48 protein-coding genes, 1 pseudogene and 1 riboswitch (2 of these 50 only partly in view) are annotated in these 57671 nt (G+C 56.1%); of the genes and pseudogenes, 18 read left to right on the top strand and 31 right to left on the bottom strand.

The window, feature by feature from the left end:
- Positions 1–352, bottom strand: partial view of a uridine kinase gene (udk, locus tag VSR74_RS15170; protein ID WP_347795483.1) — the 5' portion only. 290 nt of this gene lie to the left of the window's left edge; 352 of the gene's 642 nt are visible here — the first part of the coding sequence; it begins with the start codon at positions 350–352; its stop codon lies beyond the left edge, outside the window.
- A gap of 296 nt (positions 353–648) precedes the next feature.
- On the opposite strand from udk, the pseudogene VSR74_RS15165 reads away from it, so the two are divergent.
- Positions 649–3198: pseudogene (locus VSR74_RS15165) on the top strand (diguanylate cyclase); the annotation flags it as partial.
- Positions 3199–3235: 37 nt separating this feature from the next.
- Here VSR74_RS15165 and alkA read toward each other — a convergent pair.
- A complete protein-coding gene (alkA, locus tag VSR74_RS15160; protein ID WP_347795481.1) occupies positions 3236–4075 on the bottom strand; it encodes a DNA-3-methyladenine glycosylase 2 in 840 nt (279 codons plus the stop codon).
- A 133-nt stretch (positions 4076–4208) separates the two neighbouring features.
- Here alkA and yegD point away from each other — a divergent pair, with 133 nt between their 5' ends.
- The gene (gene yegD / locus VSR74_RS15155) at positions 4209–5561 is read left to right on the top strand and encodes a molecular chaperone (RefSeq protein ID WP_347795480.1); all 1353 of its coding nucleotides are present in this window, start codon (positions 4209–4211) and stop codon (positions 5559–5561) included.
- Between the two features lie 107 nt (positions 5562–5668).
- On the opposite strand, the gene VSR74_RS15150 is transcribed toward yegD, so the two are convergent.
- From VSR74_RS15150 to VSR74_RS15140, 3 genes are all read right to left on the bottom strand, one after another.
- Positions 5669–5728 carry a type I toxin-antitoxin system Ibs family toxin gene (locus VSR74_RS15150; protein WP_108418456.1) on the bottom strand — a complete coding sequence of 20 codons (60 nt, stop codon included), beginning with the start codon at positions 5726–5728 and terminating at the stop codon, positions 5669–5671.
- Between the two features lie 206 nt (positions 5729–5934).
- A complete protein-coding gene (locus VSR74_RS15145) occupies positions 5935–5994 on the bottom strand; it encodes a type I toxin-antitoxin system Ibs family toxin (protein ID WP_126440999.1) in 60 nt (19 codons plus the stop codon).
- A gap of 216 nt (positions 5995–6210) precedes the next feature.
- Positions 6211–6270, bottom strand: a complete 60-nt coding sequence (locus tag VSR74_RS15140; RefSeq protein ID WP_347795617.1) for a type I toxin-antitoxin system Ibs family toxin — start codon at positions 6268–6270, stop codon at positions 6211–6213.
- Positions 6271–6546: 276 nt separating this feature from the next.
- Between VSR74_RS15140 and VSR74_RS15135 the strand changes: the two genes are divergently transcribed.
- From VSR74_RS15135 to yegS, 8 genes are all read left to right on the top strand, one after another.
- Entirely contained in the window at positions 6547–7791 is a 1245-nt protein-coding gene (locus tag VSR74_RS15135; RefSeq protein ID WP_347795479.1) for an MdtA/MuxA family multidrug efflux RND transporter periplasmic adaptor subunit, read from the top strand.
- Positions 7791–10913, top strand: a complete 3123-nt coding sequence (locus VSR74_RS15130) for an MdtB/MuxB family multidrug efflux RND transporter permease subunit (protein ID WP_347795478.1) — start codon at positions 7791–7793, stop codon at positions 10911–10913. Before VSR74_RS15135 ends, VSR74_RS15130 begins: the two co-directional genes overlap by 1 nt.
- Positions 10914–13991 carry a multidrug efflux RND transporter permease subunit MdtC gene (gene mdtC / locus VSR74_RS15125; protein WP_347795477.1) on the top strand — a complete coding sequence of 1026 codons (3078 nt, stop codon included), beginning with the start codon at positions 10914–10916 and terminating at the stop codon, positions 13989–13991.
- Positions 13992–15407, top strand: coding sequence for an MFS transporter (gene mdtD, locus VSR74_RS15120; protein WP_347795476.1), 1416 nt, complete (start codon positions 13992–13994; stop codon positions 15405–15407).
- On the top strand, positions 15404–16822 hold the full coding sequence (gene baeS / locus VSR74_RS15115) for an envelope stress sensor histidine kinase BaeS (protein ID WP_347795475.1): 1419 nt from the start codon (positions 15404–15406) through the stop codon (positions 16820–16822). Before mdtD ends, baeS begins: the two co-directional genes overlap by 4 nt.
- Positions 16819–17541 (top strand): envelope stress response regulator BaeR, encoded by a 723-nt coding sequence (gene baeR / locus VSR74_RS15110; RefSeq protein WP_347795474.1) that lies wholly within the window; start codon positions 16819–16821, stop codon positions 17539–17541. The genes baeS and baeR overlap by 4 nt, the downstream gene beginning before the upstream one ends.
- Positions 17542–17696: 155 nt before the next feature.
- Positions 17697–19058, top strand: coding sequence for a prephenate-dependent tRNA uridine(34) hydroxylase TrhP (gene trhP / locus VSR74_RS15105; RefSeq protein ID WP_347795473.1), 1362 nt, complete (start codon positions 17697–17699; stop codon positions 19056–19058).
- 265 nt (positions 19059–19323) lie between these two features.
- Complete coding sequence (gene yegS, locus VSR74_RS15100) at positions 19324–20223, top strand: lipid kinase YegS (protein ID WP_347795472.1); 900 nt, start codon at positions 19324–19326, stop codon at positions 20221–20223.
- 74 nt (positions 20224–20297) lie between these two features.
- On the opposite strand, the gene VSR74_RS15095 is transcribed toward yegS, so the two are convergent.
- The 7 genes from VSR74_RS15095 to fbaB form a co-directional block, all read right to left on the bottom strand.
- Positions 20298–21071, bottom strand: coding sequence for an ABC transporter ATP-binding protein (locus VSR74_RS15095; protein ID WP_347795471.1), 774 nt, complete (start codon positions 21069–21071; stop codon positions 20298–20300).
- Positions 21072–21081: 10 nt separating this feature from the next.
- On the bottom strand, positions 21082–21945 hold the full coding sequence (locus tag VSR74_RS15090) for an ABC transporter ATP-binding protein (RefSeq protein WP_347795470.1): 864 nt from the start codon (positions 21943–21945) through the stop codon (positions 21082–21084).
- Positions 21917–22822: an ABC transporter permease gene (locus VSR74_RS15085; protein WP_347795469.1), complete on the bottom strand. Its 906-nt coding sequence runs from the start codon at positions 22820–22822 to the stop codon at positions 21917–21919. Before VSR74_RS15085 ends, VSR74_RS15090 begins: the two co-directional genes overlap by 29 nt.
- Complete coding sequence (locus tag VSR74_RS15080; RefSeq protein WP_347795468.1) at positions 22819–23856, bottom strand: ABC transporter permease; 1038 nt, start codon at positions 23854–23856, stop codon at positions 22819–22821. Before VSR74_RS15080 ends, VSR74_RS15085 begins: the two co-directional genes overlap by 4 nt.
- The gene (locus VSR74_RS15075; RefSeq protein ID WP_347795467.1) at positions 23853–25475 is read right to left on the bottom strand and encodes an ABC transporter substrate-binding protein; all 1623 of its coding nucleotides are present in this window, start codon (positions 25473–25475) and stop codon (positions 23853–23855) included. The genes VSR74_RS15080 and VSR74_RS15075 overlap by 4 nt, the downstream gene beginning before the upstream one ends.
- Positions 25476–25514: 39 nt before the next feature.
- Entirely contained in the window at positions 25515–26669 is a 1155-nt protein-coding gene (locus VSR74_RS15070) for a mandelate racemase family protein (RefSeq protein WP_347795466.1), read from the bottom strand.
- Positions 26670–26952: 283 nt separating this feature from the next.
- Positions 26953–28005: a class I fructose-bisphosphate aldolase gene (fbaB, locus tag VSR74_RS15065; protein WP_347795465.1), complete on the bottom strand. Its 1053-nt coding sequence runs from the start codon at positions 28003–28005 to the stop codon at positions 26953–26955.
- Between the two features lie 248 nt (positions 28006–28253).
- On the opposite strand from fbaB, the gene VSR74_RS15060 reads away from it, so the two are divergent.
- From VSR74_RS15060 to VSR74_RS15050, 3 genes are read left to right on the top strand one after another with little or no spacing between them, the layout of a single operon-like run.
- Complete coding sequence (locus VSR74_RS15060; RefSeq protein WP_347795464.1) at positions 28254–29537, top strand: nucleoside permease; 1284 nt, start codon at positions 28254–28256, stop codon at positions 29535–29537.
- Positions 29534–30538, top strand: coding sequence for an ADP-ribosylglycohydrolase family protein (locus VSR74_RS15055; protein WP_347795463.1), 1005 nt, complete (start codon positions 29534–29536; stop codon positions 30536–30538). The genes VSR74_RS15060 and VSR74_RS15055 overlap by 4 nt, the downstream gene beginning before the upstream one ends.
- On the top strand, positions 30535–31491 hold the full coding sequence (locus VSR74_RS15050) for a PfkB family carbohydrate kinase (RefSeq protein ID WP_347795462.1): 957 nt from the start codon (positions 30535–30537) through the stop codon (positions 31489–31491). The genes VSR74_RS15055 and VSR74_RS15050 overlap by 4 nt, the downstream gene beginning before the upstream one ends.
- On the opposite strand, the gene VSR74_RS15045 is transcribed toward VSR74_RS15050, so the two are convergent.
- From VSR74_RS15045 to VSR74_RS15015, 7 genes are all read right to left on the bottom strand, one after another.
- Positions 31465–32211, bottom strand: coding sequence for a GntR family transcriptional regulator (locus VSR74_RS15045; protein ID WP_347795461.1), 747 nt, complete (start codon positions 32209–32211; stop codon positions 31465–31467). The two genes, VSR74_RS15050 and VSR74_RS15045, sit on opposite strands and share 27 nt — an antisense overlap.
- Before the next feature lie 77 nt (positions 32212–32288).
- Complete coding sequence (gene thiD, locus VSR74_RS15040; RefSeq protein ID WP_347795460.1) at positions 32289–33089, bottom strand: bifunctional hydroxymethylpyrimidine kinase/phosphomethylpyrimidine kinase; 801 nt, start codon at positions 33087–33089, stop codon at positions 32289–32291.
- Positions 33086–33871, bottom strand: a complete 786-nt coding sequence (thiM, locus tag VSR74_RS15035; protein ID WP_347795459.1) for a hydroxyethylthiazole kinase — start codon at positions 33869–33871, stop codon at positions 33086–33088. Before thiM ends, thiD begins: the two co-directional genes overlap by 4 nt.
- A 34-nt stretch (positions 33872–33905) precedes the next feature.
- Positions 33906–34002: riboswitch (TPP riboswitch) on the bottom strand.
- A gap of 65 nt (positions 34003–34067) precedes the next feature.
- Positions 34068–35945 (bottom strand): pYEATS domain-containing protein, encoded by a 1878-nt coding sequence (locus VSR74_RS15030; RefSeq protein ID WP_347795458.1) that lies wholly within the window; start codon positions 35943–35945, stop codon positions 34068–34070.
- Complete coding sequence (locus VSR74_RS15025; protein ID WP_347795457.1) at positions 35942–37099, bottom strand: hypothetical protein; 1158 nt, start codon at positions 37097–37099, stop codon at positions 35942–35944. Before VSR74_RS15025 ends, VSR74_RS15030 begins: the two co-directional genes overlap by 4 nt.
- Positions 37100–37107: 8 nt before the next feature.
- Positions 37108–38169 (bottom strand): alpha/beta fold hydrolase, encoded by a 1062-nt coding sequence (locus VSR74_RS15020; protein WP_347795456.1) that lies wholly within the window; start codon positions 38167–38169, stop codon positions 37108–37110.
- Positions 38170–38497: 328 nt separating this feature from the next.
- Positions 38498–39406, bottom strand: a complete 909-nt coding sequence (locus VSR74_RS15015; protein WP_347795455.1) for a LysR family transcriptional regulator — start codon at positions 39404–39406, stop codon at positions 38498–38500.
- Between the two features lie 104 nt (positions 39407–39510).
- On the opposite strand from VSR74_RS15015, the gene VSR74_RS15010 reads away from it, so the two are divergent.
- Together VSR74_RS15010 and VSR74_RS15005 are read left to right on the top strand one after the other, a co-directional pair.
- Complete coding sequence (locus VSR74_RS15010; protein WP_347795454.1) at positions 39511–40518, top strand: zinc-binding alcohol dehydrogenase family protein; 1008 nt, start codon at positions 39511–39513, stop codon at positions 40516–40518.
- A 127-nt stretch (positions 40519–40645) separates the two neighbouring features.
- Entirely contained in the window at positions 40646–40960 is a 315-nt protein-coding gene (locus VSR74_RS15005; RefSeq protein ID WP_411914259.1) for an RcnB family protein, read from the top strand.
- Between the two features lie 42 nt (positions 40961–41002).
- Here the strand turns inward: VSR74_RS15005 and apbC are convergent, their stop codons facing one another.
- On the bottom strand, positions 41003–42112 hold the full coding sequence (gene apbC / locus VSR74_RS15000; protein WP_347795453.1) for an iron-sulfur cluster carrier protein ApbC: 1110 nt from the start codon (positions 42110–42112) through the stop codon (positions 41003–41005).
- Positions 42113–42247: 135 nt separating this feature from the next.
- Here apbC and metG point away from each other — a divergent pair, with 135 nt between their 5' ends.
- A complete protein-coding gene (metG, locus tag VSR74_RS14995; protein WP_347795452.1) occupies positions 42248–44281 on the top strand; it encodes a methionine--tRNA ligase in 2034 nt (677 codons plus the stop codon).
- A gap of 118 nt (positions 44282–44399) precedes the next feature.
- Here metG and VSR74_RS14990 read toward each other — a convergent pair whose 3' ends face one another.
- The 3 genes from VSR74_RS14990 to VSR74_RS14980 are packed head-to-tail and all read right to left on the bottom strand — an operon-like array spanning position 44400 to position 47317.
- Positions 44400–44870, bottom strand: coding sequence for a YehS family protein (locus VSR74_RS14990; RefSeq protein ID WP_347795451.1), 471 nt, complete (start codon positions 44868–44870; stop codon positions 44400–44402).
- Between the two features lie 45 nt (positions 44871–44915).
- The gene (gene btsR, locus VSR74_RS14985; RefSeq protein ID WP_347795450.1) at positions 44916–45635 is read right to left on the bottom strand and encodes a two-component system response regulator BtsR; all 720 of its coding nucleotides are present in this window, start codon (positions 45633–45635) and stop codon (positions 44916–44918) included.
- Positions 45632–47317: a sensor histidine kinase gene (locus VSR74_RS14980; protein WP_347795449.1), complete on the bottom strand. Its 1686-nt coding sequence runs from the start codon at positions 47315–47317 to the stop codon at positions 45632–45634. Before VSR74_RS14980 ends, btsR begins: the two co-directional genes overlap by 4 nt.
- Positions 47318–47527: 210 nt before the next feature.
- Here VSR74_RS14980 and VSR74_RS14975 point away from each other — a divergent pair, with 210 nt between their 5' ends.
- Both VSR74_RS14975 and VSR74_RS14970 read left to right on the top strand, forming a co-directional pair.
- Positions 47528–48259: a MerR family transcriptional regulator gene (locus VSR74_RS14975; protein ID WP_347795448.1), complete on the top strand. Its 732-nt coding sequence runs from the start codon at positions 47528–47530 to the stop codon at positions 48257–48259.
- Positions 48260–48318: 59 nt separating this feature from the next.
- Positions 48319–48432, top strand: coding sequence for a protein YohO (locus tag VSR74_RS14970; RefSeq protein WP_015963773.1), 114 nt, complete (start codon positions 48319–48321; stop codon positions 48430–48432).
- Here VSR74_RS14970 and VSR74_RS14965 read toward each other — a convergent pair.
- From VSR74_RS14965 to bglX, 8 genes are all read right to left on the bottom strand, one after another.
- Positions 48407–49144, bottom strand: a complete 738-nt coding sequence (locus VSR74_RS14965) for an ABC transporter permease (protein ID WP_347795447.1) — start codon at positions 49142–49144, stop codon at positions 48407–48409. The genes VSR74_RS14970 and VSR74_RS14965 overlap by 26 nt on opposite strands.
- Positions 49128–50075 carry an ABC transporter ATP-binding protein gene (locus VSR74_RS14960; protein ID WP_347795446.1) on the bottom strand — a complete coding sequence of 316 codons (948 nt, stop codon included), beginning with the start codon at positions 50073–50075 and terminating at the stop codon, positions 49128–49130. The genes VSR74_RS14965 and VSR74_RS14960 overlap by 17 nt, the downstream gene beginning before the upstream one ends.
- Positions 50068–51222, bottom strand: coding sequence for an ABC transporter permease (locus VSR74_RS14955; protein ID WP_347795445.1), 1155 nt, complete (start codon positions 51220–51222; stop codon positions 50068–50070). The genes VSR74_RS14960 and VSR74_RS14955 overlap by 8 nt, the downstream gene beginning before the upstream one ends.
- A gap of 15 nt (positions 51223–51237) precedes the next feature.
- Positions 51238–52155: a glycine betaine ABC transporter substrate-binding protein OsmF gene (gene osmF / locus VSR74_RS14950; protein ID WP_347795444.1), complete on the bottom strand. Its 918-nt coding sequence runs from the start codon at positions 52153–52155 to the stop codon at positions 51238–51240.
- Positions 52156–52204: 49 nt separating this feature from the next.
- Positions 52205–53440 (bottom strand): MFS transporter, encoded by a 1236-nt coding sequence (locus tag VSR74_RS14945; RefSeq protein ID WP_347795443.1) that lies wholly within the window; start codon positions 53438–53440, stop codon positions 52205–52207.
- 54 nt (positions 53441–53494) lie between these two features.
- On the bottom strand, positions 53495–55054 hold the full coding sequence (locus tag VSR74_RS14940; RefSeq protein WP_347795442.1) for an MFS transporter: 1560 nt from the start codon (positions 55052–55054) through the stop codon (positions 53495–53497).
- Positions 55055–55119: 65 nt separating this feature from the next.
- Complete coding sequence (locus VSR74_RS14935) at positions 55120–56457, bottom strand: glycoside hydrolase family 28 protein (protein ID WP_347795441.1); 1338 nt, start codon at positions 56455–56457, stop codon at positions 55120–55122.
- Between the two features lie 444 nt (positions 56458–56901).
- Positions 56902–57671, bottom strand: partial view of a beta-glucosidase BglX gene (bglX, locus tag VSR74_RS14930; RefSeq protein WP_347795440.1) — the end only. 1528 nt of this gene lie beyond the right edge of the window; 770 of the gene's 2298 nt are visible here — the last part of the coding sequence; its start codon lies beyond the right edge, outside the window; the stop codon is at positions 56902–56904.

The raw sequence follows: 57671 nt of genomic DNA, 5'->3' as shown, positions 1-57671 counted from the left end.
CAAGAATAATGACTTTTTTCGGCTCGACGTGGACTGTCTCTGACGTGCGGGTGTGCTCTACATAGCTGTAAACCGGAAGTTCGATGGGCTCGCCGCGTTTAAGCATTTGCAGATGCTGCAATAAAAGACTGTGATCCATCGCGTTCGGATGGTCATAGTTCGTCTTAACACGCTCTTCCATCGACAAATGTCCCTGGTCTTTGTAATAGCTGTCTTCAGGAATGACACCGATGTGTTCATCACCAACCTGTTCACGCAATTCGCGATACAGTGTGCTTGCGATGAGACTTTTACCTGAAGCCGATGCGCCGGCGATGCCTATAATGACGCACTGATGGGACTTATCAGTCATAAATTTTTGCGACCCGATTAACCTGGATGAGAAGGAAGGACGACGCCAGAGCGTCAAACGCGGCAATTATAGGGATTTCGCGCCCGTGATACCAGTCGAATGCATGCTATTGCGTGGGTTGGAAGTGAAAAGTCGTCTGCCATAACCACGACGAGGTTAAAACCGACGCAACGTATAAGACATTACTATCAATTTAAGCTACCGCCATGGAATTATTAACCCGGTGTACTAGCATGGACTTATCTCCCATGAGATAAATCTCAAATAACCTTGCGTCACTTTGCGTGAAAATAGTAATGAATACTGCATCCCGGTTTGTATCCGCTCTCCCCTTTTATCCCGTGCTGCGCCTGGCCAGCCTGGGGGTCGCGACATTCATTTTCACCCTCTTTTCTCTTGAACTCACGCAAACAGGTACGCTGCTGGCGCCATTATGGTTCCCCACATCAGTCATAATGGTGGCGCTTTATCGCCACCCCTTCAAAATGTGGCCTTTCGTGGCGATGGTTTGCTGCTGTGGCAACATTGCCGCCTCACTGGTGCTGTTCCCGTTGCATGAGCTGAACCCGGTCTATACCTTCATTAACATTGTAGAAGCGGTCGTCGGCGCCGGGTTGCTAAGACAACTTCTCCCTGCCGACAACCCTTTGCAGAATTTACGCGACTGGATACGCCTTGCCATCGGTAGCGCGCTCATCCCCCCGCTCATCGGTGGGTTGATGGTTTATTTGTGGGTTCCGGGCACCAATCCGCTGCAATCTTTTATCATCTGGTCGCTGTCCGAGGCTATCGGCGCACTGGCGCTGGTGCCACTGGGGCTGATTATCAAACCGCGCGTGCTGCTGCGCCTCAGTAACTCCCGCTTACTGCTGGAAACGCTGCTGACCCTGGGCGTTACACTGGGGCTTAGCGCTCTCGCCATGCTGTATATGCCCTGGCCTTATACCTGCATCATCGTTCTGCTGATGTGGAGTGCCATACGTTTACCCCGTATGGAGGCGTTTCTGATCTTCCTCTGCACCGTGATGCTGGTGGCCCTCATCATGGCGAACAACGCGCCTGCGCACCACGCATCGACGATCGCCACCGCTGCCAATGCGTCCTGGCTGCCGTTTGTCCTGATTCTGCTCCCGGCGAACATAATGACAATGGTGATGTATGCGTTTCGCGCCGGAAGCAAACACATTATTGAAAGTGAAGAGCGTTTTCGTAACGCGATGGAATATTCCGCCATTGGTATGGCGCTGGTAAGTACCGAAGGTCAGTGGCTGCAGGTGAACAAATCCCTGTGTCAGTTTCTGGGTTACAACGCGGATGAGCTGTGTGCGATGACCTTTCAGCAACTAACGCTACCGGAAGATCTGGATGCCGATCTCAGACAACGCAGTAGCCTGATAAATGGCGAAATTAATGCCTACTCAATGGAGAAGCGTTACTACACCCGCCAGGGGGAGGTCGTCTGGGCGCTGCTGGCCGTTTCGCTGGTGCGTAATCCGGACAGTTCGCCGCTCTACTTTATTGCGCAGATAGAAGACATCAATGAACTGAAAAAAACCGAGCAGATTAATCAGCGGCTGATGGAGCGCATTACTCTGGCCAACGAAGCGGGTGGCGTGGGGATCTGGGAGTGGGATCTCCGGACAAATAAAATCAGTTGGGACAAACGAATGTTTGAACTCTATAACGTCCCTGCCGATATCGACCCCACCTGGCAGGTCTGGGAGTCGTGTTTACTGGAAGAAGATCGCAAAGACGCAACCCGTAAGGTGCTGAGCTCTTTAAACGCCAGCACGCCGCTCATTCTGGAATTTCGCGTTCAGCTTAAAGGGAAAATTCGCCACATCCGCTCACTGGCAAATCGCGTAGTCAATAAGCACGGCGAAGTTGAGCGTCTTCTCGGCATCAACATCGATATGACCGAAGTTAAAGAGTTAAACGAAGCGCTTTTTCAGGAGAAAGAGCGTCTGCACATCACCCTCGATGCCATCGGAGAAGCGGTGGTGTGTATTGATGTCGACATGAACATCACCTTTATGAATCCGGTCGCGGAAAATATGAGCGGCTGGACGCAGCATGAAGCGCTGAATAAACCCCTGATGAGCGTGTTACATCTTAGTACCAGCGAAACCGGCCTGATGAGTGGGCCGCTCAGCAGCAGCGATCTGGCCCATAGCTCGATTGACGAAGATTTGATTCTGCACAGCCGCTATGGCGGTAGTTTCGATATCCAGTACAGTATTACTCCGCTAAGTACGCTCAACGGGCAAAACATCGGCTCGGTACTGGTCATACAGGACGTCACGCAATCACGCAAAATGCTGCGTCAGTTAAGCTACAGCGCTTCTCATGATGTACTCACCCATCTGCCAAACCGGGCCAGTTTTGAAAGTCATCTCAAACGCTATCTGCTCAGTATTGATAATGCGCAAACTCGCCACTCGCTGGTCTTTATCGATCTTGACCGCTTTAAGGCCGTCAATGATAACGCGGGCCATGCTGCGGGCGATGCGTTACTCAGGGAGATTTCCGTCCTCATGCTAAGCCTGCTGCGAAAGGGCGATATCCTCGCTCGCCTGGGCGGCGATGAGTTCGGTTTACTCCTGCCGAATTGCTGTAAACAGGATGCAATCGACATTGCCCAGCGCATTGTCAAAAGCGTCGGCGCTTACCACTTCACCTGGAAAGACTCCACACATCACGTCGGGGTCAGCGCAGGGATCACGTTCATTCATAAAGAAAATGCCGACCTTACCGAACTGCTCGCCCAGGCTGATATGGCGTGCTATGCCTCAAAGCATACCGGCCGTGGACGCGTGTCGGTATATAGCGATGGCCTTGATGCCACACCGCGGCTGCAGACGCGTTTCTCGCAAAAAGAGTAGATTACGGTGCCCAGCCGTCCGTATACCAGATGTGCAACAGAGCGTAGGAGCGCCAGGGCTGCCAGCGTTCAGCATAGCGACGGATCTGCGCAGGCGTCATGCCGGGGAATCGCTGCTTAATCAAATAGTCATCCGGCAAAAAAACATCGGTAGCCTGCCAGCCGCGCAGGGCAAAATAGTTCGCCGTCCAGCGCCCGATGCCGGGGAAGCTCTGAAGCGTCTTCATTCCCAGCGCAATATCCGCAGGCGCGCGGGTCGGCAACGCATCCGATAACGCCGCATTAGCCAGAAAAATCAACGACTCAGCCCGTTTAAGCGGCATACCTAGCGCTTTAAGCTTTAGGGGGTCGGCGGCTGCCAGTTGTTCAGGACGCGGAAAAAGAAAAAAACCGGGAGAGTCGGGTAACGGTTCGCCAAACGCCGCGACCACCTTTCCTGTCAGCTTTGCGGCCATGGATACGCTGACCAGTTGCCCCAGAATGGCTCTGACGCCCTGCTCAAAGGCGTCCATCGATCCCGGCAGACGTAATCCCGGACGCGCCGCCGCCAGCGGGCCCAGCGTGTCGAGAATGGCCTGCGGCGCACAGTCGAGATCCAGCAAACGTGAAACCCGTGTCAGACAAGGCTCAGCCACCACCCGCAAATCGTCAGACAGGGTGACGCGCAACACCTGTCGCGATGTATCCGGTGTCATGGTGATGACGCCGCGATGGCCGCTGTATTCAAAGCTTCGCGTGTAGCTGCCAGCCTCGAAACGCTCGATGCCAGTCACCGCACGCGCCTGCAAAAAACCAAACATCCACCGCCAGTCGTATGGCGCCTGCCATGATAATTCGAACATATTTTCTCCCCGGTTTGCGCATACAGCATAGCGAGAAAAGCGCTTTTATTCCTTGCTTTCATATTCCGACTTGTCGTCAGGAAAAAATGCAAGTAAAGTCGCCCCCCTTCTTCACCGGCATGGGGATCTACAGGTGTTTATTGGTTTTGACTACGGCACGGCAAACTGTTCAGTTGCGGTAATAGAGGAGGGTAAACCTCGTCTGCTAACCATGGAAAATGGCAGTACACTGCTGCCATCGATGCTCTGTGCCCCCACCCGCGAAGCGGTCAGCGAATGGCTCCATCGCCATCATCAGATCCCTGCGACCGGCAACGAAACCCAGGCGCTGCTGCGTCGTGCGCTCAACTACAACCGCGATGAAGATATTGACGTTCTGAGCAACAGCGTTCAGTTCGGCCTGGCTTCGCTGCGCCAGTACATCGACGACCCGGAAGAGGTCTACTTCGTTAAATCGCCAAAATCATTCCTTGGCGCAAGCGGGCTAAAACCGCAGCAGGTTGCGGTATTTGAAGACCTGGTGTGCGCGATGATGCTGCATATTCGCCAGCAGGCTCAGGCGCAATTACCGGAAAGCCTTGATCAGGCCGTCATTGGGCGACCGATTAACTTCCAGGGGCTTGGCGGCGATGATGCCAACGCGCAGGCGCAGGGTATTCTGGAACGCGCCGCCAAACGCGCCGGATTCCGCGATGTGGTATTCCAGTATGAGCCGGTTGCCGCCGGGCTGGATTTTGAAGCGACGCTGGATAGAGAACAGCGCGTACTGGTTGTCGATATTGGCGGCGGTACCACTGACTGCTCCGTTTTGCTGATGGGCCCGCAGTGGCGTCAGAAACGCGATCGCGAACAGAGCCTGCTTGGCCACAGTGGTTGTCGCGTCGGCGGGAACGACCTCGATATTGCGCTGGCATTCAAAAGCCTGATGCCGTTGCTCGGCATGGGCGGTGAAACGGAGAAAGGTATCGCACTGCCGATACTGCCCTGGTGGAATGCGGTCGCTATCAACGATGTCCCGGCGCAAACCGACTTCTACAGCAGCGCCAATGGCCGCATGCTTCGCGACTTAGCGCGCGATGCCCGCGACGCTGACAAAGTCGCCCTGCTCTATAAAGTGTGGCAACAGCGCCTGAGCTATCGCCTTGTTCGCAGCGCCGAAGAGAGCAAAATTGCCCTTTCCGACCGCCCCGAAGTCGCAACGACCTTACCGTTTATCAGCGATGAACTCGCCACTGCCATCACCCAACAGGGGCTGAAAACGGCGCTGGATCAACCGCTGACGCGCATTATGGAACAGGTACATCTGGCGTTAAATGAAAGCGCGGAGAAGCCGGATATTATCTACCTGACGGGCGGCAGCGCCCGTTCTCCGCTGATCAAAAAAGCGCTGGCGGAGCAACTGCCGGGGATCCCGATTGCCGGCGGCGATGATTTCGGTTCGGTCACCGCCGGATTGGCTCGCTGGGCGCAGGTGGTGTTTGGTTAACGCCTCGCCCTACCGCAAAGTGGCTGACTAGCCATTGACTTCCTCTGGATGCAATCCTAAATTAAGGAGTGAGGGTAAGGGAGAGGTTTCCCCCTCCCCCTGGTGTCTTAGTAAGCCGGTAAGCTAATCACTAAGAGGATCACCAGTATGATGACCAGTTTCATCATAACCCTTTCCTTATTTAAGGCCCCTTCTTCGGGAGGGGCTTTCCCTTTTCAGCCCCCTGCAGAACACCTTTTCTGCATCGTTGTGGCGACATACGCCAACTGCTATCCGTGCCGCAAAGTCAGCCACGCATTATTGACTTCCCGTTGATGCAACCCTAAATTAAGGAGTGAGGGTAAGGGAGAGGTTTCCCCCTCCCCCTGGTGTCTTAGTAAGCTGGGTAGCTGATCACTAAGAGAATCACCAGTATGATGACCAGTTTCATCATAACCCTTTCCTTTTTAAGGCCCCTTCTTCGGGAGGGGCTTTCCCTTTTCAGCCCCCTGCTGAACACCTTTTCTGCATCGTTGTGGCGGCACTCTGGCGGCATACGCCAACTGCTATCCGTGCCGCAAAGCCAGCCACGTATTATTGACTTCCTATTGATGCAACCCTAAATTAAGGAGTGAGGGTTAGGGAGAGGTTTCCCCCTCCCCCTGGTGTCTTAGTAAGCGTGGAAGCTGATCACTAAGAGAATCACCAGTATGATGACTAACCTCATCATAACCCTTTCCTTTTTGAGGCCCCTTCTTCGGGAGGGGCTTTCCCTTTTCAGCCCCTTGCTGAACACCTTTTCTGCAATGCAGCAATTCTGGATGCACTCTAACGCAGCCTGATTCTGCTGTGCTTCCCGCTTATCAATTTCCCGAGCAGCCTCGCAAAGCGTCCCGGATTAGGACAATTCGTCCCGGTGTTTCATATTTCCTCCATTTTTCCCGACCATTCGGTCACTAAACTAGTATCATTCCGCGAAATGGTTCAGGACGAGAAACTGATTAAGATGAAAGGCAGTAACAAATCCCGCTGGCTGGTTGTGCTGGCATTGCTGATCGTGGCCGGAGCAGTGACAGGCTACTGGCTGATGAATCGCACACCAGAATCTGCAGGCCCGGCAGCCGCCGCTCAGGGAGAGCGCCCGGCGAGTGGCGGACGTCACGGTGGCCGTTTCGGCGCAACGCTTGCCCCGGTTCAGGCGGCAACGGCCACCAGCGAAGCGGTGCCGCGCTATCTGAGCGGGCTGGGGACGATTACCGCGGCTAATACCGTAACGGTACGTAGCCGCGTGGATGGTCAGTTGATGGCGCTGCACTTTCAGGAAGGACAGCAGGTCAAAGCCGGCGATCTGCTGGCAGAAATCGACCCGAGTCAGTTTAAAGTCGCCCTCGCTCAGGCGCAGGGGCAACTGGCGAAGGATAAAGCCACGCTGGCCAATGCCCGTCGCGATCTTGCCCGCTATCAACAACTGGTGAAAACCAATCTGGTTTCTCGTCAGGAACTGGACACCCAGCAGTCGCTGGTCAGCGAAACGCAAGGCACCATCAAGGCCGATGAAGCCGCCGTTGCCAGCGCGCAGCTACAGCTCGACTGGAGCCGCATCACCGCACCAGTCGATGGCCGTGTCGGCCTGAAGCAGGTTGATATCGGCAACCAGATATCCAGCGGCGATACCACCGGCATTGTTGTGCTCACCCAGACGCATCCGATCGATCTGGTTTTCACTTTGCCGGAGAATGACATTGCGACAGTCGTCAATGCGCAGAAATCAGGTAAACCGCTGACCGTTGAAGCGTGGGATCGCACCAACAAACAGAAACTGAGCGACGGTGTGCTGCTAAGCCTCGATAACCAGATTGACGCCACTACCGGCACCATCAAGCTAAAGGCTCGTTTTAACAACCAGGACGATGCCCTCTTCCCGAACCAGTTCGTCAATGCGCGGATGTTAGTGGATACCCAGCAGGATGCGGTCGTTATTCCAGCAGCAGCCCTGCAAATGGGCAACGACGGTCATTTCGTCTGGGTACTGAATAGCGAGAATAAAGTCAGCAAACATACCGTGGTACCGGGCATTCAGGATAGCCAGAAAGTCGTGGTCAGCGCCGGGCTTTCCGCAGGCGAACGCGTGGTGACGGACGGTATTGACCGCCTGACCGAAGGGGCAAAAGTGGAAGTGGTGGAGGCGCACAGCGCTGCCGCCGAAAGTACCTCAGACTCTGCCGCAGGCCATAAAGGAGCGCGCTCCTGATGCAAGTTTTACCGCCGAGCAACACAGGCGGCCCTTCACGCCTGTTTATCATGCGCCCGGTCGCCACCACCCTGTTGATGGTGGCGATACTGATCGCCGGGATCATCGGCTACCGCTTCCTGCCCGTTTCCGCGTTGCCGGAAGTGGATTACCCGACGATTCAGGTGGTCACGCTCTACCCTGGTGCCAGCCCGGACGTCATGACCTCTGCCGTCACCGCGCCGCTGGAGCGTCAGTTTGGCCAGATGTCCGGCCTAAAACAGATGTCGTCCCAGAGCTCCGGCGGAGCATCCGTCGTTACCCTTCAGTTCCAGCTTACGCTGCCGCTGGACGTCGCCGAGCAGGAAGTGCAGGCCGCCATCAACGCCGCCACGAACCTGCTGCCGGATGACCTGCCCAATCCGCCGGTTTACAGTAAAGTGAACCCGGCCGATCCGCCGATTATGACGCTCGCCGTCACCTCTTCCGCCATGCCGATGACGCAGGTGGAGGATATGGTGGAAACGCGCGTGGCGCAGAAAATTTCTCAGGTTTCCGGCGTCGGGCTGGTGACACTCGCGGGCGGACAGCGCCCTGCCGTGCGCGTGAAGCTGAACGCGCAGGCCATTGCCGCATTAGGGCTGACCAGCGAAACCGTGCGCACCGCCATCACCAGCGCCAACGTCAACTCGGCAAAAGGGAGCCTTGACGGCCCAACCCGCGCCGTAACGCTTTCCGCCAACGATCAAATGCAATCCGCCGAAGAGTATCGGCAACTGATTATTGCTTACCAGAACGGCTCCCCGGTTCGTCTGGGCGATGTCGCCACCATTGAACAGGGCGCGGAAAACACCTGGCTTGGCGCATGGGCTAACAAAAAACAGGCGATCGTGATGAACGTTCAGCGTCAGCCGGGAGCGAATATTATCGCCACCGCTGACAGCATTCGTCAGATGCTGCCGCAGCTTACCGAAAGCCTGCCAAAATCAGTAAAGGTGGAGGTGCTGTCCGACCGAACCACCAATATCCGCGCCTCAGTTACCGATACCCAGTTTGAACTGATGCTGGCGATTGCGCTGGTGGTGATGATCATCTACCTGTTTCTGCGTAACGTCCCGGCGACAATTATTCCCGGCGTCGCTGTCCCGCTGTCGTTAATCGGCACCTTCGCCGTGATGGTATTCCTCGATTTCTCGATCAACAACCTGACGCTCATGGCGCTAACCATCGCCACCGGTTTTGTGGTCGATGATGCCATCGTGGTGATTGAGAACATCTCCCGCTATATCGAGAAAGGCGAAAAGCCAATGGCGGCGGCGCTGAAAGGCGCGGGTGAAATTGGCTTCACCATCATCTCCCTGACCTTCTCGCTGATTGCAGTACTTATCCCGCTGCTGTTCATGGGGGATATCGTCGGCCGTCTGTTCCGGGAATTTGCGGTGACGCTGGCGGTGGCAATCCTGATTTCCGCCGTTGTGTCATTAACGCTAACGCCGATGATGTGCGCACGCATGCTGAGCCATGAATCGTTGCGTAAACAGAATCGTTTTTCCCGTGCCAGCGAGCGTTTCTTCGACCGTGTGATTGCAGGTTATGGTCACATTCTGGCCCGCGTGCTGAAACATCCGTGGCTTACGCTCAGCGTGGCGCTGGGTACACTGGCGCTATCGGTCATCCTGTGGGTGGTCATCCCGAAAGGCTTCTTCCCGATCCAGGATAACGGCATTATTCAGGGTACATTGCAGGCTCCACAGTCGGTATCCTTCGCCAGCATGGCGCAACGCCAGCAGGAGGTTTCAGAAATCATCATGAAAGATCCGGCGGTTGAGAGCCTGACCTCTTACGTGGGCGTGGACGGCACCAACCCGGCGCTGAACAGCGCGCGTTTGCAGATCAACCTCAAACCGCTGGATGAGCGCGACGACCGCGTACAGAAGGTGATTAAACGTCTGCAACAAAATGTTGATCGTGTGCCGGGTATTTCACTTTATCTGCAACCGACACAGGATCTCACCATCGATACCACCGTGAGCCGCACCCAGTATCAGTTCACGCTGCAGGCAAACTCGCTGGATGCCCTGAGCCTGTGGGTGCCGCAACTGGTTGAACAACTGCAAACCCTGCCGCAGCTTTCGGATGTCAGCAGCGACTGGCAGGATCAGGGGCTGGTGGCCTACGTGAACGTTGATCGCGATAGCGCCAGCCGTTTGGGGATCTCAATGGCGGACGTGGATAACGCACTGTATAACGCCTTTGGCCAACGCCTTATTTCAACTATCTACACCCAGGCGAACCAGTATCGCGTGGTACTGGAGCATGACACCCAGGCGACACCTGGCCTGGCGGCGCTGGATAATGTGCGTTTAACCAGCAGCGACGGCGGCGTTGTACCACTGACGGCTATCGCCAAAGTTGAACAGCGTTTCGCCCCGCTCTCCATCAACCATCTGGATCAATTCCCCGTCACCACGATTTCATTCAATGTGGCGGGTGACTATTCGCTGGGTGACGCGGTTGATGCCATTCTGAACGCCGAAAAAAACCTGAGTTTCCCGACGGATATTCGCACCGAATTTCAGGGCAGTTCGCTGGCCTTCCAGTCAGCGCTCAGCAGCACGGTCTGGCTGGTGGTCGCGGCCGTGGTGGCAATGTATATCGTGCTGGGTGTGCTGTATGAAAGCTTTATTCACCCAATCACCATCCTCTCTACCCTGCCGACCGCAGGCGTCGGTGCGCTACTGGCGTTGATGATAGCCGGCAGCGAGCTGGATGTGATCGCCATTATCGGCATCATTCTGCTTATCGGGATCGTCAAGAAAAACGCCATCATGATGATCGACTTCGCGCTGGCGGCGGAACGCGAACAAGGCATGCCGCCGCAGGAAGCGATTTATCAGGCCTGTCTGCTACGTTTCCGCCCGATTCTGATGACAACGCTTGCCGCCCTGCTTGGCGCGCTGCCGCTCATGCTCAGCACCGGCGTCGGCGCGGAGCTGCGTCGCCCATTGGGGATAGGCATGGTCGGCGGCCTGCTGGTCAGCCAGGTACTGACGCTGTTCACCACGCCTGTCATCTATCTGCTGTTCGACCGGCTGGCGCTACGCCTGAAAAAACGCTTCCCGCGAAATGAGGAGGAGGCGTAAATGAAGTTTTTCGCCCTCTTCATTTACCGCCCGGTGGCGACGATTTTAATCGCCATCGCCATCACTCTTTGCGGCGTTCTGGGTTTCCGGCTGCTGCCGGTCGCCCCGCTGCCGCAGGTTGATTTTCCTGTCATTATGGTCAGCGCCTCGCTGCCTGGCGCGTCGCCTGAAACCATGGCCTCGTCGGTCGCCACGCCGCTGGAGCGTTCGCTCGGGCGCATTGCCGGGGTCAGCGAAATGACCTCCAGCAGTTCGCTCGGCAGTACGCGTATCATTTTGCAGTTTAATTTTGACCGCGATATCAACGGCGCGGCGCGTGATGTGCAGGCGGCGATCAATGCCGCGCAAAGCCTGCTGCCGAGCGGCATGCCAAGCCGCCCGACCTATCGCAAAGCTAACCCGTCAGATTCGCCGATCATGATCCTGACGCTCACCTCAGATACCTATTCGCAGGGTGAGCTCTATGATTTCGCCTCAACGCAGTTAGCGCAAAGCATCGCGCAAATTGACGGCGTGGGGGACGTCGACGTCGGCGGCAGCTCTCTGCCCGCGGTGCGCGTCGGTCTTAACCCGCAGGCGCTGTTTAATCAGGGCGTATCGCTGGACGACGTGCGCAGTGCAATTAGCAACGCTAACGTGCGTAAGCCACAGGGCGCGCTGGAAGATAACACCCATCGCTGGCAGATTCAGACCAACGACGAACTGAAAACCGCCGCGGAATATCAGCCGCTCATCATCCACTACAACAACGGCGCGGCGGTGCGTCTCAGCGATGTCGCCACCGTCACCGACTCGGTGCAGGATGTGCGCAATGCCGGGATGACAAACGCCAAACCCGCCATTCTGTTGATGATCCGCAAACTGCCGGAAGCCAATATCATCCAGACGGTAGACAGTATTCGTGCTGAACTGCCGGAACTTCAGCAGACCATTCCGGCGGCAATCGATTTGCAAATTGCCCAGGATCGCTCCCCTACCATTCGCGCCTCTCTTGAGGAAGTTGAACAGACGCTGGTTATCTCGGTGGCGCTGGTGATTCTGGTTGTATTCCTGTTCCTGCGTTCCGGACGCGCGACGCTTATCCCTGCCGTAGCGGTGCCGGTGTCGCTTATCGGCACTTTCGCCGCCATGTATCTGTGCGGATTTAGTCTTAATAACCTGTCGCTGATGGCGTTAACCATCGCCACCGGTTTTGTGGTCGATGACGCCATTGTGGTGCTGGAGAATATCTCCCGCCATATCGAAGCGGGCATGAAACCGATGCAGGCGGCGCTTCAGGGCAGCCGGGAAGTGGGTTTTACGGTGCTGTCGATGAGCATTTCGCTGGTGGCGGTATTCCTGCCGCTACTGCTGATGGACGGGCTGCCGGGCCGCTTGCTGCGTGAATTTGCTGTCACCCTCTCGGTCGCTATCGCGATTTCGCTGGCCGTGTCGCTCACCTTAACGCCCATGATGTGCGGCTGGATGCTCAAGCGTCAGCCCGCCCACACGCCAACCCGTAACAAAGGTCTGGGGCGGCTACTGGTAGGTCTACAGCAGGGCTACGGCAAATCGCTGCATTGGGTGCTGAAGCACTCACGGATGGTTGGCGTGGTATTCCTTGCGACCGTCGCGCTGAACGTCTGGCTCTATATCGCCATCCCGAAAACGTTCTTCCCGGAGCAGGACACCGGGGTATTGATGGGCGGTATTCAGGCCGACCAGAGTATCTCCTTCCAGGCGATGCGCGGAAAGTTACAGGATTTCATGAAGATCATTCGTGAAGATCCGGCGGTAGATAACGTCACCGGCTTTACCGGCGGCTCGCGCGTCAACAGCGGTATGATGTTTATTACCCTGAAGTCTCGTGACGAAAGGCATGAAACTGCCCAGCAAATTATCGACCGACTGCGCAAAAAACTGGCGAAGGAGCCCGGTGCCAACCTGTTCCTGATGGCGGTACAGGATATCCGCGTCGGCGGGCGTCAGTCCAATGCCAGCTATCAGTACACCCTATTGTCGGATGATTTGAGCGCCCTGCGCGAATGGGAGCCGCAAATTCGCAAAGCCCTGGCGGCGCTGCCGGAACTGGCGGACGTTAACTCAGATCAGCAGGATAACGGCGCGGAGATGGAACTGACCTATGACCGTGAAACCATGTCACGCCTCGGCATTAGCGTACAAACCGCCAACAGCCTGCTGAATAACGCCTTTGGTCAACGCCAGATCTCGACTATCTATCAACCGCTTAACCAGTACAAAGTGGTGATGGAAGTGGATCCGGTTTATACCCAGGACGTCAGCGCGCTGGATAAAATGTTTGTCATTAACAACGAAGGAAAAGCGATTCCGCTTTCCTACTTCGCCAAATGGCAACCGGCCAATGCCCCCCTCTCGGTCAACCACCAGGGGCTGTCTGCCGCCTCGACGGTGTCGTTTAACCTGCCGACGGGGAAATCGCTGTCAGAAGCCAGCGACGCCATTGACCGCGCCATGACCCAGCTTGGCGTACCCTCGACGGTGCGTGGCTCGTTTGCCGGCACCGCACAGGTGTTCCAGGAGACGATGAACTCACAGGTGATTTTAATTATCGCCGCCATTGCCACCGTCTACATCGTGCTGGGGATGCTCTATGAGAGCTACGTTCACCCGCTGACCATCCTCTCAACGCTGCCGTCAGCGGGCGTTGGCGCGCTGCTGGCGCTGGAGCTATTCAATGCCCCGTTCAGCCTAATCGCCCTCATTGGGATCATGCTATTAATTGGCATTGTCAAGAAAAACGCCATCATGATGGTCGATTTTGCGCTGGAAGCGCAGCGAAACGGTAATCTGTCGCCTGAAGAGGCCATTTTTCAGGCCTGTCTGCTGCGTTTTCGCCCGATCATGATGACCACCCTGGCGGCGCTGTTTGGCGCGCTGCCGCTGGTGATTTCCAGCGGCGATGGCTCTGAGTTACGCCAGCCATTGGGGATTACTATCGTCGGCGGTCTGGCGGTGAGCCAGTTGCTGACCCTGTACACCACCCCGGTGGTCTATCTGTTTTTCGATCGTCTGCGCCTGCGTTTTTCGCGTAAATCCCGACAATCGGTAATTGAGTAAATGACAGAACTTCCCGCCAGCGTGCGCTGGCAGCTCTGGATTGTGGCCTTCGGCTTCTTTATGCAGTCGCTGGATACCACTATTGTTAATACCGCCCTCCCCTCAATGGCGGCAAGCCTGGGGGAGAGCCCGTTGCATATGCATATGGTGGTGGTTGCCTATGTGTTGACGGTGGCGGTGATGCTACCTGCCAGCGGCTGGCTTGCGGACAGAGTCGGCGTGCGTAATATTTTTTTCACCGCTATCGTGCTGTTTACCGCCGGGTCGCTGTTCTGTTCACTGGCGGGCACGCTCAATGAACTGGTGATGGCGCGCGTATTACAGGGCGTCGGCGGCGCAATGATGGTGCCAGTAGGAAGGTTAACGGTGATGAAAATCGTCCCGCGCAATCAGTATATGGCGGCGATGACCTTCGTCACCCTGCCCGGCCAGGTTGGGCCGCTGCTGGGGCCAGCGCTTGGCGGCGTATTAGTGGAGTACGCCTCCTGGCACTGGATCTTCCTCATCAACATTCCGGTCGGCATTATCGGCGCCATCGCCACCTTAATGCTAATGCCCAACAACACCCTGCAAACCCGCCGTTTCGATCTAAGCGGTTTTATCGTGCTGGCGCTGGGTATGGCGGTGCTGACGCTGGCGCTGGATGGGCAAAAAGGGCTTGGCATCTCAACGCTTACGCTCGGGATTCTGGTTGCCGTTGGCGTGGCCTCGATTCTGTTTTATCTCTGGCACGCCAAAGGTAACGACAGTGCGCTGTTTAGCCTGAAACTGTTCCGTACCCCTACTTTTTCGCTGGGGCTGGTCGGTAGTTTTGCCGGGCGTATCGGCAGCGGCATGCTGCCGTTTATGACGCCCGTATTCCTGCAAATTGGCCTCGGTTTTTCACCGTTTCACGCCGGGCTGATGATGATCCCGATGGTGCTTGGCAGCATGGGCATGAAACGCATCGTGGTGCAGGTGGTTAACCGTTTTGGCTATCGCCATGTGCTGGTCGCCACCACGATTGGCCTCGCGCTGGTCAGCCTGCTATTTATGGCGACCGCGCTGGCGGGCTGGTATTACGCATTGCCGTTGGTGCTGTTCCTTCAGGGGATGATCAACGCCAGCCGTTTCTCATCAATGAATACACTCACGTTAAAAGACCTGCCCGATGAACACGCCAGCAGCGGCAACAGCCTGCTGTCGATGATCATGCAGCTCTCGATGAGTATCGGCGTCACGGTAGCGGGCTTACTGCTCGGTATGTTTGGCCAGCAGCACGTTGCCGCCGATAGCGCCGCCACGCACCAGGTCTTTATGTATACCTATCTTTGCATGGCGCTGATAATCGCCCTGCCCGCCCTGATTTTTGCCCGCGTCCCTGACGACGTCAGCAAAAACGTGGTTATCGCCCGACGGAAAAGGAGTGAACAGTGAAACTATGGCGTCCGGGGATCACCGGAAAACTTTTTCTCGCCATCTTCGCCACCTGCATCGTGTTGTTAATCACCATGCACTGGGCGGTACGCGTCAGCTTTGAGCGCGGGTTTATCGACTACATCAAACACGGCAACGAACAGCGTCTGGAACTGCTGAGTGATGCGCTGGCGGAGCAGTACGCTCAACATGGCAACTGGCGTTTTCTGCGCAACAACGATCGCTTCATCTTCCAGATTTTGCGCTCCTTTGAGCATGATAACAATGAAGAGCATCGGCCTGCAGGCCCGCCGGGCCCCACCATGCCGCCCCACGGCTGGCGCACCCAGTTCTGGGTGGTCGATCAGCGTGCGAACGTACTGGTTGGCCCACGCGAGCCCGTTCCGCCGGATGGCACACGACGCGCTATCGTTGTCGATGGGCTGGAAGTCGGCGCAGTCATCGCCTCACCGGTGGAACGCCTGACGCGTAACACGGATATTAATTTCGACGAACAGCAGCGCCGTACCAGTTGGCTGATTGTCGCGCTCTCGACGCTGCTTGCCGCGCTGGCAACCTTCCCGCTGGCGCGCGGTCTGCTGGCACCGGTGAAGCGCCTGGTGGAAGGAACGCACAAACTGGCGGCGGGCGATTTCTCCACTCGCGTCGATGCGAGCGGCAGCGATGAACTCGGCAAGCTGGCGCAGGACTTTAACCAGCTCGCCAGTACGCTCGACAGAAACCAACAAATGCGCCGCGATTTTATGGCCGATATTTCTCATGAGCTGCGTACCCCGCTGGCGGTGCTGCGCGGCGAACTGGAAGCCATTCAGGATGGCGTGCGTAAATTTACCCCGGAATCGGTCGCGTCATTACAGGCTGAAGTGGCGACGCTGACCAAACTGGTGGACGATCTGCATCAGCTTTCCATGTCCGATGAAGGCGCGCTGGCCTACCAGAAAGCCTCCGTTGACCTGGTCTCTCTGCTGGAAATAGCCGCAGGCGCTTTCCGCGAGCGCCTGGCCAGTCGGGGCTTAACGCTACATCTTTCGCTGCCCGACAGCGCCATGGTGTTTGGCGATCGCGACCGCCTGATGCAACTCTTCAATAACGTGCTGGAAAACAGCCTGCGCTACACCGATAGCGGTGGCGACGTCCATATCCGCGCCACGAAAACAGTGCAAAACGTCGCGGTAGAGTTTGCTGACAGCGGCCCGGGGGTGAGCGATGAACAACTCGCGATGCTCTGTGAACGTTTTTACCGCACTGAAGGCTCGCGCAACCGCGCCAGCGGCGGTTCCGGGCTGGGGCTGGCTATCTGCGTGAATATTGTTACCGCCCACGGCGGCAGGCTTGACGCCGCGCATTCGCCTTTTGGCGGGGTAAGCATTAAAGTAGAATTACCGCTGGATCGCGACACATCGAGAGAGTTATGACTGAGTTACCGATAGACGAAAATACCCCGCGCATTTTGATTGTTGAAGATGAACCTAAGCTCGGGCAATTGCTGATTGATTATTTACTGGCGGCCAACTACGCGCCCACGCTTATCAGCCACGGTGATCAGGTTCTGCCTTTTGTGCGCGAAACACCGCCGGATTTAATCCTACTCGACCTGATGCTACCGGGCACCGACGGCCTGACCCTGTGCCGCGAGATCCGCCGTTTTTCAGAAGTCCCCATCGTCATGGTGACAGCCAAAATAGAAGAGATCGACCGCCTGCTGGGGCTGGAAATTGGTGCCGATGATTATATCTGCAAACCTTACAGCCCGCGTGAGGTCGTTGCGCGCGTCAAAACCATTCTGCGCCGTTGCAAACCACGCCAGGATGTACAGGCGCTGGACGCGCAAAGCCCGCTGATAGTAGATGAAAGCCGTTTTCAGGCCTCATGGCGCGACCGCCTGCTGGATTTAACCCCGGCAGAATTTCGCCTGCTGAAAACGCTATCGCAGGAGCCAGGGAAAGTCTTTTCCCGCGAGCAACTGCTTAACCATCTTTATGATGACTACCGCGTGGTGACAGACCGCACCATCGACAGCCATATTAAAAACCTGCGCCGCAAGCTTGAATCACTGGACGCTGAACAGTCGTTTATCCGCGCGGTGTATGGCGTGGGATATCGCTGGGAAGCGGACGCCTGCCGGATGGCTTAATTTGTCCATCTGGCCTGTCTCAATCCCCAGGCCAGATGGGGTAAGGTTTACTCCAGCCCCCTACAGCGCTACAATGCCCGCCCTAAAAGTATGGGAACCCTCCCTGCCGCGCACATCGTGACGCGGATCTGACCTGTCATCAGAACGAGAAAATCATGTTTAAACCGGAACTCCTTTCCCCGGCGGGAACGCTGAAAAATATGCGTTACGCTTTCGCTTATGGCGCGGATGCTGTGTATGCGGGTCAACCGCGTTACTCTCTGCGTGTGCGCAACAACGAATTCAATCACGAAAACTTGCAGCTTGGCATTAACGAAGCCCATGCGCTCGGTAAAAAATTCTATGTGGTGGTCAACATCGCGCCGCATAACGCCAAACTGAAAACCTTTATTCGTGACCTGAAGCCGGTGGTGGATATGGGGCCGGATGCACTGATTATGTCTGACCCGGGCTTGATCATGCTGGTGCGCGAGCACTTCCCGGATATGCAGATTCACCTCTCCGTACAGGCCAACGCGGTCAACTGGGCGACGGTGAAATTCTGGCAGCAGATGGGGCTCTCCCGTGTGATCCTCTCCCGCGAACTGTCGCTGGAAGAGATCGAAGAAATTCGCCAGCAGGTGCCGGAGATGGAGCTTGAAATCTTCGTACACGGCGCGCTGTGCATGGCCTACTCTGGCCGCTGCCTGCTTTCCGGCTACATCAACAAGCGCGACCCAAATCAGGGCACCTGCACCAACGCCTGCCGTTGGGAATATAATGTGCAGGAAGGCAAAGAAGATGTGGTCGGTAATATCGTGCACAAATATGAGCCGATCCCGGTGCAAAACGTCGAGCCGACGCTGGGTATCGGCGAGCCAACCGATAAAGTGTTTATGATTGAAGAAGCACAGCGCCCGGGCGAATACATGACCGCCTTTGAGGACGAGCACGGCACTTACATCATGAACTCGAAAGATCTGCGCGCCATCGCCCACGTTGAGCGCCTGACGCAGATGGGCGTGCATTCGCTGAAAATCGAAGGCCGTACCAAGTCATTCTACTATTGCGCGCGCACCGCGCAGGTATACCGCAAAGCCATTGACGATGCTGCCGCCGGTAAACCGTTCGACACCAGCCTGCTGGAAACTCTGGAAGGCCTGGCGCATCGCGGCTATACCGAAGGTTTCCTGCGTCGTCACACCCACGATGATTACCAGAACTATGAGTACGGTTTCTCCGTTTCTGAACGTCAGCAGTTCGTTGGGGAATTTACCGGTCAACGTAAAGGCGCACTGGCGGAAGTGGCGGTGAAAAACAAATTCGCCGTCGGCGATAGCCTGGAGCTAATGACGCCGCAGGGTAACGTGAATTTCACGCTGGAACAGATGGTTGATGGCAAAGGCGCAGATAAACCCGTAGCGCCGGGCGACGGCCACATTGTCTGGCTACCGGTGCCGGAAGATATCGCCCTGGAATACGCACTGCTGATGCGCAACTTCAACGGCGAATCGACGCGTAACCCGCACAGCAAGTAGTTCACGATGGGTAATTTTGCAAGCGAGAAGAATCTTAGAATTGGATCACATACCTAATTGTTTATTCCGGGTATTATCTCTTCGCTGAAAAACATAACCCATAAATGCTAGCTGTACCAGGAACCACCTCCTTGGCCTGCGTAATCTCCCTTACGCAGGCTAATTTTTTATCTGCCGCCTCTTTTTTCTGAAAATCAGTTCGTTCTTATCCCGCTATACTTCTTGTGCCATATACTTTTATTACATTGATTCACGAGGAAAAAGGATGACTAACTTCCCCGCCAGCTTATTGATCCTCAACGGCAAGAACACGGATAACCCGCAACTGCGTCAGGCGGTTGATACCCTGCGCAAAGAGGGGGCTGATATTCATGTCCGTGTTACCTGGGAGAAAGGCGATGCGCCGCGCTATATTGAGGAAGCGCGACAACTCGGCGTCGCAACGGTAATTTCCGGCGGCGGCGACGGCACCATCAATGAAATCGCGACCGCATTGATAGATCTGAAAGACGCGAACGCCCCGGCGCTGGGTATTCTTCCCCTTGGCACGGCCAATGATTTCGCCACCAGCGTCGGGATCCCAATGGATCTTGAGAAAGCGCTGCGGCTGGCGATTTCCGGGCGCGATGTCCCTATTGATACCGCCCGCGTGAACGATAATACCTGCTTTATTAATATGGCGACGGGCGGGTTTGGCACCCGCATTACCACTGAAACACCGGAAAAACTGAAGGCGGCATTAGGCGGAGTGTCCTACCTCATTCATGGTTTGCTGCGAATGGACACGCTCAAACCTGACCGCTGTGAAATTCGTGGCGAAAATTTTCACTGGCAGGGTGATGCGCTGGTGATCGGTATCGGTAACGGGCGGCAGGCCGGTGGCGGGCAGCCGCTCTGCCCTGATGCGTTGATTAATGATGGGCTCCTGGATTTGCTGGTTATCACCGGCGAAGAACTGCTTCCTGCGATTTTCACGACCATCACGCAGCAGGAAGAGAACCCGCATCTGGTGCGCGGCCGTTCAACCTGGATAGAAATCACCTCCCCTCACCCAATGACCTTCAACCTTGACGGCGAACCGCTTAGCGGGCAGACATTCCGCATCGATATTGTGTCGGATGCGCTACGCGCCCGCCTGCCGCCGGATTGCCCGTTATTGCGCTAACCTGAATGCCCGGTGGCGCTGCGCTTATCGGGCTTACCACGAAAGCCGGACAAACGAAGCGCCCACATCGGGACTCAGTACGCCGCCACCTCCCGCGCCATCTCGCGCGTGTACTGCTGGCTGGCATTCACCAGCATGCGGGTATACTCCGTATTTGCCTTTCCGGCGACCAGGTCGTCAACGGTCAGCGTTTCCAGAATTTTGCCGTACTGCATCACCGCCACCTTCTGGCACAAATGGGCTATGACGCCCAGATCATGCGTCACCATCAGATAGGTGAGACCCGACTCCTGCTGAAGCTCCGCCAGCAAATTCAGGATCTCCGCCTGCACCGAGACATCCAGCGCCGAGGTCGGCTCATCGAGCAGCAGCACCTGCGGCTCCAGAATCAATGCCCTGGCAATCGCCACGCGCTGACGCTGCCCGCCGGAGAGCTGGTGCGGGTAGCGATCGCGGAAGGCACGGTTCAATCCCACGCGATCCAGCAGCGTGTTGATACGCTTATCGCGATCGGCGATACCGTGGATTTGCAACGGCTCCTCCAGAATATCGCCAATGGTATGGCGTGGATGCAGCGAGCCGTAAGGATCCTGAAATACCATCTGCACCTGGCGACAGCGGGTACGGCTGATGCTGTGATCCAGTGGCTGGCCGTTAATCGCCAGCGCCCCCTGCCAGTGGGTAAACAGCCCGGCGAGGCACTTCAGTACGGTGGTTTTCCCGGAGCCCGACTCCCCCACCAGCCCGTAAATCTCGCCCGGCTTGACGTGGAAGTTCACGTCATACAGCACCTGATTCCGCTTTTCGCCCTCGCCAAACACCAGATTCAGGTTATTCACTTCAATCATGACGCGCTCCTTATTCCGTCAGCCAGCTCGCCTGGCGCTGCAGTACCGGCAGCACCGGGCGGCGATGGTGCATATCCGGCAGCGAATTGATCAGCCCCTGGGTGTAGGGGTGCTGCGCCTTATCGAGATCTCTCGCGGCAATCGATTCCACCACCCGCCCGGCGTACATCACCAGCACCCGGTCGCAAAAACTGCGCACCAGGTTGATATCATGGCTGATAAAAATCAGCCCCAGCCCGCGTGATTTCACCAGGTCGTCGAGCAGCCCCAGCACCTGCAAGCGCACGGAAACATCCAGCGCCGAGGTCGGTTCATCGGCGATCACCAGTTCAGGGTCAGTGATTAACATCATCGCGATCATCACGCGCTGCCCCTGCCCACCGGAGATTTCATGGGGATAGAGCGAATAGACGCGTGCAGGATCGCGGATCCGCACCACCTCCAGCATCTCCATCGTTTTGGCTTTCGCCTCGGCTTTACGCCCCGGATGGTGCGTCAGCCAGGCTTCAGCAATTTGATCGCCGACGCACACGACAGGGTTTAGCGAGTATTTCGGATCCTGCATTATCATCGAGATGCGCTTGCCGCGAATAGCGCGCATCTGCGCTTCGCTGGCATGTTGCAGGTCGATATCGCCAAACTGCAGCCGCCCGGCGGTAATGCGCGTCTTTTTCGGATGCAAATGCAGCAGCGCCCGCCCAACGGTGGATTTACCGGAGCCCGATTCACCGACAATCGCCAGTTTTTCGCGCCCCAGTAGAAAGGAGACGCCGCGCACCGCGTGGGTCACCGCCTGGCCGTTCACAAACTCAACGTGCAGGTCGCGCACATCAAGCAACGGCGTATCACATGCTGCGAGGATCGAGGATGTCACGTAAGCCATCTCCTAAGAAGTTGAACGCTAAGCTGTTGATAAGGATCGCCAGCCCCGGGATCGTCACCACCCACCAGCACTCCATCATGTAGGTGCGGCCGCTGGAGATCATCGCCCCCCACTCCGGCTCCGGCGGCTGCGCGCCAAGACCGAGGAAGCCAAGCCCGGCGGCGGTCAGGATGATCCCCGCCATGTTCATGGTGATACGGATGATCACCGACGGCAGGCACAGCGGCACAATGTGTCGCCATAACACCCGCACCGGCGATGCGCCCTGCAAACGGACAGCCGAGATAAAATCGGCCTGGCGTAGCGAGAGCGTTTCCGCACGCGCCAGGCGGGCAATCGGCGGCCAGGCGGTTAAGGTAATCGCAATCACCACGTGCTCCAGCCCCGGCCCTAACGCCGCGACAAACGCCAGCGCCAGCACCAGGCTTGGGAAGGAGATAAAGATATCGGTGACGCGCATCAGCACCATATCGACCTTGCCGCCAAAATAACCAGCCGTGACGCCAAGCAGCAGACCCAGTGGGCCGACCGTTACCGACACCAGCAGCACGATGTAGAGCGTGATGCGCGAGCCGTACACCAGGCGGCTGAAGATATCGCGGCCAAACTCGTCGGTGCCAAACCAGTGCTGCGCATTGGGTGCGGTAAGCGCGTTGTTGAGATCCTGCACCAGCGGGTTATACGGCGCGATAAGCGGCGCGAAAATCGCCACCACCAGCAGCAGGAAAATAATCCCGCCGCCGATGGCGGTCAGCGGGTTCCGCGCCATCTTGCCGATAAAACTGCCCGAACGCTGTAGTGCGCGTTTGATACGCGCTGCGCCTTCGCCGCCGCCCGCGCGTACCGGCGTATCCAGAGAAACGGTCATGATTTTGTCCTCGGATCAAAGAGTTGATAGAGCATGTCGGAAAGCAGGTTCAGCATCACAAAAATAACCCCGACCACCAGCACGCAGCCCATCACTGCATTCATATCGCCCAGCAGCAGGCTGCCGGTAAGATAAGAGCCAAAACCCGGCCACGAGAAGACGGTTTCAATCAGCACCGCGCCTTCCAGCAGCGAGCCGTAGGCCAGCGCGACCACCGTCAGCAACTGAACCAGAATGTTGCGAAACGCATGGTTCCAGATAACCTGGCGCTCGGTCAGCCCCTTCACGCGGGCGGTGATAATGAACTCCTGCGACAACTGCGCCAGCATAAAGCTGCGGGTCATGCGGCTGATGTAGGCCAGCGAGTGAAAGCCGAGCAGCGCGGCGGGCAAAATCAGGTGATTGATCGCATTCCAGAACACCGTGCCGTTGCCCGCCAGTAGCGCATCGACGGTCATCAGCCCGGTGCGACGCGGTACAATGCCATCGAGCCCTAAGTCGACGCGCCCTGCGCCGCCCACCCAGCCGAGCCAGGCGTAAAACACCAGCAGCCCCATCATCCCGACCCAGAAAATCGGCGTCGAGTAGCCCGCCAGGCTGATGATCCTCACCACATAGTCGGAAATGCTGTTGCGACGCGCCGCCGCCAGTACGCCCAGCGGAATACCGAGCCCGGCGCCGACAATTATCGCCATCGTCGCCAGCTCCATCGTCGCCGGGAAGACGCGGATGATATCGTCAAGCACCGGCTTCCCGGTCAGTAACGCGTTGCCTAAATCACCGTGCAGCAGGTTACTGAAGTAGATGCCGAACTGCGCCGCCAGCGATTTATCAAACCCCAGTTGCTGGTAAACCTGCTGATAGGTGCTTTGGTCGGCGTCCGGGCCGACAATCGCCAGCACCGGGTCGATAGGCATCACGCGCCCGATGAAAAACGTGAGCAACAGCAGGCCGAACAGAGTGATAGCGACCTGCACGACCCGCTTAGAGAAACGCCGGGTACGGGAGCCGGACGCCAATACGTGCGTACTCATCCTTTATCTCCTTCATCAACTTTCCAGACATCGCGCAGGAACGTCGTCGCGGACGGGTGAGGCTGATACGCCTGCACCTCATTGCGCACCACCACGGAATCGACCATCTGCGATATCGGGATCATCGCCGGGATCAGTTGATCGTATCGAATCTGGATCGCCTGATAATCGGCAATCTGTTTCTGCGCATCGCGTTCGAGCAACGCGCTATCGATCATTTCGTTGAGCTGTTTATCGTAAAAACCGGTACGCCAGCCCTGGAAATTGGTGAGCTTTGCGGCGTCGCTGTTATCCGGGTTGTAAACCAGCGCACGCAGGCTGGAATGCGGATGCGGCTCCATCCCGCTGCCGCCTCGCCCCACCAGAATGTCGAACTTGCGTTCACGCATTGCGCCGTACACCTGGTTGCCGGTGCCGGTAATAATTTTGGCGTTGATCCCCGCCTGCATCAGCGTTGACTGCACGGCGATAGCGATATTGAGATAAGGCTGGTCGGACAGCACCCGCAGCGTCGTATCAAACCCATCGGGATACCCCGCCTCGGCCAGCAGCTTTTTGGCTCTTGCCAGATCAAATGTATAGCCGGGATCGGGCAGCGTAGAAGGCATACCGGCTTTGATGGGGCGCTGATGCAGCACGCCGTATCCGGGCATGAGCGCCTTGTTAATCCCCTGATAATCAATTAAATAGCGAACGGCTTCGCGCACTTTCGGGTTGGCGAAGTGCGCTTCTTTCATACTCATCGCCACGTAATACATCGTTCCGCGCTGCACCGCATCGACGGTCAGTTGGGGATCTTTACGCAACGCGTTGATATCGGATATCGCCATATTGCTGGCAATATCCAGATCGCCTTTTTCAATCATCAGGCGCAGGGTTTGTGATTCCTGAAAATGGCGCAGGACGACGCGATTCATTTTGGCCTCGCCGCGCCAGTAGTCAGGATTGCGCTTCATGCGCAGCACATCTTTCGCCTGCCAGGTTTCCAGAATAAACGGGCCGGAACCCGCCTCGTTGGTGGTTAACCAATGATTACCCCAGTCTTTATCCCGCTCATGACGTTGCACCGTTTTGCTATCGAGCACGCCGAGATTGCCGAGCGCCGCGAGGGAGTAGATAACCAGTTGCGGATCGTTCGCTTTCGGCAACGTGATTTGCACCGTGTAAGCATCGGGTGCGCTGACCTGCTGGTCGATATTTTTCTTGCTGAAACCGTAGGATTTCCACACCGACGCCTGCGCCAGATTCAGGTGCAGAATGCGGCGCATCGACCACACCACATCTTCTGCGGTGAGCGGGTTGCCGGAGTGAAACCTGACGTTATCGCGCAAATGGAAGGTCAGTACCTTACCGTCCGGGCTGATATCCCAGGATTTCGCCAGCGCGGGTTTGACGTTGGTAAGCTGGTTGGCATCCAGCTCCACCAGCGAGTCATAGAGGTTAACGACAATGCCCACCACCTCGTTACCGGTCATCGCTGCCGGGTCGAGCGTCAGCAGGTTGTTCATATTCATGCCAATGATGAGCTGATCGGGGGGCGTTTTCGCCAGCGCCGCCCCGCTCCCCATCATCAGCGACAGCGCGAGTAAACACGCGCCCGCGAGGGAAGTTTTTTTCATCTGTGTATACCGTTTGTAGGGTTGAAGTATTTTTATCTGTCAGTCGTGGCTGACGGTATTAGCTTCGATATACGCAAAATTAATGTCTTCGCCGAGACCCGGCCCCTGCGGCAGATGCACAAAGCCCTCTTCGTCCATCGGGTCGACGAGAGTGTTCAGGTAAGCCGCTGGCTCATCGTAGTTGAGGAACGGATGCAGCAGGCCGCGCTCGTACCAGCGGCAGTTACGAATCGCCCCCACCACCGCCAGGCTCGCTGCGCCGTTGCCGTGGACTTCGCAATCCATGCCGAAGGATTCCGCCAGCGCCGCCACTTTCATGGTTGGCGTGATACCGCCCACGCCGTTAGCTCCGGCGCGCAGAATGTCGCAGGCGCCGGCTTTCACCCAGTCGGCGCGGCTGTGGTGTTTACCGCCAAAGCTTTCCGGGCCAATCACCGGAATAGAGAGATTTTCCGCAAGCCAGGCGTAAGACGACATGCTGTCCTCTTCCATCGGCTCTTCAAACCAGGCGAAGTTGAGTTTTTCCAGTTCCTTGCCGATCCACAGCGCTTCGGTACGGCTGTACCAGTGATAGCCGTCGATCATCAAATCAATGTCCGGCCCCACCGCTTCACGCACGGCGGCGCAGGCTTTGATATCCATTTTCGGGTTCGGCGCGAAAGAGACCGGCGGCATCCAGGTGTGCAGTTTGATGGCCTTATAGCCCCGCGCCACCAGGGTTTGTGCGAACGCCGCATACTCTTCCGGCGTGGAAAGACCGCCCTCCAGATCGTCGCCGCACATGGTGCTGCCGTAGGCAGGCACTTTGTCGCGAAAGCCGCCCAACAGCTTATAAACCGGCATATTGAGTTTACGACCGATCAAATCCCACAGCGCCTGCTCGACAAACGACAGCGCGCGTTCGGTCAGTTGATGCGCGCTGCCGCGCTGCCAGTGCGCCAGATCCTGCCAGATGCGTTCGCGATTAAACGGATCCTGGCCTACCAGCACCTTACGGAAAAAAGTGTTTACCACAAACGGGCGCACCACTTCCGGCGGGGCGAAGGCGTACCCTTTCGTGCCGTCATCGGCGGTAATCGAAAGCATCGCCATTTTCGCCAGGCTCTCCGCCCCCGGATGAGAGTGCCCCGCGCTGTCGGCGACCCGGCGCGTAGGGTATTGAAATACAGTGACGTTTACGGATTCAATTTTCATTATGTGTCCTTAGTACAGCAAGCAAATTGGCATTACCGATGCCACACCCCTGTGGCTCACACTGTCCGGCAAGCCGGTTTTAAGTAATTGAAAAAGCGTTTCACTGACTAATCTAAGCACAAAATATGAGCCGTGCCTCGGACAAATCCCGCTAACGGTAGGTTGTTTTTTGGGCATAAGCACGAGGGTGCGTGACTGTTTTCACAAAAGAAGGGAGAAATGTGAGGGGGATCGTGACGAGAAAAAGTAAAACCGGCGAGGTAAAACTCGCCGGGGAAACGGGTCAGGCGATGGTCACTTTGCCATCAAGGTAAACATCCTGTACGGCGTTGATTAACTGCACCCCGTCGGACATCGATTTCTTAAAGGCTTTGCGCCCCAGAATCAGCCCCATCCCGCCCGCGCGTTTGTTTATCACCGCCGTGCGTACCGCATCGGAGAGGTCGTTCTCGCCGCCTGCCGCACCGCCGGAGTTAATCAGCCCGGCGCGGCCCATATAGCAGTTCGCCAGTTGGTAGCGCACGAGATCAATCGGGTTTTCGCTGGTGAGTTTGCTGTAGACGCGATCGTCCGTATAGCCAAAGTTCACCGCTTTATAGCCGCCGTTATTCTCGGCCATTTTCTGTTTCACAATATCCGCGCCGATGGTGGCGGCCAGATGGTTCGCCTGACCGGTCAGGTCGGCGGAAACGTGGTAATCCACCCCATCTTTCTTGAACGCCGGGTTACGCAGGTAAGCCCACAGAACCGTAACCATCCCCAGTTCATGTGCACGCTCGAAGGCGGCGGAAATTTCTTCAATCTGGCGGCGCGACTCTTCCGAACCGAAATAGATAGTCGCCCCCACGGCCACCGCACCTAAATTAAATGCCTGCTCGACGCTTGCGTACAGCGTCTGATCAAAGGTGTTCGGGTAGCTCAGGGTTTCGTTGTGGTTGAGTTTGACCAGGAATGGAATGCGGTGCGCATAACGACGGGAGACCGAAGCCAGCACGCCATACGTTGACGCAACGCAGTTACACCCGGCTTCAATCGCCAGTTCAACAATATTTTTCGGGTCAAAATAGAGCGGGTTGGCGGCAAACGACGCCCCGGCCGAGTGCTCCACACCCTGATCAACCGGCAGAATGGAGAGATAACCCGTTCCCGCCAGACGTCCGGTATTATAGAGGGTCTGCATGTTTCGCAGCACCGCTGGCGGACGGTTATTGTCCGTCATCACCCGGTCAACGTAATCATGGCCTGGCAGGTAGAGTTGATCGGCTGGAATGGTCATACAACGATGCTGTAAAAGGCTGTCGGCGTCTTTGCCAAGCAACTGCGCAATATCAGTCATAGCTATGCTCCCGTAATGCCAACGTCGTGTCGGCGTGAATTTCCCGCCCGAAATTTTTGGGCAGCAATAAGTCTGGTCGCTCAACGGCGATTTTTCCATTTAGCAGCCATTTTTTAAGCGCAATCTGCTGGCACGATTCATGGACGGTAAAGTGTTACATCGGTCAACTTTCCACCTTAAAGGTATTTAAAAGGTATTACATGATGGTATTGTCTATACGTACCTTACCTGTCATGAAGGATTTAAAGATGAAAACTACAGTAAAGCTGTCGTTCATGATGTTCATTGAGTGGTTTATCTGGGGCGCGTGGTTTGTGCCTTTGTGGCTATGGCTGAATAAAAGCGGGTTTACGGCCGGAGAGATCGGCTGGTCTTACGCCTGCACCGCAATTGCGGCGATCCTCTCACCGATTCTTGTTGGTTCGCTGACTGACCGCTTCTTTTCCGCGCAGAAAGTGCTGGCTGTGCTGATGTTTGTCGGTGCGATACTGATGTATTTTGCCGCACAGCAAACCACCTTCAGCGGATTTTTCCCGCTGCTGCTGGCCTATTCGCTCACCTATATGCCAACCATTGCCCTGACCAACAGTATTGCGTTTGCCAATGTTCCCGACGTGGAGCGTGACTTCCCGCGTATTCGCGTTATGGGCACCATTGGCTGGATAGCCTCCGGCCTGGTTTGCGGCTTCCTGCCACAAATGATGGGTTATGACGATATCTCCCCAACCAATGTCCCGCTGCTGATCACTGCCGGTAGCTCGATGCTGTTGGCGGTGTTTGCGTTGATCCTGCCGGATACGCCACCGAAGAGCACCGGCAAACTGAATCTGAAAGTGATGCTGGGGTTAGATGCCTTAATCCTGCTGCGCGATAAAAACTTTCTCGTCTTTTTCTTCTGTTCTTTCCTGTTTGCCATGCCGCTGGCGTTCTACTACATCTTCGCCAATGGTTATCTGACAGAAGTCGGTATGCAAAACGCCACCGGCTGGATGACGCTCGGCCAGTTCTCTGAAATCTTCTTTATGCTGGCGCTGCCTTTCTTCACCAAACGCTTTGGTATCAAAAAGGTGTTATTACTTGGTCTTATTACGGCCGCGATTCGATATGGCTTTTTCGTTTACGGCGGCGCCGAGCAATACTTCACCTACGCCCTGTTGTTCCTTGGTATTCTGCTGCACGGCGTCAGTTACGATTTCTACTACGTTACCGCCTATATCTATGTCGATAAAAAAGCCCCGCCGCATATGCGCACTGCCGCACAAGGGCTTATCACCCTCTGCTGCCAGGGCTTCGGCAGCCTGCTTGGCTACCGCCTGGGCGGCGTGATGATGGAAAAAATGTTTGCTTATCAAGAGCCGGTGAATGGGTTGACCTTCAACTGGGCAGGAATGTGGGGCTTCGGCGCCATCATGATAGCCGTTATCGCCGTGCTGTTTATGCTGTTCTTTCGCGAGTCGGATAAAGAGATCACCGCCATTACGGTGCAAAACGACCCACGCGACACTGCACTGACACAAGGGGAAGTGAAATGAAGACACAACGTATTCTTGGTGCGCTCTATGGACAGGCGCTGGGGGATGCCATGGGCATGCCGTCAGAGTTATGGCCGCGTTCACGCGTAAAAGCGCACTTTGGCTGGATCGACCGCTTCCTGCCGGGGCCGGCGGAAAACAACGCCGCCTGTTACTTTAATTGCGCAGAGTTTACTGACGATACGTCGATGGCACTCTGCCTTGCCGATGCCATTTTGCAACGCGAAGGGCAGATTGACCCGGATCTCATTGGCCGCAACATTCTGGCGTGGGCGGAGGGCTTTGATGCCTTCAATAAAAATGTGCTGGGGCCTACCTCTAAAATCGCCCTTAACGCCATTCGTGATGGCAGGCCGGTGAGTGAACTGGAAAATAACGGCGTCACCAACGGCGCGGCGATGCGCGTCTCGCCGCTTGGTTGTTTGCTGCCTATAGGTAGCCTCGATCATTTTATTAATGAGGTCGCGCTCGCCTCCAGCCCGACGCATAAGTCCGATCTCGCGGTAGCCGGCGCGGTTGTCGTGGCGTGGGCGATTTCCCGCGCTATTGAGGGCGATGACTGGCAGAGCATTGCTGATTCACTGCCCCCAGTCGCCCGCCATGCACAGGAAAAACGTATCACCACATTCAGCGCCTCGCTCGCCGCACGGCTGGAGCTGGCGCTACATATCGTGCGCAACGCTGGCGGTACTGAATCCGCCAGCGAGCAGCTTTACCAGGTTGTCGGCGCAGGCACCAGCACCATCGAATCGATTCCCTGCGCTATCGCCATGGTTGAACTGGCACAGGGCGACCCAAACCGCTGCGCGATTTTGTGCGCCAACCTTGGCGGCGATACAGACACCATCGGCGCGATGGCCACCGCCATTTGTGGCGCTCTGGGCGGCATCTCGGCCATCGACCCGAAACTCAAACAACAACTGGATGACGTTAATCAGCTCGACTTCACCCGCTATGCCACCGCGCTCGCGCACTATCGCGAGCAACGGGAGGTATCATGACCCTGGCGCAGCAGTTAACCACCCTGGGCAACCAGCGGCCAATTACCGTCGTCGGCGCGGCGGTGATCGATGTGATTGCCGACGCTTATGCCCTTCCCTGGCGCGGTTGCGATATCGAACTGCAACAGCAGGGCGTCAACATTGGCGGCTGTGCGCTGAATATCGCCGTCGCCCTTAAACGGCTGGGCATGCAGGCCAGTAATGCGCTGCCGCTGGGTCAGGGCGTATGGGCAGAGATCATCCGCAATAATCTCTCCCGCGAAGGGTTAGTGAGTTGCCTTGATGATGTGCAGGGCGATAACGGCTGGTGCCTGGCGCTGGTTGAACCGGATGGCGAACGGACGTTTATGTCGTTCAGCGGCGTGGAAAATTTGTGGAATCCTGACTGGCTGGCGCAGCTTACTGTGGCGCCACACAGCCTGATTTCGCTTTCAGGTTATCAACTCTCCTCGCCCTGTGGCGAGGTGCTGGTGAGCTGGCTGGAAAGCTTAACCGGGGTGACGCCGTTTATTGATTTTGGCCCACGCATTGCCGATATTCCCGATGCATTAATGCAGCGGATTATGGCCTGCAAACCGATTATTTCCCTGAATCGTCAGGAGGCAGAGATTGCCGCTGCGCGCTTTAATTTACCAATGGAACCCCGGCAACTGGGATCAGCGTGGCTGGAGACGTTCGCCACACCGCTAATTGTACGGCACGATAAAGAGGGCGCATGGTATTTCAGTCAACAGGAACAGGGGCTGGTCGCCCCCTTCCCGGTCGTGGTTGCCGATACCATTGGCGCAGGAGATAGTCACGCCGGCGGCACGCTGGCTGGTCTGGCATCGGGCTGGACGCTAAGCGAATCGGTACGGCTGGGCAACGCGGTGGCATCCTGGGTCGTCGCTCATCGAGGCGGTGATTGCAGCCCAACCCGCGACGAACTACTCCTCGCACACAAAGACGTATAAATCACTGCGGCAGTGGCTGATGCTGTATTCAATCGGCCGCTGCTGCTGATCGAGCGCCACCTGTTTGATCACCAGAACGGGGATCTTTTCATCCATTTTGATATGCGACTGAAATTCAACATCTGGCATTCGGGCGCTGACGCGAGAGCATGTACGCTGTGGGAAAATATGCTGACTACGAAAATAGTCGTACAGAGAAATACCGATGGCATCAACATCATGGATTAACTGCGCAGGCACCCATGATTCTTCGATAGAGACCGCTTCATCATCCACATAGCGGATCCGCTTGAGAAGAAAAACATCACTTTGCGGGGCGACGGCCAGTTGTGTCGCCACCTCTTCCGGGCAGGGAACAACTCTTTTGTTAACCCATAGCGTGTCCGGCTTTTTGCCGCGCAGCACCACCTGCTGAGAGAAACCGCGCGCCTCTTTCAAAGAATATTCAAAAATATTATTGATTTGCGTACCATAGCCACGCGCTCGGGTCACTACGCCTTCATCCTCCAGCGTCTGCATCGCCTTGCGTACTGTAATGCGTGACACACCGGTTAACTGACTCAGGTCGCGCTCGCCGGGCAAAATATTGCCGTGCTCCAGCACACCGTTGCGCACGGCATTTTTTACCGTTTCAGCAAACTTAAGGTAGAGCGGCATATTATCGCCCGCGGCAATTCGCTCATTGAGCTGCGCAATCAACCGGGTATGTGCTTGTTCCATTTATCTTTCTCTGCAATAGGCCCCAGGCCAGTATAGCCCGGAAGAGTACGCTCTGGCAGAGGAAATAGCAGTGAACATTACCACCAGGCATGGAAATGGTGCACCGGGCCAATCCCGCTGCCGACCTCCAGCGTATCGGCCTGCGCCAGCGCGGCGGAGAGCCAGGTTTTAGCTTCCAGCACCGTGTCACCCCAACTGCGATGACGCGGACGTAGCGCCGCCAGCGCGGCAGAGAGCGTACAACCGGTACCGTGGGTGTTTTTAGTCTGTACGCGCGGCGCGGTAAAACGCTGTTCACCCTCGCGGGTAAAGAGCCAGTCAGGACTTTCGGCATCATCCAGATGACCGCCCTTCATCAACACGGCACCACACCCCATAGTCAGCAGCGCGCGTCCCTGTTCGAGCATCTCCCGTTCGTTGCGCGCATGGGGAACATCCAGCAACGCCGCGGCTTCCGGCAGGTTTGGCGTGATTAACGAGACCTGGGGCAGCAGGCGTTTACGCAGAGTTTCCACCGCTGCCGGGGATAACAGCGCATCGCCGCTTTTCGCCAGCATTACCGTATCCAGCACCACGTTTTCCACACGGTGGCGCTGCAAACGCTCCGCCACGGCTTCCACAATATCCGTTTCCGCCAGCATGCCGATTTTGGTGGTATCAATGCGCACATCGTTAAAGACTGAATCCAGTTGCGCCGCGACAAAATCGGGTTCAATACGGTAGACCGACTGCACTCCATGCGTATTTTGCGCCACCAGCGCCGTGATCACCGAACAGCCGTATGCGCCCAGCGCCGAGAACGTTTTCAGATCAGCCTGAATCCCCGCACCGCCGCTTGGGTCAGTACCGGCTATCGTTAATGCGTTAATCCGTTTCATGCCAGCGCCTCCCCGTTGAGTGCATACAGCGCATCGAGGAAAGCCGGGGTAAAACTGCCAGGCCCCTTCCCTGCGGCGGCCTGTGCGCCCGCCCGCTTCATAAAGGCGCAGGCGGCAGCAACATTATCGAGCCTGTCGCCCGGCAGCGCACAACTCGCGGCAACCACCGCCGATAGCGCGCATCCGGTTCCAACCACGCGAGTCATCAGCGGATCGCCGCCCGTAACGGCGACAACACGTTGACCATCAGTGATGTAATCCACTTCGCCCGTCACCGCCACAATGGTGTTGATCTGACGCGCCAGCGCCTGTGCGGCAGGCAGTGCCGCGGCCGCAGTGTCGGTTGTGTCCACGCCGCGCCCGCCCGCGCTGATTCCGGCAAGCGCCATAATTTCTGAGGCGTTAGCGCGAATAGCGGCAGGTTTTAACTTTAAAAGTTGCTGACAAAATTCCGTGCGCAGCGTCAACGCGCCCACCGCCACCGGGTCAAGCGCCCAGGGTTTGCCTGACTGGTTCGCACTCAGCGCGGCGGCATGCATTGCCTGCGCGCGCGGCTGAGTCAGCGTACCGACGTTTATCAACAGCGCATCGGCAATCGCAGAGAACTGCGCGGCTTCCTGCGCATCGATCACCATCGCGGGCGATGCCCCCAGGGCAAGCAGAACATTGGCGGTAAAGGTCTGCACGACATCGTTAGTCATACAGTGAACCAGGGGGGCGTGTTGGCGGAAAAGATGTAGCGAATGCGCAATTTGCGCGGGACTAAGCGGCTCTGCTTGCATGGTTTGCTCCTGCCAGGACGTTCAGAAGCAATGACCGGATGGTCTCTGACTTCCCTACGCTGGCATTATCCAGATCAGGTGGTACGGGTTTTTCTCAGCCTTCACAAAGAAGGGCACCCCGAGTCATTTAAAATCAGTGTCGATAGTAATGCCCGCAGATCGTCTTGTAAACGGCAAAAGCCCAACACCACGGGCATTAGCGCTCTTTTACGATTTTTGGCGCATCAGGAATGCTCGCGAGATCGATTTCAAGTTCATCCCCGGTTTTCGGCAACCATACCCCAACCGTGAAGCCGCCCCATACCTGCAGGCGCAATTGCGCTCTGCGCCCCCGGAAAGCGACTTTCATTATCGAAGGTGAAAAAGTAGGATGGAGCACAAACCACGCGAAATCGCCGAGCGCCACACGCTCTGCGCTATCTGCCTCAACGATCAGCGCAACGTTAACCCAGTTTTGTCGTTTCGAAGCCGAGAACGCCGCCGCGATCCGAAAACCGCCCTGCCTCGCTTCCCCGCCAAAACGCCCCTTGTTGGGATCATCATCCGGGCCTGGCGGGCGCCTGAACGCGGGGAGATCGATAGCGTCATCAGGGCCAACAGAGAACCAGGATGAGGAAGTCACCTTATCGTAATCTTCCGGGGGATGAGCCGGTGAGTTGTCCTTGCCGATGATCTCTATCTGGCCTGCACTTACCCTACCTTCGAATATGACGAGGGTATCCTGGGTGCGAAGCCTACCAGACGGATTCCTGTGGGGAACCAGCAGGTGATGTTCTTTTAATGCGGCCTGATCCCGGGCGAGCCATGTGAATGTAGGGCCCGCGCCCCGTTGCAGCGGAAGCTCCCTGTGCCAGCGATTATAAAGACGATAAAACCGCTTCACCGCGGGGGATATCTTCCCGCTACTGCTTTTAGCAAGGTAATCGGATATTCCTAAGGCCATCTCAGCAAACAACTGATTCGTATAGCGAAAATAGGGAGAGCCGGCAACCTGGGCTTGCGCCAGGTACGTAATTGCCTGCTCAACCGTCTTCTCCAGAGAGGCCGTCGACGCGTTGCTGGCCGTGCTCAGCGTCAGGCTGGCACGAATGACATGCGCCTCAAACGCCCAACTGGCGCGCTCAACCAGCGCGTCTGCCCAGGCAAGATCGATACTCTGAAATATGTCCGGAAAGCGAATCGCCAGCAGACCGACCAGCATTGCCCGCCAGGGATCCGCATCATCGCGCAGCAATGTCCAGCGATCGCTCAGGCCAGGAATATCATCACGAACAGCGGTAGCATCAGCCGAAGTCCCGGCGTCCAGGGTGCGGATGAGCGCCCGTAGACGTGGGTCGACAGGCAGAATACTAAGCTCGATATCTGCGGCTGAAAACGGTGGGGCGACAAGCACAATTTTCGTTCCTCCCTGATAGAGCGGAAGCAGACATCTCTCAATACGCACCCCCTCGCTGGAAGCCGAGAGCCTGACGCGCTGCCCGGCCCAGGGATTACGCAAGGGATCGGCAGGTATTTCGATTTCCAGCCGCCCGGGAAATAACGCCATACGCGATTGGCCGCTGAAGAGACCAAAGGTTTCACGCCCGTTTTTCTCCTCGGATAGTCCAATAGAAAGACGTATTTTCTTGCGGGAAATGTCAGGAGCAACATTCGATAAGTGTTCAGATACCAAATCACTTTCCCGGGAGCGACTGGCTGTCTCGCTCTCATCGGCATCAAATATCCTCCACATAGACTGAAGTTGCTGGTTCATCGATGGTGGGACTTCCGCTACCGTCTGCTGACTGGTCGAATCAAAAAAGCTCGTCTTACTGCCAGATGAAGAGAGCGCAGTAAACGAAGGCAGCACCACGCTGTTGACTCTCCCTTCTTCTACCTGAAACACAACAGATTGCGGCGATACGCCCGCCGGGCTTATCTCAGCCGAATAGATACCGGATTTCAGATCATCCTGCCGAAAGATACGATTGTCAGGCGTGGCGACCCAGTCGGCGATAGTTTCCCCCTCCCCGGTGATCCTGACCGTTCCAACCGATAAATCACCGGGAGCTTCGAAGTGCAGCGTTGTTTTCATGGCACAGTTACCCATTGATCAAACAAGGGCTCCTTGGGCTGGAGCAATAAGGTGTAGTGGTTATTGTCCCTGACGGCAATGGCATAAAGCGCCTCCAGCCCCGGCGGAACAGTCGTCGCCCACGCACCGGCATTTCCCGCCGCCCGAGTCTGTAACCACGGTGAAGCCGGGTCATTCTTCGGGCTGATGATGAAGGCATAATCCTGCATTCGCTCCGGCGGATCCGTGATGACAATAAGCGGCAACCTGAATTGGGTAGCGTCGGGAAAAACGACAGGAAGCATGTCCGTTTGAGCAACGGCGTAGTAAGGCTCAAACGGCAGGTCTTCCCAGTGCCCAAAGAAGACGCGACGCAGTGATTTCAGGTCGTCGAGGAGATCGCGACAACTGACGCTCCACCTGCCACGCCGCCATCGGGCCGACGATCCGCTCAGGCCTTTCAGCACGGCCTGAGTGAATCGCCCGAATCTGAGATCGCTGTCCGCTGCCTCGGCACCTTCATACGCCAGCGCCTTTTCCGCAGCCGCACAAAGGAGTGCGACACGATTGTGCGTCGCCCCCGCAGGGGAAACGTTGAAAAAGCGACAATCCTGTACTCTCCTTTCTAATTCCAGCTCGGGAACATATTCGCCACAGGAGTCCGAAAACATGACTGCGCTGGCGACCGTGGGCATTTTCCTGAGCGAATAGGCAAGAAGGCTGACATTGACGTGCGTCCAGATATTCCGGGCAGCTTTATTCAGATCGTCCAGAAACAGTATCGGCTGCTGGAGGTGAGAAGCGCCATGCCCACAGCAATAAAAAAACGCAGTACACCCCTCGTCAGAGAGTCGTTCGATCCACTTTTCCCCCCTGTCCATAACGTTACTGTAATTTGCTGCGTCGACGGGGCCTTGCGTCCAGGCGTATCTGTTTTCCCCCGGAGCCGGGTCTGATATTAATACTTCCAGCGTTGCGAGAGGTGCTGCCAGCCTGTCCTTGTTGTCGACGAGCCAGTCACACATGAGTTTGGCACTGTCTGCGGCGCTGGGGATATCAGGAACGCCTCGAAGCTTTTCATAGACCCCCTGCGCAGCAGCAGGATAATGCCCAACGCCGATGACGAAAGCATGGGTCTTTGGGCCGACAATGGGACGATCCAGTATTAGCGTCATTGAAAACCTCACAGAACCTGTAATGCCTGAAGGCGCACGCGTGAACGGGCGTAAAATTGTGGTCGTTGAAAATATTTAGAATGTGCTTCCGCGACGCCAGTAATGGAATTGAATACCAGATCCTCCACGCCCTGGAACAGGGGTTTTGCTTTGAATGCTAAAGGATCAATGGGGTCGAAAACATTAAGCCAGTGTTTTACGCAATCGGGTTTACGGATGAGTGGGTTTTTAGCCAGCACATCGAGTGACATAAATAAACCGGGCTGTGAACCGACCGTTAAAAGCGCATCAATCTTGAGATCTGCGGGCAGACCTGCCGCTGCCGGTTCAATCAACATATCGACGAGGATGACCCCGCCCATACTGTGCCCGATAACCACGAGGGGGCCCTTTTCCGCTTTTGCCGCCTCATAAGCGCTGATCAATGCCTGGCCTATTTCATTGCGAATGTCATTTCGCCGCGACCCATTTTTGAGATAGACAAAGACGTCACCGAAGAATTGCCCGATCGCAGGAGAGAGTTTGCCCCGAACAGCGCCAAAACCAAGCGTTGAGGCTGCATTGCGCACACGGTCAGTTGCATTTTCAACGGCCTCCTGGATACTGCTGATAATGCCAAAAGGGTTAGCAGGACTCTCTTTTTTCAACTGGCTGGCAAGGGTACCAGGGCTGAGATCACCGGCAAATACGCTGCTGGCCGTTTCTGTCGCAATCAGTTTCGTTGCCCTGCGAAAGACGGAGATCTCCTCCGGGGTGAACTCGGCGCAATTCTGCTCTGCTTTATCAGCAATTTCGGAGCAAATTGCATCCAGTGCCGCCACGGGATCCTGAATACCTATCGCACCAATAGAAATAGCAGAGTCGCCATTTTTGGCGTTACCATTTCCAGCGAGCCCCCCGCCCATTACCATGGATTTACCTATATTCAGAGCGTAGGTATCACTCCCTTTATTTGTCATAAAAACATCAGGATTAATTTCCGGAATATACTTTCCCCACATCGGAGAATGGATTCTGAGAGGGTCATTGTCAAAAAGCAGAGTCTGGAAAAGTTTATCCCGGTTACGCACCGCAGTGCGATACTCCTGAGTATCACGCGTTGCGACGCCATGCACGAACACTAATTGCGCCATACATCCTCCCACCCGTTTTTTTTGAGTGTAGATGATACAAAAAAAACTGATGTGGGGTATTCACTGCGACGCTATAAATAAAAACAACAACAGCTTCAAAATCATTTAATTAAAAAATCAGCGCACAGAAAATATATTAATATTTAAGTCTAAAGTATTAGTAGATGCCCCTGTTAATAACGCGCTACACAAACCATTTTTCATTGCAAGCATGCGACCCAACTTAACGGTTATTCAATCCCCAGGACGGCGTGATGGCCGGGAGCTAGCCCCGGCGCAGCATCAGCGCTTCGCAGCGCTCTTTTACCGCGGCATACAGTAACCGCACCGCAGGCGAAAGCTGCTTGCGATGCGGGCAGATCATATTCAGCGGGACACAGTCACCCTCATAGCCCGGTAGCAGCAGTTTCAGCCGCCCTTCAAACACATCTTCGCTGACGTCGAGCCAGGATTTATTGGCCACGCCTTCCCCGGCAATTGCCAGACGGCGGATCACCTCTGCGTCATCACTGATGATTGTGCCGTTGACCTGAATTTCGTGCGTTTCCCCCCTCGCCGTGAGCGTCCAGCGGTCAAATAACCGGCCGCGCAGCACATAAGTCAGCGCATCGCACTTTTCCAGTTCGGCGGGCGTTTCAGGCTCGCCGTGCTGTGCTATCCACGCGGGTGAAGCCACCAGTACCCGGCGGTTATCGGGCGCAACGGGCAGAGCAACATAAGAGGCATCATCATTGGTGCCGTAGCGAAACGCCACGTCGACCGGATCTTTAAACACATCAGTGACCTGATCGGAGAAAAGTATGCGCAGCTTCAGCGCCGGGTGGCGTTCGCGGAACTGACGGAAAATACCAAGCAGCAGATTGCGTCCTAAATCAGAGGGCACCGCAATTTGCAGCGTGCCGCGAATTTCATCATCCGGCGTCTGAATCTGCTGCAGACCGGCCTGCATCGTTTCCAGCATCTGCGTTGCGTAAGGCAGCCAGGTTTCGCCTTCCGGCGTTAAGCGCAGGCTACGCGTGGAGCGGGCAAACAGACGAATATTGAGCGCCGTTTCCAGGCGTTTAATGGCGGAACTCACCTGTGCCGGAGGCAACCCGGCCTCGCGTGCCGCTTCGCTGAAACTGCTTAACGCCGCCGCACGCACAAATAGGGTTAAATCTTCCAGCCTGAACATTTTCACTCCTCAACGATAAGTCCTGTCACCGTGAACACATTTTTTCAGCAAATATCACCAGATAATATCATTCTTATAATTTATCCAACATCACAGAGGTTGATATGAAAGCAATTGCGATTACTCAGGCTGCCGGCGCGCAGAGCAACATTGATGCATTAGAAGAAATTACGCTGCCCGTCCCTACGGCTAAAGGTCACGATTTGCTGGTCGAAGTGAAAGCTATCTCCGTTAACCCGGTCGACACCAAAGTACGCGCCGGTTTTAGCGGTGATACACCGCGCGTTCTCGGCTGGGACGCAGTGGGTGTGGTGAAAGCGGTCGGCGAAAGCGTCACCCTGTTTAACGCGGGTGATGAAGTCTGGTACGCCGGTGCGTTGACGCGACCGGGCAGCAACAGTGAGTTCCAGTTGGTCGATGAGCGTATTGTCGCCCGCAAGCCACGGTCGCTGGATAACGTATCCGCCGCCGCCCTGCCGCTGACCTCCATTACCGCCTGGGAGTTACTGTTCGACCGCCTCGGTGTTCAGGAACACGGCAATGAAGGCGATGTGCTGCTGATCGTCGGTGCCGCGGGTGGTGTGGGCTCCATTCTCACCCAGCTCGCGCGTAAGCTCACCAAAATGACCGTTATCGGTACGGCGTCACGCCCGGAAACGCAGAAATGGGTGGCGGACGCGGGGGCGCATTACGTTATCGATCACAGTAAACCTATTGCCGAAGAACTGGTTCGCATTGGCATTCCGGCGGTGACGCACGTCGCCAGTCTGACGCATACGGATAAGCACTATTTGCAGTTGATTGAAGCCCTCGCCCCACAAGGTAAGCTTGCGTTAATCGACGATCCTGAAACGCTGGATGCGCGCCCCTTAAAAACCAAAAGTATCTCGCTGCACTGGGAGTTCATGTATACCCGCTCGATGTTTGAAACGCCGGACATGATAGCCCAGCACCAGTTGCTGACCCGCGTGGCGACACTGATTGACGACGGTGTGATTAAAACCACGCTGGGTGAAAAACTGGGCACGATCAGCGCCGAAAATATTCGGCAGGCGCATCGCCAGTTAGAGACGGGCAGGACGATGGGTAAACTGGTGCTGGAAGGGTTCTGAGGCGGCGCTGTTACAATTTTTACTAAAAAACCGATTCTGTGATACAAAAGAGGCTCGATCTGCCTGTTAATTTTAAGAGAAAAAGGCAGACTCTCCCCTGAGCATTCTGGTTATCGTTGGAGATAGAATGGGTAAATGTAGATTATGGCTTCTGGCTGGCCTGATGGCCGCCGGAACCGCCTTCGCCGCGCCGGGTAGCGGTATTCAGAAGTATGAACTGAAAGAGTTTGTCGCCGATTTCACCCACTTTAACATCGGGGACGCTGTGCCGGAGATGTACCGTACCGATCAGTACAACATCAAGCAGTGGCAGCAGCGTAACCTGCCCGCCCCCGCAGCCGGGACGCACTGGACTTACATGGGTGGGAACTACGTGCTGATTTCCGACACGGACGGGAAAATCAGTAAAGTGTATGACGGTGAAATCTTCTATCACCGGTAATGAAATGGGCGCATAACCCGCAAAGGTTATGCGCCAGTAGAGTTAAACCGCGCGGAAGGCGATTTCGCCGGGAATAACTTCACCCTGCCAGTAGAGCTGAGCGGCTGTCAAATCAGCCAGTTGGCGATAAATCTGCGTAAATTCACTGTCCGGGCGGTTCACCACCGTCGGCGTGCCTTTGTCGAGATCTTCACGCAGGCTGATGTGCAGCGGCATCTGACCAAGCAACTGTGTATGGTATTTCTCTGCCAGTTTCTCCGCACCACCGGTACCGAAGATGGGCTCGTGATGACCACACTGGCTGCAAATATGCATGCTCATGTTTTCCACGACACCCAGCACCGGCACTTCAACTTTCTCAAACATCACGATACCTTTTTTGGCATCGATAAGCGCGATGTCCTGCGGCGTCGTCACGACAACCGCACCAGTAACCGGAATATTTTGCGCCAGCGTCAACTGAATGTCGCCGGTGCCCGGCGGCATATCCAGCACCAGGTAATCGAGATCGGGCCACAATGTTTCCTGAAGCATCTGCATCAGCGCCTTGCTGGCCATCGGGCCGCGCCACACCATCGCGTTTTCATCAGTAACCAGGTATCCGATTGAGTTCGTCGCCAGCCCATAAGCCATAATCGGCGCCATATGAGTGCCGTCCGGCGAGGTTGGACGCTGGTTTTCCGCCCCAAGCATGGTTGGAATGGAAGGGCCATAAATATCAGCATCAAGAATACCGACTTTCGCCCCTTCCGCCGCCAGCGCCAGCGCCAGATTGACCGCGGTAGAGGATTTCCCTACCCCGCCCTTCCCGGAACTCACGGCAATGATGTTTTTCACACCATTGATACCGGGCTGATTTTTAACGCGTTTCAGCGTCGCGATGTTATGGGTTAGCTTCCAGTCAATGGCATTCGCACCGGTAATGCGCAGAAGATCGGCACTGCATTGCTCTTTTAGCTCTTCAAACGCGCTGCTCCAGACAAACGGCATCTGCAGCTCAATGTGCACGGTGCCATCCAGCAGCGTGACGTGATGCAGCGCCTTCAGCGTGGTGAGATTATGCTTCAACGTGGGGTGCTGAAAATTAGCCAGCGTCCCGGCAACCATCGCGCGCAGGCGCTCGGGGGATGTGGCCTGGGATTGAGAACTCATCCCGACTCCTTTGTTCTTGTGAATAAAACTTTGTTGATCAAGTTTACCTGAAAGGCCATGGTTTGTGCTTACTTAATATTGCCCCTTTTGGTAATATCAGAAGCCCTTTTCACACTATAAGAAGTAATGTTCACTATGACTCAAGTCGCGAAGAAAATTCTGGTAACGTGCGCTTTGCCGTATGCTAACGGCTCAATCCACCTCGGTCACATGCTGGAGCACATCCAGGCTGATGTCTGGGTTCGTTACCAGCGAATGCGCGGCCACCAGGTTAACTTCATCTGCGCGGACGATGCTCACGGCACGCCGATCATGCTGAAAGCTCAGCAGCTTGGGATTACCCCGGAGCAGATGATTGCCGAAATGAGTCAGGAACATCAGACCGATTTTGCTGGCTTCAACATTAGCTATGACAACTACCACTCGACGCACAGCGACGAGAACCGTGAGCTGTCAGAGCTTATTTATGGCCGTCTGAAAGAGAATGGTTTTATCAAAAACCGCATCATCTCTCAGCTTTACGATCCGGAAAAAGGCATGTTCCTGCCAGACCGCTTCGTAAAAGGCACCTGCCCGAAATGTAAATCACCGGATCAGTACGGCGATAACTGTGAAGTGTGCGGCGCGACCTATAGCCCAACTGAGCTTATCGAGCCGAAGTCCGTAGTATCGGGCGCCACGCCGGTGATGCGTGAATCCGAACACTTCTTCTTTGATCTGCCGTCCTTTAGCGAGATGCTGCAGGCGTGGACCCGCAGCGGCGCGCTGCAGGAGCAAGTGGCGAACAAAATGCAGGAGTGGTTCGAGTCCGGCCTGCAACAGTGGGATATCTCCCGCGATGCGCCGTACTTCGGCTTCGAAATCCCGAATGCGCCGGGCAAATACTTCTATGTCTGGCTGGACGCGCCAATCGGCTATATGGGTTCTTTCAAAAACCTGTGCGACAAACGCGGCGACACCACCAGCTTTGATGACTACTGGAAGAAAGATTCCGATGCCGAGCTGTATCACTTCATCGGTAAAGATATTGTCTACTTCCACAGTCTGTTCTGGCCGGCCATGCTGGAAGGCAGTAACTTCCGTAAACCGACCAACCTGTTCGTTCATGGTTATGTGACGGTGAATGGTGCCAAGATGTCCAAATCGCGCGGCACCTTCATTAAGGCCAGCACCTGGCTGAATCACTTTGACGCTGACAGCCTGCGCTACTACTACGCCGCCAAGCTCTCTTCGCGTATTGATGATATCGACCTTAACCTGGAAGATTTTATTCAGCGCGTCAATGCCGACATCGTGAACAAAGTGGTCAACCTGGCATCGCGTAACGCGGGCTTTATCAACAAACGTTTTGATGGCGTACTGGCGGCAGAACTGGCTGACCCGGCACTGTACAAAACCTTCACCGACGCCGCTGCCGTGATTGGCGAAGCGTGGGAGAGCCGTGAATTTGGTAAAGCCATTCGTGAAATTATGGCGCTGGCGGATCTCGCCAACCGCTATGTTGACGAACAGGCACCGTGGGTTGTGGCGAAACAGGAAGGTCGCGATGCCGACCTGCAGGCGATTTGCTCAATGGGCATCAACCTGTTCCGTGTGCTGATGACATACCTGAAACCGGTACTGCCATCCCTGAGTGAGCGTACTGAAGCGTTCCTTAATACCACGCTTGAGTGGGATGCCATTGCCCAACCGCTGCTGTCGCATAAAGTGAATCCGTTCAAAGCGCTCTACAACCGCATTGAGACTAAACAGGTTGAAGCGCTGGTTGAAGCGTCGAAAGAGGAAGTGAAAGCGGCTGCCGCACCGGTTAGCGGCCCGCTGGCAGAGGATCCAATTCAGGAAACCATCACTTTTGACGATTTCGCTAAAGTCGATATGCGCGTGGCGTTGATTGAAAACGCAGAGTTTGTTGACGGTTCCGATAAATTGCTGCGCCTGACGCTGGATCTCGGCGGCGAGAAACGCAATGTCTTCTCCGGCATTCGTTCCGCCTATCCTGAACCCGAGGCGCTGATTGGCCGCCTGACGGTGATGGTAGCGAACCTGGCACCGCGTAAAATGCGCTTTGGTATCTCTGAAGGGATGGTGATGGCCGCAGGCCCTGGCGGGAAAGATATCTTCCTGTTAAGCCCGGACGACGGTGCGAAGCCAGGTCAACAGGTGAAATAAGCTTCACATAAAAGCGCTGCTCCGGCAGCGCTTTTTTTATGGGGCGGGAATATCCCGAACCCGGTGTGGCGGGCGAGAGAAGCGCCCGGAACAAACGTTCAGGTTTGCGAACGCGTAATCAGCCCTTCGCCGCATGCTCACGCACTGCCAGGCCGCGCAGGAAATAGCGCAGGAACTGGTCGCCGCATTCGCGGAAATTTTTATGGTCAGGCGCGCGCATCATGGCGGTAATTTCCGGCATTGAAACGCGGAATTTCTGCTCGGTCAGAATGGCGAGGATATCGTCCGTTTTCAGGGAAAACGCGATACGCAACTTCTTGAGCATAATGTTGTTATTCACGCGACGCTCAACCGCCAGCGCGGGCGCGGATTCATCACGGCCGCGTTTTTCGTAAATCAGCCCGTTCAGGAAGCAGGACAGCATAATATCCGGGCAGCGTACAAACCCCTCTTCATCTTCTTTGCGCAACCAGGGAGCCAACTGCTCTGCGGTGACCACGGTGTCGCCCAGCGCAAAAATACGCAGCAGATCTTGATTGTTCATTTTCAGGATGTAGCGCACGCTACGTAAAATATCGTTACTGACCATAATGCCTTCGGTGATGAAAATTGCGGTCGGCTAGTTTAGCACGATTTACAGCCCTAACGCCTCTTTCAGGCTCTTTAAGTAGCGGCGGCTGACCGGTACGGTCTGCCCGTTACGCAGCAGTAATTCAGCCTGACCATTGTCTTCCAGGCGAATTTCCTGAAGATGCGCCATGTTCACCAGATACTGGCGATGGCAGCGCAATAGCGGCGTGCGCTGCTCCAGCGTGCGTAAGGTGAGTTCGGTAAAGCCCTCTTTTCCTTCGTGGCTAGTCACATAAACCCCGCTCATTCTGCTGCTGACAAACGCGACTTCATCCATCTGCAATAGCCAGATGCGGCTGTGGCCGGAACAGGGAATAAACTTCAGCGCTGCCTGGTTTTCGGTCAGCGCGGAGATGTTCTGAACGGTGCGATCCTGGCGTAAACGTGTCAGCGTTTTCTCCAGCCGAATCTCTTCAATCGGCTTGAGGAGATAATCAAACGCATGCTCTTCAAAAGCTTTCACCGCGTACTCATCAAAGGCCGTGAGAAAAACGATATAAGGACGATGCGCTGGATCAAGCATGCCGACCATCTCCAGCCCGCTGATGCGCGGCATTTGTATATCGAGGAAAAGCACGTCCGGATGCAGCTTGTGCACCGCGCCAATGGCTTCAACCGCATTGCCGCACTCACCGACAATCTCGACATCCGGCTGCGCCTGCAACAGTACCCGCAAATTTTCCCGCGCTAACGGTTCATCATCGACAATCAGCACTTTAATCATGCGTTCTCCTCCAGAGGCAGCCTTAGGGTGATACGGGTAAATATCTCAGGTTCACAGGCCACGCTGATGCCGCAGTCGTCGCCAAAACGCGCGCGTAACCGCTTATCCACCAGACTCATCCCGAGCCCGCTGGCCTGTGCATCGGGTTGAAAGAGCCCGGCGTTGTCTTCAATGGCCAGCAGCAGATGTTGCCCATGACGGCTGGCGTTAATACGGATTTCCCCCACCCCCAGAAGCTGTGAGGTGCCGTGCTTAATCGCATTCTCTACGATCGGTTGCAGGGTAAAAGCCGGTAGCCGCAGATGCGACAACTCATCCGGGACAAACAGTTGAACCTGTAAATTGGCCTGAAAGCGCGCCTTCTCAATTTGCAAATAAGCGTTCACATGCTCAATTTCATCGGCAAGGGTGACAATCTCCGAGGGCCGTTTCAGGTTTTTACGGAAAAAGGTGGAAAGATACTGCACCAGTTGGCTCGCCTGCTCGCTGTCGCGGCGAATCACTGCTTTTAGCGTATTCAGAGCATTAAACAGAAAATGGGGGTTGACCTGGGCATGCAGCAGTTTGATTTCCGACTGGGTCAGCAGCGCTTTTTGTCGCTCATACTGCCCGGCCAGGATCTGCGCCGAAAGAAGCTGCGCTATCCCCTCGCCCAGAGTGCGGTTGATTGAGCTAAAGAGGCGATTCTTCGCTTCATAAAGCTTAATGGTGCCAATCACCCGCTGGTTTTCTCCCCGCAGAGGAATAACCAGCGTCGAACCAAGTTTGCATTGCGGATGAATTGAGCAACGATACGGCACTTCATTACCATCGGCATAGACCACTTCGCCGGTCTCAATCGCCTTCAGGGTATAGCGGGAAGAGATCGGTTTGCCCGGCAGGTGATGATCCTCACCGATGCCGGTAAACGCCAGCAGGCGCTCACGATCGGTTATCGCCACGGCGCCGATGTCCAGTTCCTGAATCAACACCTGCGCGACTTTCATACTGTTCTCTTCATTAAAGCCCTGCCGGAGTATCCCCTCGGTCGAGGCTGCTACTTTCAGCGCCGTCGCGGAAAACGCGGAAGTGTACTTCTCAAACATCGCCCGCTTATCAAGCAAAATGCGCATAAAGAGCGCCGCGCCAACGGTATTCGTCACCATCATCGGCGCAGCGATACTCTGTACCAGATTCAGGGCATCTTCGAACGGGCGGGCGATCAGCAGAATAATCAGCATCTGCACCAGTTCAGCAATAAAGGTGATGGCGCCAGCAGTCCATGGGCTAAAGACTTTATCCGGGCGGCCCCATTTCACCAGCAGACTGTGAACCAGCCCGCCCAACAACCCCTCGACGATAGTTGAGATCATGCAACTTAACGCCGTCATGCCGCCCATCGAATAGCGATGCAGGCCGCCGGTTAACCCAACCAGCCCACCGACAACAGGCCCGCCAAGCAGTCCGCCCATTACCGCGCCGATGGCGCGCGTATTCGCAATGGAGTCTTCAATGTGCAGGCCAAAGTAGGTGCCGAGGATACAAAAAATAGAGAACGTGACGTAGCACAAAAGCTTGTGCGGCAGGCGTACAGTCACCTGCATTAACGGGATGAACAGGCGCGTCTTACTCATCAACCACGCGATGACCAGAAACACACACATCTGCTGAAGCAGCAGCAACACCAGATTAAATTCGTACATACCCGCAAACCACAAGACCAATGAAGCTGCGTAACATACACCGACTGGCCATAACTTTCTTTGAAGCTATGCAAAAAAAGATGAAATAGCGGCCAGTATCACACTTTTAAAACTCCCCGGGTTAAGCCTCGCGTAAATATCTCTCGTTCGGTGCCAGGGTTCTAAACCCGGCCTAAAGTTATAGTGCATATATTCATCCAGGGAGACCCCATGGCGTGGTATACGATTGGCGAAGTGGCACAGCTCTGCGACATTAATCCGGTCACGCTGCGCGCCTGGCAGCGCCGATACGGGCTGTTGAAACCACAGCGTACCAATGGCGGGCACCGCCTGTTCAACGACGCCGATATCGATCGCATCCGTGAGATTAAACGCTGGGTGGATACGGGCGTGCAGGTCAGCAAGGTGCAAAAGCTGTTGATTGAAGGTAACAAAGAGCAGCAGCAGGACTGGAGGGAGCGTCAGGATGAGGTGTTGCGCTATCTGCAAAGCGGGCGTATCGAACGCCTGCGTCAATGGCTTAAAGAGAGTACCCGTCACTACCCTGCCCGCACGCTGGTCAATCAGCTTATTACACCGCTTCGCCAGCGCCTGGACAGCTCGCAGCCAACGTTTTGCGCCATGCTTGGCATGCTTGATGGCGTACTGATTAACACCATCGCGCTGACCCTCGCCGCCTCGCGAAAGAGAGCAGGACATGATGCGCTGGTGGTGGGCTGGAACGTTAACGATATCACGCCATTGTGGCTCGAAGGCTGGGTCGCCTGCGAACAGGGCTGGCGAGTCGATGTGCTGGCGCACTCCCTTGTACAACTGCAACCCTCGCTGTTTCCCGGGCAAACGCTGCTGGTATGGTGCGGCGCAATTTCAGCCCCACAGCAACGGTTGCAAATCCAGCGTTGGCAGGAGCAGGGCTACGCGATCCGTTTGTGTTCAAATTAATGGTTCATTAACAACCATGCTTCGCAGTATAATCCTTTAATTAACATAAGGAGCACACTATGAAGCCAGCTAAACTTGCCGTTGTGGCGCTATTTCTGTTCATGGCCGTAAGCGGCATTGGCGGCGTGATGCTTGCGGGTTATTCGTTCATTGTTCGCGGCGGTATCGGCTAAGCCTTTGGCTCAGGCGCTCGAATGCCCGATCGACGATCACCGCGGCCAGCGCCACCAGCACCGCCCCCTGAATCACATAAGCCGTATTAAAACCGCTCAGGCCGATAATAATCGGCGTTCCTAACGTATTGGCTCCGACCGTTGAGGCAATAGTTGCCGTACCGATATTAATAATGACCGATGTTCTGATCCCCGCCAGCATCACCGGCGCGGCCAGCGGCAGTTCCACTTTCAATAAGCGCTGCCCCTGGCTCATCCCCATCCCCTGGGCGACAGCACTCACCCCGGCAGGTACCGATGCCAGCCCCGCTAATGTCCCCTGTAAAATTGGCAGAACGCCGTAGAGGATCAGGGCAATAATCGCCGGTTGTTGTCCAAAACCCAGCACCGGTACCGCAATCGCCAGCACCGCCACAGGAGGAAAGGTTTGCCCCATCGCCGCGATGGTTTCCACCAGCGGGCGAAACTCTTTGCCGGCTCCGCGCGTAACGGCAATCCCTGCGCTGATGCCAATCACCACGGCTATCAGACTGGAGACGCCCACCAGCCAGAAATGCGCCAGCGTCAGGGTGAGAAAACTCTCCTGCAGGTAAAGCGGGCGCGACTGCTCCGGAAACAGGATGCGAAACAGGGGCTCGCTGTGCGGCAAACCAAACAGTAACGCGATAAACAGGCCGACAAGCCACAGCAGGGGATCACGCAGATATTTCACCGTCGCCCTCCTTGCGCAGGAGATCGGCAAAATGCAGCGAACCGCAAATCTCGCCCTGCTCGTTGGCGACGGGAAGCACCAGACTCCGTTGCGCCACAAACTGCGATAATGCCTCGCGCAACGACATGGATTGCAGCAACGCCTCCCCCGGCGCAGGTTCCGCTTTGCGCTGATAATCCCCCACCTGACGCAGGGAAAGCAGCCGAACGCCCAGCTCGCTCTGGCCAAAAAAGGTACGCACGAAATCATTCGCCGGCTGGGTCAACATCTCCAGCGGCGTGCCCTGCTGCACCACTTCGCCGTTATCCATCAGGATCAAGCGATCCGCCAGGCGCAGCGCTTCATCAATATCATGAGTCACCAGTACAATCGTGCGCCCCAGCAACTGGTGGATACGCCGCATCTCCTGCTGCAGCGCGCCGCGGGTGACAGGATCCAGCGCGCCAAACGGTTCATCCATCAACAGCACTTCCGGATTCGCCGCCAAAGCACGGGCGACACCCACGCGCTGCTGCTGCCCACCGGAAAGCTGGTGCGGATAGCGATCGCGTAGCGCGGGCTCCAGCCCCAGTAAAGTCATCAGTTCATCAACCCGCGACCGGGTACGCGCTTTCGGCCACTTCAGCAGTTGCGGGACAGTGGCAATATTCTGCGCGACCGTCCAGTGGGGAAACAGCCCAATCGACTGGATGGCATAGCCCATCCGCCTGCGCAGCGCCAGCAACGGTTGCTGGCGAATATCTTCCCCGGCGAACCGGATAGTCCCGCTGTCATGCGCTTCCAGACGGTTGATCATCTTCAGTGTGGTCGATTTCCCCGATCCGGAGGTGCCAATCAGTACCGTAAATGCGCCCTCTCTGACATGCAGGGTGAGATTTTTTACCGCGGCCCGTTCGCCGAAATATTTACTGACCTGTTCAAACTCAATCACCCTGCTCTCCTTCTAATAACGCGATGCCAAGACTAAACAGCGCATCGGTTATTACCGCTAACGCCACAACCGGGATCACTCCCAACAACACTAAATCGAGCGCACTGCTGAGTAATCCCTGAAACACCAGCGCGCCAAACCCGCCTGCGCCAATCAGCGCCGCCACAACCGCCATCCCGACGGTCTGAACCGCCACGACGCGCAGGCTGCGTAATAAGACCGGCATCGCCAGCGGCAACTGAACCTGCCAGAACCGTTGCCCGCGCCCCATTCCCATCGCCGTCGCGCTCTCCAGCACATCCGCCGGCACCTGCTGCATGCCGGCAACCACCCCGCGCACCAGCGGCAATAAGGCATACAGCACCAGCGCTATCAGCGCAGGGGTGAGTCCCGTTCCCGCCACGCCAACTCGGGAGAGCCACGGAAATTGCTGCACCAGCCCGGCGAGCGGTGCTATCAGCAGGCCGAACAGGGCGACGGAGGGAATGGTCTGGATAACGTTCAGCACAGCGAAAACCCGGGTCTGACGCGCAGGATGGCGCCAGCACCAGAGACCGAACGGAATGCCGATCAGCAGCCCCGGCAGCAGGGTGCCAAACAGCAAGAGAAGATGCTGTTGCAGCGCATCGTCGAACACATCCTGGCGATTGGCGTACTCCTTCAGCAGGGAGAGCTCGTCAAGCTTACCCAACCAGAGCAACAGACAGGGAAGCAGCCAGATTTGCGCATTGAGCAACCAGCGCCAGGCGGTACGGGACGTCAGTCGGCGAATGGCGTCGCTACTCGCCAACAGCGCCAGCATCAGCCACAGCCAGACCCCGCTGCCGGGAGAGGTGCGCGCAAGCGGACTGCCGCTTTCGGCGAGGCGTATTGCCGCATCACCAATGGCCCACAACAGCAGCGTAAATACGCCCTGCGCCAGTAGCAGAGTGGCTATCGCGACATATCGTCCACGGATAAAACTGAGCACGATAAACAGGAGCGGAACACCCCACGCCAGAAGCAGAGAGCGGGGCCAGATCTGCCAGAGGGCGCGCGCCTCGCCGGAAACCAGCCGATTAGGCGCATAATTCCCAAACGGCAGCAGCGCCGCAGCCAGCGCGATAAGCGCCAGCAGCAGCAACACACGATTTTGACAACGAATCAAGACGTTATACCCGGTTTACTTAACCAGCCCCTTCTCTTTCAGGTAATCGGCCGCCACTTTTTTAGCGTCGACGCCCTCGACCGCAATGCGGGCATTAAGCTGCTGAAGGGTCTTCTCATCCAGGCTGGCAAAAACCGGTTGTAACCAGGCGTCTATCTCCGGGTACGCTTTCAGCACGGCTTCACGCACGACGGGCGCCGGAGCATAAATGGGCTGTACGCCTTTGGGATCGCTCAGGGTCTGTAACCCCAGCGCCGCTACGGGCCCATCGGTTCCGTAGGCCATCGCCGCATTGACGCCGGAGGTTTGCTGTGCGGCAGCTTTGATCGTTACCGCCGTGTCCCCACCCGCCAGCGACAATAACTGCGGCTGGTTAAGTTTGAAACCATACGCTTTTTCAAAAGCGGGCAGCGCATCCGGGCGTTCGATAAACTCAGCGGAAGCCGCGAGCTTAAAACTCCCGCCCGCTTTCAGATAACGGCTGAGATCGTCCAGAGAAGTGAGTTTATTTTTATTCGCCAGATCCTGGCGTACCGCAATAGTCCAGGTATTGTTAGCAGGTGCAGGTGTCAGCCAGATAAGGTGATTTTTATCGGCATCCAGCTTTTTCACCTTTTCATAGCCCTGTTGGGCATTTTTCCACGCGGCATCGTTTTCATCTTTGAAGAAGAACGCGCCGTTACCGGTATATTCCGGATAGATATCCAGCTCACCGGAAGTGATCGCCCCGCGCACGACAGGCGTGGTGCCGAGCTGAACTTTATTCACCGTTTTAACGCCGTGGTTTTCCAGAACCTGCAAAATGATATTGCCCAGCAGCGCGCCTTCGGTGTCGATTTTAGATCCCACTTTTACCGGCGAAGCGGCCTGCAGCGGCAGGCTCACGGCTGCCAGTAGCGCCAGCGAACCTGCCCATCCTTTTAAACCCACCATAGTTTTTTCCTCGTTCTTTTTCACGTTCCTGAGAAAAAAGCGTAGTCGATCAATCCCTTTGTGGCACTTTTAACGGAATAGTCAGCGCACTGGCGGCGAAATAGAGTAACGCAATGACCCACAGCGTTCCTTCCACGCCGAGCGGGCCGACGCAAATTGTGACGATCATCGGCCCGGCAAAGTTGCTCAGGCCGGAACCCAGATTAAGACAGGAGATTGCGGCACCTTTGTTTTCCGGCAGCAACGCGGGAATTAATGCGCTCAACGGGCCAAAGGCGCCGAGACCAATGGCGTAAATAGCCAGTGCGGCAAACAGCGCCGTCTCGCTGTGACCAAACAGCACCGGCGCGTAACAGACCGCCAGCGACGCCGCGCCGCAAAGCGTACCGGAGAAAAAAACCACCGTTTTGCGCCAGCCGATGGTATCGCCCAGCCAGCCGAAGAAGTATCCGGCAAAGATGTTCAGCACATTGACCAGCCCCCAAATGGTGAGCCACTCCTGAATGCTGAAGCCAAAGCGCGGTAAATAGACCGGCATCAGGATCACCAGCGAGAATTTACCAATATCGTTGATGGTTTTGACCAGCACCGCCAGACGCATCTTCGGCTCGCGGGTCAGAACCATCAGCCCTTCAGCCAGCGCAGGTACAAGTTTGCTCCCGGACTGGCGCTCCGGCTGCGCCCGGTTAAGCACCAGCGCGCAGCCGCTACCAGCCAGCACAAACACAAACCCCACCAGCAGGGTCGTGGTCTCCCCGCTGCGCGAGATCATAAAGCCGGAGAACCATGGCGCGATAATGGTCATACCGACGCCGAAGGCAATCCAGAACCAGGAGACCGCCCGCCCGAGGATGCGCGTTTCACAGCACTGGTTAATCCACACCAGAAACGAATAGGCAAACAGCGGGTAAGCCACGCCGCGTAAGGCATAGCTGGCGACCATTAGCGGATAGTTGCCGCCAGGCAACGCCCAGAAGATAAACGGCACGGAGCCGAAAAAATAGACCAGCGTTGCCGCCCACATCAGGCGACGAATGCCCAGAACGCCTGCGCCAATCCCGGAAAACCACGAAACCAGCGCCACACAGAGGCCAAATACCGAGGACATCATGCTGATATCATGGGCATCGAAACCACGCTGCTGTAGCAACGACGCCAGCCAGCTCTGCTCTATCGTCGCGCCGGTAATAAACAGAAAGACGCCAATAAAGCCCCACAGAAGCTGACGTGGAAGCCCAATTTTCGCCCAGATTCCCTGCTGAATGTACACGCTATGTTCAGTCATAAATGCCAGTAAAAAAGTAAGCCCGGCGCTTATAGATGCCGGGCGGGTTAGTCGTTACGCGTTCTTGAGTCGTACCGCGCGCTCTTTTGCTTTCATCAGGCTACGGTTGACGCAGCCCACGGTGTTATCGCCCCAGCACTGCTCATAAGGCAGGCCCGTCAGCGCTTCAATGACCTCTTTGGTTTCGGCGGTCACGGTCGCTTTGCTCCCTCCCTGCTTCAGGCGCGCCACTTCTTCATTGAGAATGGCGTGGGTGCGGCCATTAACCCGGAACTGGAACGCTGACCAGATCCCCCAGACGGTGAGGATCACCGGCAGGATTATCATGATGGCGAGGATCATATTTATTGCAGACTGCGGCTGGCTGGTGTGCCCGGTGACAAAGCCGGACATTTGCAGCGCCACACCCACCAGGAAAATAGAGAGCGCCTGGGAGGCTTTACGCAGCAGGCTCATAAAACCTGCGAAGATCCCTTCACGACGGTTACAGGTGAGGATTTCATCCACATCTGCCACGAAGGTGTAGTTATTCCACGGAATGGAGTAGATGCCGCCCCGCGCCAGACCGGCGATCCCGGCGGCGAGGTAAAGCAGCGCCATGCTGGTTGAACCGCTCAGATAGGTCACGCTGAACAGTGCGAAAGCGACCAACGCCATGCTGGCCTGGGTCGCAAACGCGCGGGAGGGGGAGTAGCGCAACGTCAGCCAGGTGGCGACGCCGACGCCAAAGAATTGCAGGCCGTTGATGGCGCTGAGCAGATTCGAAGCCACCACCGATGAGGTCGAAAGCGCAAAGACCACAAAGTAGGTAAAGACGGAGTTAAAAATATCCTGCCCAACGGAGCCGCCCAGATACATCCCCAGATGGGAGCGGAAGGTTTTGATCTTCAGGGTCGAGACAAAGTCGTAGTAGATATTAAAAATACGCTCTGAGAGCGGCAGTTTCTCCTCAGTGACGATAGTGCGTTCACTCTGTTCAATCTCTTCCAGCGAACGTTCCCAGGTGCCGAAATAGACAAAGAACAGCACCACCATGAAGGAGGCGGTGAAAATCAACCCGGCGTACAGGAAAGAGTCAGCCGAGTCGGAACCAAAGTAGTTGATCAAACGTCCCGGCAGAAACGCTGCCGTGAAGCCGGCAAACTGCGCGATATACATACGGGCGCTGGTGAGCTTCGAACGTTTGGTAAAATCTGAAGTCATTTCCGCCGACAGCGTGTCATACGGGATCAAAATCATCGAATAGACGATTTCGAACAGGATATACACCAGCAAATACATCCAGTAGTTAAACCCGTCCACCCACAGCAGGCTGTAGACCGACACCAGCGGAATACTCAGCAGCAGAAAGAAACGGCGGCGGCCAAATCGACGACCGAGCCAGGTTTTATGGAAGTTATCGGAAATGTAGCCCATCAGCGGACACATAATCACATCGACAATACGCGCAACCGCAAACAGCGACCCGGCCTCAATGGGCGTCAGGCCGCAGAAAGTGGTTAAGAAGAACAGCAACCAGGCGCTGACCAGCGTAAAAGCCCCGGAACCAATTACATCCGCAAGGCCGTAACAGATATAGTTATGGAGTTTTATCTCCCTGACTTTTTTTATCATTTTCCATCCCCTTAGACTGACATTGGGCGGTAAGGGCCCCAGAGCCGCACCGCCGCTCTGAATGCTTACTTGCCGTTGTCCATCACCACGTCCTGTTCGTGCCAGCCCGCAGGCAGCGGCGAAGGTCGGCAAACGTTGAACTCCCGTAATACCAGCCCGGCAACGCCGCTGGCATACAGCGCCGGAAGCCCGCCGGGATAGGGTTCAACGCCCCACGCCCGCCCGCTCTCCGGATTGACCAGATAGGCGTTATCGCGCCCCATACCGGTTGGTCTCGCCGGGTTGCACGGCGGACGGACATCAAAACAGCCCTGCTCCTGCGCATCACCCAACACCTGCTGCAACTGAACACCGTTGAAAACGATGTCGTGAATATCACCGGGCGTTTCGCTGTGCAGATTGATAGCCCCTTCGCTGATGCCGGAAAGGTTGCTGAAGGTGATGTTCTGGATCTGCCCGGCGGGGATCTGCGGGTCACGGCGACGCGCGGAGAGATAAACCGGATCGGCCTTCCCCCAATGACATGGATGACCGTGACGGCAGTCGAAAAGGATGTTGCTGAAGCTCATCTGGCTGAACAGGCCGCCGTCGCGTGAAACCAGGCCGATACCACGATTGGATTCAAAAATCGTACAGTTACTGACGATGATGTGGCTGATATCCGCCGCCGTTTCTGTGCCGACTTTGATAGCGCAGCTTTTCGAGCGAATAATGCAGTTGTTCACCACCACATGCCGGGTCGGCTGCTGTAGTGCGGGGGTTTTACGGGTGGTTTTCAGGCAAATGCCATCATCGGCGGCGCTGAAATAGCTATCGCTGATATGAACAAACTGGCAGCTATCGAGATCCAGCGCGTCGGTATTGGAGAGTGTGAGATCGTTATCGATAGTCAGGCGATGAATAAACACATGTTTACAGCCGACCAGGTGTGCTGTCCACATCGGTGAATCAGCGAGGGTGATATCGCCTATCCGTACCTGTTCGCATCCCTCCAGCACCAGCAGACGCGGACGCTGTTCGGCAGGCTGGCGATAACCTTGTTCATCGGCCTCTTTCGCAAACCATGCCGCCGCATTGCCCTCGACGCGCCCTTCGCCACTTATTGTCACCCGTCGTTGGTTACGGGCGTAAAGCAATGCCATATGCGACAACTCGGCCATGGAGAGCGTCAGGTCAGCAGGATAGTCCGCCGCGTTAGGGCTCGCGCGCAGGCAGGCGCCCGCCTCCAGATGCAACGTAAAGTGCGAAGGCAGCACCAGCGTACCGGTCAGCCAGATACCCGGTGGAACGGTAAGCGTACCGCCGCCCGCTGCGGCGAGGGTGTCTATCATCTGCTGCAACTGTGCCGTAACCGGGTGCGTACCGGTGTTATCCAGCCCGGCATGTTCAAGAGAGAGTTTCATTGCGCTACCTGTTTGATTTGAGATAGGCGCATTTAACGAAGTTTCAGCCCGCCGCTGGCGCTCTGTTTCCAGGCTTTTTTACGTAATAGTGAAAATCATCACGTCCACCCGGCGGAGGACAAATGGCTTTTGACGACGCGCACAAAATCGGCAGCACAGGTGAAGGAGAATTGCGTTGAAGTTCACATTTTCACGGATGAGGGGAAATAAAAGAGCGAGCAAAATGGGGGTGACGGCGAAATGTTATTGCAGAAGGTGATGCCGTTCACGGAAGTGGGAAATGGGTGGAGGATGGGGATTGATTTTTGGTTGGTGAGGTGGTTTTCCCCTCACCCCGGCCCTCTCCCCAAAGGGGCGAGGGTGAAAATCAGCGCAGTTCTTTAATAGCTGCACGGACGATCCCCTCTCCCCTTTGGGGAGAGGGTTAGGGTGAGGGGTGAGGGCCTACTTCAGCTCAAACGTCCCCTGCTTCACGCGCGCAGAATCCACGCCGATAAAGACATTAAACTTGCCCGGTTCCGCGTCATATTTCATGCTCTGATTCCAGAACTTGAGCGCTTCTACGTCAATCGGGAAGCTGACAGTCTGCGTTTCGCCAGGTTTCAGCGTCACTTTCTCAAACCCTTTTAACTGCTTCACCGGGCGGCTCATCGAGGCGGTGACATCCTGTAAATACATCTGGATGACCGTTGCCCCTTCACGTTTACCACTGTTAGTGACCTCCACGCTGGCGGTGACTTTACCCGTGCGCGTCATGGAAGGTGCCGACATTTTCACATCTGAAACTGTGAAAGTGGTATAGCTCAGGCCGTAACCAAACGGATACAGCGGCCCGTTAGCTTCATCAAAGTAACGCGAAGTATATTTGTTTGGTTTATCAGCATTATACGGGCGGCCGGTGTTCAGATGGCTATAGTACACCGGGATCTGACCCACGGAGCGCGGGAAGGACATGGGCAGTTTGCCGGACGGGTTGTAGTCGCCAAACAGCACGTCGGCAATGGCATTGCCCCCTTCCGTACCGGCAAACCAGGTCTCCAGAATGGCATCCGCCTGTTGATCTTCTTTGACCAGCGCCAGCGGACGACCGTTCATCAACACCAGTACCAGCGGTTTACCGGTGGCTTTCAACGCGGCAATCAGGTCACGCTGGCTTTGCGGGATCTCAATACTGGTACGGCTGGAGGCTTCATGCGCCATCCCCTGCGCTTCAC

The organism is Pseudocitrobacter cyperus, assembly GCF_039889165.1.
GTDB classification, from domain to species: domain Bacteria; phylum Pseudomonadota; class Gammaproteobacteria; order Enterobacterales; family Enterobacteriaceae; genus Pseudocitrobacter; species Pseudocitrobacter cyperus.
This window is presented reverse-complemented; position numbering and strand designations above follow the sequence as displayed.

What these genes read in the sequence shown, in the direction of transcription:
- thiD (WP_347795460.1), bottom strand. Translation starts at nt 33,089, where the DNA reads ATGAAACGGATTAACGCATTAACGATAGCCGGTACTGACCCAAGCGGC.
- baeR (WP_347795474.1), top strand. Translation starts at nt 16,819, where the DNA reads ATGACTGAGTTACCGATAGACGAAAATACCCCGCGCATTTTGATTGTT.
- trhP (WP_347795473.1), top strand. Translation starts at nt 17,697, where the DNA reads ATGTTTAAACCGGAACTCCTTTCCCCGGCGGGAACGCTGAAAAATATG.
- VSR74_RS14945 (WP_347795443.1), bottom strand. Translation starts at nt 53,440, where the DNA reads ATGACTGAACATAGCGTGTACATTCAGCAGGGAATCTGGGCGAAAATT.
- metG (WP_347795452.1), top strand. Translation starts at nt 42,248, where the DNA reads ATGACTCAAGTCGCGAAGAAAATTCTGGTAACGTGCGCTTTGCCGTAT.
- btsR (WP_347795450.1), bottom strand. Translation starts at nt 45,635, where the DNA reads ATGATTAAAGTGCTGATTGTCGATGATGAACCGTTAGCGCGGGAAAAT.
- mdtD (WP_347795476.1), top strand. Translation starts at nt 13,992, where the DNA reads ATGACAGAACTTCCCGCCAGCGTGCGCTGGCAGCTCTGGATTGTGGCC.
- VSR74_RS15075 (WP_347795467.1), bottom strand. Translation starts at nt 25,475, where the DNA reads ATGAAAAAAACTTCCCTCGCGGGCGCGTGTTTACTCGCGCTGTCGCTG.
- apbC (WP_347795453.1), bottom strand. Translation starts at nt 42,112, where the DNA reads ATGAGTTCTCAATCCCAGGCCACATCCCCCGAGCGCCTGCGCGCGATG.
- VSR74_RS14990 (WP_347795451.1), bottom strand. Translation starts at nt 44,870, where the DNA reads ATGGTCAGTAACGATATTTTACGTAGCGTGCGCTACATCCTGAAAATG.
- fbaB (WP_347795465.1), bottom strand. Translation starts at nt 28,005, where the DNA reads ATGACTGATATTGCGCAGTTGCTTGGCAAAGACGCCGACAGCCTTTTA.
- thiM (WP_347795459.1), bottom strand. Translation starts at nt 33,871, where the DNA reads ATGCAAGCAGAGCCGCTTAGTCCCGCGCAAATTGCGCATTCGCTACAT.
- VSR74_RS15080 (WP_347795468.1), bottom strand. Translation starts at nt 23,856, where the DNA reads ATGAGTACGCACGTATTGGCGTCCGGCTCCCGTACCCGGCGTTTCTCT.
- VSR74_RS15015 (WP_347795455.1), bottom strand. Translation starts at nt 39,406, where the DNA reads ATGTTCAGGCTGGAAGATTTAACCCTATTTGTGCGTGCGGCGGCGTTA.
- VSR74_RS15010 (WP_347795454.1), top strand. Translation starts at nt 39,511, where the DNA reads ATGAAAGCAATTGCGATTACTCAGGCTGCCGGCGCGCAGAGCAACATT.
- VSR74_RS15025 (WP_347795457.1), bottom strand. Translation starts at nt 37,099, where the DNA reads ATGACGCTAATACTGGATCGTCCCATTGTCGGCCCAAAGACCCATGCT.
- VSR74_RS15005 (WP_411914259.1), top strand. Translation starts at nt 40,646, where the DNA reads ATGGGTAAATGTAGATTATGGCTTCTGGCTGGCCTGATGGCCGCCGGA.
- VSR74_RS15135 (WP_347795479.1), top strand. Translation starts at nt 6,547, where the DNA reads ATGAAAGGCAGTAACAAATCCCGCTGGCTGGTTGTGCTGGCATTGCTG.
- VSR74_RS14970 (WP_015963773.1), top strand. Translation starts at nt 48,319, where the DNA reads ATGAAGCCAGCTAAACTTGCCGTTGTGGCGCTATTTCTGTTCATGGCC.
- mdtC (WP_347795477.1), top strand. Translation starts at nt 10,914, where the DNA reads ATGAAGTTTTTCGCCCTCTTCATTTACCGCCCGGTGGCGACGATTTTA.
- VSR74_RS14935 (WP_347795441.1), bottom strand. Translation starts at nt 56,457, where the DNA reads ATGAAACTCTCTCTTGAACATGCCGGGCTGGATAACACCGGTACGCAC.
- VSR74_RS14975 (WP_347795448.1), top strand. Translation starts at nt 47,528, where the DNA reads ATGGCGTGGTATACGATTGGCGAAGTGGCACAGCTCTGCGACATTAAT.
- VSR74_RS15095 (WP_347795471.1), bottom strand. Translation starts at nt 21,071, where the DNA reads ATGATTGAAGTGAATAACCTGAATCTGGTGTTTGGCGAGGGCGAAAAG.
- VSR74_RS15050 (WP_347795462.1), top strand. Translation starts at nt 30,535, where the DNA reads ATGACCCTGGCGCAGCAGTTAACCACCCTGGGCAACCAGCGGCCAATT.
- VSR74_RS15085 (WP_347795469.1), bottom strand. Translation starts at nt 22,822, where the DNA reads ATGACCGTTTCTCTGGATACGCCGGTACGCGCGGGCGGCGGCGAAGGC.
- VSR74_RS15055 (WP_347795463.1), top strand. Translation starts at nt 29,534, where the DNA reads ATGAAGACACAACGTATTCTTGGTGCGCTCTATGGACAGGCGCTGGGG.
- yegS (WP_347795472.1), top strand. Translation starts at nt 19,324, where the DNA reads ATGACTAACTTCCCCGCCAGCTTATTGATCCTCAACGGCAAGAACACG.
- alkA (WP_347795481.1), bottom strand. Translation starts at nt 4,075, where the DNA reads ATGTTCGAATTATCATGGCAGGCGCCATACGACTGGCGGTGGATGTTT.
- VSR74_RS15045 (WP_347795461.1), bottom strand. Translation starts at nt 32,211, where the DNA reads ATGGAACAAGCACATACCCGGTTGATTGCGCAGCTCAATGAGCGAATT.
- VSR74_RS15130 (WP_347795478.1), top strand. Translation starts at nt 7,791, where the DNA reads ATGCAAGTTTTACCGCCGAGCAACACAGGCGGCCCTTCACGCCTGTTT.
- VSR74_RS15070 (WP_347795466.1), bottom strand. Translation starts at nt 26,669, where the DNA reads ATGAAAATTGAATCCGTAAACGTCACTGTATTTCAATACCCTACGCGC.
- osmF (WP_347795444.1), bottom strand. Translation starts at nt 52,155, where the DNA reads ATGGTGGGTTTAAAAGGATGGGCAGGTTCGCTGGCGCTACTGGCAGCC.
- VSR74_RS14980 (WP_347795449.1), bottom strand. Translation starts at nt 47,317, where the DNA reads ATGTACGAATTTAATCTGGTGTTGCTGCTGCTTCAGCAGATGTGTGTG.
- VSR74_RS15060 (WP_347795464.1), top strand. Translation starts at nt 28,254, where the DNA reads ATGAAAACTACAGTAAAGCTGTCGTTCATGATGTTCATTGAGTGGTTT.
- VSR74_RS14940 (WP_347795442.1), bottom strand. Translation starts at nt 55,054, where the DNA reads ATGATAAAAAAAGTCAGGGAGATAAAACTCCATAACTATATCTGTTAC.
- VSR74_RS15030 (WP_347795458.1), bottom strand. Translation starts at nt 35,945, where the DNA reads ATGAAAACAACGCTGCACTTCGAAGCTCCCGGTGATTTATCGGTTGGA.